Source organism: Pseudomonas sp. P7548 (assembly GCF_013386585.1).
Lineage (GTDB): Bacteria > Pseudomonadota > Gammaproteobacteria > Pseudomonadales > Pseudomonadaceae > Aquipseudomonas.
Genome location: NZ_JACARO010000020.1, coordinates 57,672 through 113,281, shown reverse-complemented (window position 1 = coordinate 113,281; position 55,610 = coordinate 57,672). Strand labels below are relative to the sequence as shown.

The following is a 55,610-nucleotide window of genomic DNA, read 5'->3' as shown; positions in this document are numbered from 1 at the left end:
AGTTCGCCAATGGCGAGACCTTGCTGGAAGACCTTGACCTGTCAATCGATCACACATCCACCGGCATTGTCGGCCGTAATGGCCTGGGTAAAAGTATCCTGGCCCAGTTGATAGCCCGCCGCCTGGCGCCCTCCTCGGGCACGGTAGAGGGCACGGCGGCGGTGGCCTACGTGGCCCAGACGCTGGCCGTTCAACCCGGCGAAAGCATCGCGAACATCACCGGGACCGCCACGACGCTGGCGGCCCTTGAGCGCATGGCATGCGGTCAAGCGCAGGCCGCTGACCTGGACCTGATCGACGACCGCTGGGACCTTGCCGATCGCCTGCGCGCAGCGCTGGATGCGGCGGGCCTGACACAACTGGACGCCGACACACCCGCCGACCAACTCAGCGGCGGCCAATTGGCCAGGGTCGCGGTGATCGGGGCAATGCTGGCCGCGCCGCAACTGCTGATCCTGGATGAACCCACCAACCACCTCGACAGCGCCGGGCGCACCTGGTTGCTAAGGCTGCTACAGGCGTGGCGCGGCGGATTGGTGGTGGTCAGCCATGACCGGCAACTGCTGAACACCCTGCAACGCATCATTGAACTGTCGCCCCTCGGCGCCCGGGTGTTTGGCGGCAACTACGATGCCTATCGCCTGCAGCGCGATACCGAACAACACGCGGCTGTCGCCGCCCTGGAGCATGCCCGCCTGGAGCGCAGCCGCGAACGGCGGCGCCTGCAAAAAGACCACGACAGCCTGCAACGCAATGCCGCGCGTTCACGCAAACATGCGGAGACCTCCAACGTCGACCGGTTTACCAAGGCTCGCTGGAAAGGTGCCGCCACGGAAATTGTCAGCACCGTGCGCAGCGCCCATCACGCCCACAAAAACCAGCTCGATGCCCAGGTGCGTCAGGCCTATGAACGGGTGATCGATGAAACGCCTACGCTGTTGGCCCTGCCCGGCTCGACACTGCCCAACGGCCGTAGCGTACTGACCCTGGAGAACGCGCAACTGCCGTGGCTGAATCCGCAGTCGCCTGCGAGCTACGTCACGCTTAACGTCGCCGGGCCAGTACGTGTTGCCATCCAGGGGCCGAACGGGTGTGGCAAGTCCACGCTGCTCAAAGTGCTCGCGGGCCATTGGCAGGCTGTCAGTGGCGAATGTGCCGTGCAGGTTTCAAGTGCGTATATCGATCAGCACCTGGCGCTATTGGACGATCAGCGCAGTGTCCTTGAGCAACTCAACCTGCTCGACACGCCCTTGGCTGAGGGCGAACTGCGCACACGCCTGGCCTTGCTGCAACTGGATGCCACGCGTGTGACCCAACCGTGCGGCCAATTGAGCGGCGGCGAGCGCTTGAAGGCAGCCATGGCCATTGCCTTGTGGCGTGAAGTGCCTGCGCAGCTGTTGTTGCTTGACGAACCCACCAACCACCTGGACCTGGAATCGGTGCGGGCTTTTGAACAGGCGTTGCAGGGATTTTGCGGGGCGATGCTGGTGGTTTCCCACGATGAAGCGTTCATGCAGGCGATCAAGCCGACCCACGTGTTGGCGTGGCACGCCGAGGGGTGGCGTCTGGAACAAAGGGAATAAGGAGGAGGCCCGCCCGACGTTTCGGCCTCGACGTCCGTGTACTGGTAAAGAGCCATCACGTCGAGCGAGCGGGAGAATGATAGGCCAATGTCCGGCGGCTGTCCCGCCGGGTTTTTCCGAATATGACTAAGGCAAAGGATTACAGGCAAGTTGCGAGGGCCGCCAAGCGACGTTGGGCGACCATGCTGGTCTCGGCTGCAAAGTAATTGACCGTGGAGCCGGCACCGGCGCTGCGCACGTCGACGAAATAATCGCCACCGGTGGTGTAGACGGTAAAACCACCCGCCTCTATTGGCTCCTTGAACCCGCCGGCGTCGACGCCGAACACCGTTTCATCCTGCCAACCGAACTGCACGCATTGGGCAACCACCAGAGGGGCCTTGTCCGACGCCAGGGTCTTGTAGGGCGTGCCAGCCCGCGCGTCTTTCATCTTCGAGCCCGCGCAACCGGACAGTGCTGCCACCACCAACGCGCCAATCACCAGCTTGTGCATGCCATCGCTTCCTTGGAAAAAAACGCGACTCTACCATTAACCTTGCCTGGAGCCATCCATGGCTAAGCCCCTGCGCCAAAGGTGGTACGCGTGATGACATGGCATTATGATGCCAGCGTTGATCTCACTGAGGAGATCAACGGGAAACCCTCTACAAGGAAGCGTCATGAAAGATTTCGTCATCAGCGTTAACAACTCCGTTCTGTACATCGCACTGGCCTTCCTTTGGCTGATCGGCCTGGTGGCAATGTTCAGTTCGAGTTTCCTGTCGGGCCTCGCCATCCTGATCGGTGGCACCCTGACTTGGTGCATCGTGTCCGGGTTCTGGTTTGTACAGTCCGCTACCTATGAAGAACTGCGCAAGCTCAACGCCAAGAGCTGATGTGACCCGGCAGCCTCCGCGTGAGGCTGCAACGCTGTCGGCTGAATGAATTTAGTTTCACTGTGAAGGGAGAACGGCCCGCCTATAGTCGGCAGGCTCATTTTTAAGAAGTCTCCCTTCTGCCCGCTCTCCCGCGGGCTTTTTTTCGCCTGCGGTTCAGAGCCACCAGCGAAACAGGTAGAACAACGCCATGCTCAGCAACACCGTAATCAGCACGCTGCGCGTCCAGAACATCAGCGCCACGGCACTGATGCCCGCCAGCAGGTAAGGATTGGCCGGGCTCAGATTGAGCTTATGGTCGGCCAGGAAAATGATCGGCCCGCAAATCGCCGTCAGCATGCCCGGCACGGCGAACCCGAGAAACTCCCGCGCGCCACGGTTGAGGCGCACCGGCAGGCGCGGCTCGATAAACAGGTAACGGTTGAAAAATACCACCAGGCCCATGGCCACGATCATGAAGTAGATCATTGCTGCCCGACTCCCAGCCGCTTGCAGGCATAGCCCGCGCTCATCCCCAACACCCCGGACACCACCACGGCCGACTCCCAGTGCAGGTAACTCAGCCACACCGAAAACAGCAGCGACACGGCCACGCACACCACCGTCGGCACGTCACGCACCACCGGCGTAATCAAGGCGATGAACGTCGCGGCAATCGAGAACTCCAGCCCCAGTTGATCAAGCCCTGGGATGCTTTTGCCGAGCACAATGCCCGCCAGGGTGAAGAGGTTCCAGGCGATGTAGAACGTCAGGCCTACACCCAGTGCATACCAGCGGTTGAAGGTCTCGCGGTCATAGTGGTTGACCAGTGCAAAGAATTCATCGGTCAGCAAAAAGCCCAGGCTCATGCGCCAGCGGGTGTTGAGCGCCGATAATGTGGGGCGCATGTGCATGCCGTAGAGCAAATGTTGGGAGGTCAGCAGCAATGTGGTCAGCACAATGGAAATCAGGCTGGCGCCGCTCTTGACCATGCCGATGGCCACCAATTGCGCGGCGCCGGCAAACACGATGGCGGAGAGCCCCTGGGCTTCGAGCGGGCTGAATTGCGCATCGATGGCCATGGAGCCGGCCAGCAGTCCCCACGGCGCGCAGGCCAGGGATAGCGGGATGACGGCGATAGCGCCACGAGCAAAGGCGTTAAAAGGGACGGCAGCAGGCATGGAAACGGCTCATCGACAAACAGTCGACAAGCATGCCAGTGCAAAAAAGGCTTGTCTTGAACGATCGTGCTCAGGCGAGCTTGACCGACACCTGCTCCACCGCGTCGCGGGCTTCGCGCAGCTCGTAGGCGTCCTGGTTGAGCCGGTGAATGGTATTGAGCAGGCGCTGACGCAGCACCTCATCGCCGAGTTTTTCGACGGCGCGCATCAGGTCAAACGCCGCGGTTTCGTTATTGTCCGCGACGGAATCGAGGGTCTTGCGCAGGTTGCGAGTGGCACGGGTCACGCGGTTACTTCCTTTATCACCAATGGTCGGGCACTTTAGGACAGTCGTGTTTCATTTTAATTTCAGGCACTTGTCGCTGAATTAAAAAGCCATGCCATAGGTCAATCCTTACGCGATTTCATCCTTCCCGGGGACATTCAATGCTCGTAGCCGTTGGCATCTTTCTACTCACCATCGTATTGGTCATCTGGCAGCCCAAGGGGTTGGGCGTCGGGTGGAGCGCGACGATGGGCGCCATCCTGGCCTTGGCCTGCGGAGTGATCAGCCTGGCGGACATCCCGGTGGTGTGGCACATCATCTGGAATGCCACCGGTACGTTTGTCGCGCTGATCGTCATCAGCCTGTTGCTCGACGAAGCCGGCTTCTTTGCCTGGGCCGCCCTGCATGTGGCGCGCTGGGGGCGTGGGCGCGGTCGGCGGCTGTTTGCCTACATGGTGCTGCTGGGCGCGCTGGTGTCGGCGTTGTTTGCCAATGACGGAGCGGCGTTGATCCTCACGCCTATCGTGATGTCGATGCTGCTGGCGCTGCGTTTTTCGCCGGCCGCCACCTTGGCGTTCGTCATGGGCGCAGGGTTTATCGCCGACACGGCCAGCCTGCCGCTGGTGGTGTCGAACCTGGTCAATATCGTCTCGGCCGACTACTTCAAGATCGGCTTCAACGAGTACGCCGCCGTGATGGTGCCGGTGAACGTCGTCAGCGTCGCCGCCACCTTGGCGGTGCTGCTGTGGTTCTTCCGCCGTGACATCCCCGCCACCTACGACCCTGCGGACCTGGATGACCCCGCCAATGCGATCCATGACCGCGCCACGTTTCGTGCCGGCTGGTGGGTGCTGGGCATCCTGCTGGTGGGCTGTTTTGCGTTGGAACCCTTGGGCATTCCCATCAGCGCCATCTCGGCCGCCTGTGCAGTGTTGCTGTTGGTGATCGCCGCCAAGGGTCACAAGATTTCCACGCGCAAGGTGCTCAAGGAAGCGCCTTGGCAGATCGTGATCTTTTCCCTGGGCATGTACCTGGTGGTCTATGGCCTGCGCAATGCCGGCCTGACGACTTACCTGGCCACCTGGCTCGACAACTTCGCCGGTTATGGCGTGTGGGGTGCCGCGCTGGGCACCGGGATGCTGACGGCGCTGCTGTCCTCGGTGATGAACAACCTGCCGACGGTGTTGATCGGCGCCCTGTCCATCGAAGCCAGCCATGCGGTAGGCGTGGTCAAGGACGCCATGATCTACGCCAACGTCATCGGCAGCGACCTGGGGCCCAAGATTACGCCGATCGGCAGCCTGGCCACCCTGCTGTGGCTGCATATCCTGGCGCGCAAGGGCATCAACATTACCTGGGGCTACTACTTTAAAGTCGGGATAGTGCTGACCTTGCCAGTGCTGTTGATCACCCTTGCTGCGCTCGCGTTGCGCCTGAGTATTTAGTTATGCTCGGCGTTCATTCTGCCTCGAGCCGACACGATGAGCGCCATGCAACACGCCTGGCTGGGCAACTACGAAGTCACCAGCACCACGTGCACCGGCCTGTCCTTTGCGCGACACAGCCACGATGAGTGCGTGATCGGCGTGAACATGGTGGGCGAGGAAAAGGTCTGGCTCGACCGTCGTGAGTTTGAGGCCGGCCCGGGCACCATCACCTTGTACAACCCAGGACAGATTCAGGGCGGTGGCGCGGCCGAGGGCGCGCCTTGGCAATTTGTCAGCCTGTATGCCCCGGCAGATCAGCTGGCGGCCGATCTTGGCTTGGTGCACTTGGAGTTCGATCGCTCGCTGTGTTTCCAACCGCAACTGGCGCAGCGTCTTGCCTCAGCGGTGCAAGGCGCCTTGAGCCGCGACCCACTGGTTCGTGAGTTGAATGAAGAAGCCCTAGTGCTGCTGTTGGGTGAAGTGGTCGCGGTCAGCGGTGTGCGTGTACCAGGCAGCACGGCGCCCGGTAAGAACCTGATCCGCCGCGCCCAGGCGTTGCTCGCCGAGCAGTTGCATCAATCGCTGCCCCTGGACCACTTGGGCGATGAACTCGGCTTATCCAAATTCCACCTGCTGCGCGCTTTCCAGAAAGAAACCGGCTTGAGCCCACGGCAATGGGCGATGCAGTTGCGTACTCGACGCGCCAAAGGCCTGCTGCGCAACGGCGCCGCCGCGAGCGACGTGGCCCATGACCTGGGCTTTGCCGACCAGAGCCACCTCAACCGGCACTTCCGTGCCGCCTACGGCATCACGCCTGGGCGCTATCAAGCCGTGCTCAAACGTTGAACCGTGCAATCTGGTCCAATACAGCCGCCCGCGCCCTCTTCACACTGCCCGCCATCCCTTGAAGGAAAGCAGGCATGTTGACGATCTTTTTCTACGCATTGGTCTTTGGTTTTGTGTTTTGCCTCTCACCCGGCGCGGTGCTGGCAGAGACGCTGCGCCGGGGCTTGCTCCACGGTTTTACCCCGGCATTGCTGGTGCAGATTGGCTCGCTGGTAGGCGACGCCGTATGGGCGGTGATTGGCCTGACCGGCATCGCGTTGCTGATCCAGCATGATGCGGTGCGCGTGCCACTGACCGTGGTGTGCGCGCTGTACCTCGCCTGGCTGGGGCTGCGCAGCCTGATCGACGCATGGCACTTGCCCGCCGCCGACAGCGCACCCGCCCGCTCAGGGCAGAATGCGCTGGCGGTGGGTGCCGCTATCTCCCTCGCTAACCCGAAGAACATTGTGTATTGGGGCGCGCTCGGCAGTGCGTTGTCCGGCATTGTCGGCGCCACGCCCAGCCATGGGCAGACGCTGATGTTTTTTGCCGGTTTCATGCTGGCGTCGGTGCTGTCGTGTTTTTTGATTGCCGGGTTGGTGAATGTATTGCGCAACACGGCGTCGCCCCTGTGGCAACGCATCAGTTATGGCGCCTGCGGGTTGGTATTACTGTACTTGGCGATATTGGCCGCGCTGGGTATATAACTCTATCGGGCATGCAACTTATCCGTGCCCTTTGTCTGAATGAACTCTGAACATGGGTTAATTTAATTAATCATGCGTTGACATTTTGTAACCGTCTGAGTAGATTGCCCGTGCCCGCAACTGGGGCCTTTTTTAAACCTCACAAAAGAAGCCAATGGACACAGTATCTAGTCGCTGTCCGAGCACCGCCTCTGCGGGCTTCGGGCGCCAAACCCAGAATATGACAGGACTCGCCTTCCAGGTCCGGTAAGCTGCGCTAGAGCTTGATGCTCCACCGTAACTGCCTCACCGGTCGCCCGTCCGGTCCCGAGGTGTGTTATGACCTTTCAACTCATTGTTTTGCCGGATATTCGTACGCTAGCCGCAGCCCTGCGCGCCAAGCTGTGCCGCGAGCCCGTAGGCTTTTCCCCTACCCGCTCGACCTTTGCTGCACCCTCCCCCCAAGTGCGCCCGGCTCCTCCGCTGGCGCACTGGCGTATCTGCCCTGCCAGCGGCCAACTGCTGCAGCACTGGGATCACGCCGACCCTCAAGACCCGCAGAGACCGATCGTTTCCAGACTGGTTCAAGCTAGCCTGATGCTCGATCTGTACATGAGCACTCGCGCAGCTTAAACCGGCTGGAAACAGCAACTTTCTTATCTATAACCTGGAGTTCTTTCATGAATACATCCAGTAGTAGCCCGCTGCGCGCCGAATAACTAACGCGCACTAAGCGGGCCCTGTAGAAGTTATCGAAACTCTTATTTAAACCGATCGCGAAGTCCGCGGCTCGGCATGCTTTCGCTCGCCTGTATTCAGGTAAGTACCGGGTATGTTTTGTCGAGAATTGGCGACAGGAGTACAGACAATGAGCGCCGTAAAAAACACGCCTCTGCACAAGAAAAATGGCACCGACGACAGCACCAAACTGTCGATGCGTGCCGCCCGCGAAGCCCAGAACGGCCTGTCGGCCACCCTCGCCAACGTGCGGGCCACCCAGGATGGCCTGACCGAGCTGGACGCCTCTGCTCGCCTGCAACGCGAGGGCTACAACGAGGTGGCCCATGACAAGCCGCCGCACGCCATCGTCCAGTTCCTGCAGGCACTGAACAACCCCTTCATCTATGTGTTGCTGACCCTGGGCGGCATCAGCTTTGTCACCGACTGCTGGCTGCCGATGCAGGAAGGCGAAGAGGCTGATCCCACCAAAGTCGTGATCATCATGACCATGGTCCTGCTCAGCAGCCTGCTGCGCTTCTGGCAGGAACACCGTTCGGCCAAGTCCGCCGAAGCCCTCAAAGCCATGGTGCGCACCACCGCCACCGTCCTGCGCCGCGAACAAGTAGGCTCCGCACCGACCCTGCGGGAAGTGCCGATGCGCGACCTGGTGGCCGGTGACATCGTGCAGCTGTCGGCCGGCGACATGATCCCTGCCGACATCCGCTTGATCGAATCCCGCGACCTGTTTATCAGCCAGGCGGTGCTGACCGGCGAAGCCTTGCCGGTGGAGAAATACGACACCCTCGGTGATGTGACGCAGAAGTCCGCCTCGACCATGGCCGCCGACCAAGGCAACCTGCTTGATCTGCCAAACATCTGCTTCATGGGCACCAACGTGGTCAGCGGCCGCGCCAAAGCCGTGGTCGTCGCCACCGGCCCGCGCACTTACTTCGGCTCCCTGGCCAAGGCGATTGTGGGCTCGCGGGTGCAAACCGCCTTTGATCGCGGGGTGAACAGCGTCAGCTGGTTGTTGATCCGCTTCATGCTGGTGATGGTGCCGATCGTGTTCCTGCTCAACGGCTTCTCCAAAGGCGACTGGGGCGATGCGTTCCTGTTTGCCCTGGCGGTTGCCGTCGGCCTCACCCCGGAAATGCTGCCAATGATCGTCAGCGCCAACCTGGCCAAGGGCGCCACGGCCATGGCCAAGCGCAAGGTGGTGGTCAAGCGCCTCAACGCGATCCAGAACTTCGGTTCCATGGACGTGCTGTGCACCGACAAGACCGGCACCCTGACCCAGGACAAAATCATCCTGGAGCACCACGTCAATGCCCATGGCCAACGGGATGACAGCGTGCTGTCCCTGGCATGGCTCAACAGCTATCACCAGAGCGGCATGAAAAACCTGATGGACCAGGCGGTGGTGCAGTTCTCGGAGCAGAACCCCAAGTTCCAGGTGCCGTTCGCCTACAGCAAGGTCGATGAATTGCCGTTCGACTTCGTGCGCCGTCGCCTGTCGATTGTGGTGAAGGACGCCGCCGGCGACCAATTGCTGGTGTGCAAGGGTGCAGTGGAAGAGATGCTGAGCATTTCCACGCACGTGATGGAAGCCGGTGAGGCCGTACCGTTGGACGATCGCCGTCGTGACGAGTTGCTGGCCCTGGCCAACGACTACAACGAGGACGGTTTCCGCGTGCTGGTGGTGGCGACCCGTAATATCCCTAAATCCCTTGCCCGTCAGCAGTACACCACGGCGGATGAGCGCAACCTGGTGATCCAGGGGTTCCTGACCTTCCTGGATCCGCCAAAGGAAACCGCAGGTCCGGCGATTGCCGCGCTGCAACAAATCGGCGTCGCCGTAAAAGTGTTGACCGGCGACAACGCCGTGGTCACCAGCAAGATCTGCCGCCAGGTCGGCCTCGAGCCCGGCCAGCCGCTGCTGGGTGTGGAAATCGAAGCGATGGACGACGCCACCCTGTTGCGGCGCGTGGAAGAGCGCACGGTGTTCGCCAAGCTGACACCGCTGCAAAAATCCCGCGTGCTCAAGGCGCTGCAAGCCAACGGACACACCGTCGGCTTCCTCGGTGATGGGATCAACGATGCGCCGGCGCTGCGGGATGCTGACGTGGGTATTTCGGTGGACAGCGGCACGGACATCGCCAAGGAGTCGGCCGACATCATCCTGCTGGAAAAAAGCCTGATGGTGCTGGAAGAAGGGGTGCTCAAGGGCCGCGAAACCTTCGGCAATATCATGAAGTACCTGAACATGACCGCCAGCTCCAACTTCGGCAACGTGTTCTCGGTGCTGGTGGCCAGTGCGTTCATTCCGTTTTTGCCGATGCTGTCGATCCACCTGCTGCTGCAGAACCTGATGTACGACATCTCCCAGCTGGCCCTGCCGTGGGACAAGATGGACAAGGAATACCTGGCCAAGCCACGCAAGTGGGACGCCAAGAACATCGGGCGCTTCATGATCTGGATCGGACCGACCTCGTCGATCTTCGACATCACCACCTTTGCGCTGATGTGGTACGTGTTCTCCGCCAACAGCGTGGAAATGCAGACCCTGTTCCAGTCCGGCTGGTTCATCGAGGGCCTGCTTTCGCAAACCCTGGTGGTGCACATGTTGCGTACCCGCAAGATCCCGTTCTTCCAGAGCACGGCCGCCTGGCCGGTGCTGATGATGACGTGCATCGTGATCGCACTGGGGATCTACGTGCCGTTCTCGCCGCTGGGCACTCTGGTGGGCCTGCAGCCGCTGCCGCTGGCGTACTTCCCTTGGCTGGTGGGCACCTTGCTCAGCTACTGCTGCGTCGCCCAACTGATGAAGACGATCTACATCCGCCGCTTCAAGCAGTGGTACTGAGCCCCAAATAACGCCTGGCTGTAGGAGCCGGCTTGCCGGCGATGAGGCCCTTGAGGCCACGGGTGTTCAACAGGACGCCTTTGCCGGCAAGCCGGCTCCTACAGGGGTGCGTTTGCAATGCAAGGAACTACCTTATGCGCGTCTTGATCTGTGCAGGTCGTCATTACGCCGACACCAAAAAGTCCCGCCAAGTGCTGGACGCCTACCACCGCCTGCGCCCCGTGCAGGTATTGATCCACGGCGGCAACCAATTCCTGGGCAGCGACATCGAGGAATGGGCGCGGGAAATCGGCATCGACGTGGTGCGCTACCCACCCAACTGGCAACGCCACGGTAAACAGGCCGAACGCCAGCGCAACCATTTCATGCTGACCGACAGCCGCCCCGACGTGATCATCGCCCTCCCCGGTGGCGACGACACGTCGGAACTGGTCTGCCAGGCAAAAGCCAGCGGCATTTCGGTGCTGACCGTAGAAAGCTGAACTCAAGCGAGGTGCATCATGCACAAAAAACACACACCGAACCGTCAGGACGGGTTCGCCAAATACCGTGCGCGTCACTATCGCGGCGCTCGCCACACCCTGTTGCTGCTGCCACCGGCCAAACGGCGCGCACTGCAACGTAACTTGATCTTTATTGGCGTGACCCTGGGTTTAATCTTGCTGATCGCCCTGTTTTCGAAAGCCCATGCGGCGGGCGGCTCCTATGTGGTGGACGACGGCGCCATCAACGATCCGGGGCAATGCAATGTCGACGCGTGGTTCACCGCCAACCGGCATGACGGCAGCACCCACAACCAGACCCTGTCACCGGCCTGCACCTTTACAAGCATGCCGACGGTGCTATGGACCGCGGCGCTCTCGCGGGCAGACACAGCGAGCAGCGGCGAGACTCAGGTCAACCCGCAAGTCAAAGCCCAGGTCTATACACAGAAAGACCTGGGGCTTGAGCTGGCCCTGTCGGCCGGGGCGCATTTTGCGCTGGACCGCCAGCACAGCTTCGACGGCGCCGATTTCAACATTCCGTTGACGTGGCAGCCTGCAGAAGCCTTGCGCCTGAACCTCAACGCCGGCTGGACCCACGCCTACAACGACGGCGACCAGAAACACCGCCTGACCTGGGGCACCGGGTTCGAATACCAGGTAGCACCCGCGCTGAGCCTGATTGGCGAGCGTTACGGCCAGGCAGGCGGTGACCAGGCCTGGCAGGCCGGGCCACGCTTTCACTTGGGTGAGTTCGTCGACGTGGATGTCGTGGTCGGGCGCAGCCTGATCGCCGATCAGGCCCAATGGCTGACAACGGGGGCCACAGTGCGCTTCTAAGCCTTGGCTTGTTGCTCCAAGTGCAGTTGCAACTGAGGGTCGATCTGCAACTGCGCGGCCAAGTCGTCGAGGTAATTGCGCTCGGCGTCCTGCTGGTCGTCCACCAGCATCACGCTGGCCAGGTAAATCTCCGAGGCGAGCGCCGGGTCATGGGCGTACTCGGCAAAATCGGCAGCATCCAGTGGCTTGGCGACTTCGGCGTCGAGCCATTGTTGCAATTGCGGGTCATCGGTATGCCGGCCGATCTCTGCCCCGATCATTTGCTGCTCTTGTTCATCAATGCGGCCATCCGCCTTGGCCGCCGCGATCAGTGCGCGCAACAGCGCATGGCTATGGGCTTCGGCCTGGGGGCCGTCCAACTGGTCGACCGTTTGGAAGGCTTGCTGCGGTGCGCTCGCCTGCTGGCGCTGCCACGCTTGATAGGCCTGGAAGGCCGCCATGCCGAGGGACGCCAGCGCGGCGTAGTTCATCCCGCCAGAACGATTGGGCGCCGCGTTGCCCGAAGGTGCACCGCCCAACAGGCCGCCGAGGCCTCCGAGTAATCCGCCAAGGCCACCACCACCGGCTGACGCAATGCCGGTGCCAGCGCCGTTCAACAAACCGCCGAGCAAGCCACCCAGGCCGCCACCCGAGGCACCGCCGCCCTGCTGCCCGGCGCGCAGCAGTTGTTCGAGAAGATCGCTGGTGTTCATGATTTCACCCTCCCAGGGTGCAATGTAGGCGTCCATCAACCATAGCCCGCCATTGCGCGAATATCATGACCGCCGGGCGGGCACGCCTTATGATGGCGCCATTGCGCCGCTGAGGGAGAACGCAGGTGAACCGTATCGAACACATCGCATTGATGGCCCGCTACAACCAGTGGATGAACCGCAAGGTCTACGACGCGGCCGCCACGTTGACGGACGCTGAGCTGGCGATGGACCGGCAGGCATTTTTCGGCTCGATCCTCGGCACGCTGAACCACCTTACCCTGGGCGACACCGTATGGCTCAAGCGCTTTGCCCAGCATCCTTCAGGCTTCATCGTGCTGGCTCCGTTGAGCGACCTGGCCATGCCCACAAACCTGAAACAATTGGCCTTCGCCGATCTCCACGAGCTTGGCGCCCGTCGAACCTGGCTGGACGAACTCATCATCGACTGGGCTCACACGCTGCGTGAAGCCGACCTGGATCACCGCCTGCATTACCACAACATGCGCGGCGCGGCGGCGGACAAGCCCTTCTTCAGCCTGCTGGTGCATTTTTTCAATCACCAGACCCACCATCGGGGCCAGGCAACCACGTTGCTGACCCAGGCGGGCGTGGACGTCGGCGATACCGACCTGCTGGCACTGATCGACTGAAATCAGCCCGCGTTGAATTCGGCGTAGGCCTGCATCAATCGCGGGAAATCGTGTGGCTGAGGCAACTGCGCAAAACTTTCGACGGCGGGTGTGGAGGCCCAGGGCAGTTTTTCGCTGGTCCAGGTTTCCATGAAGGGTACGTAGGCACCGGCGTTGTCCAGCAAGGTCGCACGCACGTTGACGAACTCATCGATGCCATGGGGACGGGTAAACAGCCAGCTCATGCAGTGCGGGCAGCAATAATGGCGGTCCACACCGTGCAGCCCGCCCATCACCGGGCAGCCTTGGGTCACGGTAAAACCACTGGCGGGAATCAGCGCACTGAGGGAGAACGCGCTGGAGGTCATCTTCTGGCAGCCGGTGCAGTGGCAGGCCATGGTGATCACTGGTGGCAAACTCACGCTGAAACGCACCCGGTTGCAGCGGCAACTGCCTTCCAGCGGCTGGTGTTCGACGCTCATTATCCACTCCTTTTTATGATTGTTGACGCCTCAGGGTAGCGTGAACCCCGGTGATAACAAAACCGAACGCTGCACGTCGCGTAAGGTCGTAACTGTAAGGCGCCGGGAGAAATTGTCCCGCCCTGCTCACGTACACCCGCCCTGCCGGGCTGTGCGTACCCCCATAAGAAGGAGACGCTTACATGGTCACTCACTTCAAGGTCGCCGGGCATTTGGCCTGCGGCCATCACGGTAACAACCTCACGTCCAGCACCGAGCTGAACCGTGTCAAATGCCGTACCTGCCGCAACACCGATGCCTACAAAGAAGCGCGGCGCACCCAGCGTAATGCCGCTCGCCGCGCCGCGCGCAAAGCCAAGACCCACACCGCCAGTGATTGGCGCAGTGCCTGGACGCAACGCCTGACCGATCTGCCCGGGCTGCAGCGTTTGCCACGGGGTTTCAGCGGCCAGCCGTTCGTATAATCGGCTCAGACAAGGCGCCTGCTGCTTGCAGGCGCCAGTCTGTAGGGCGGGTTATTTCACCTTGCTGCTCAACGTATCCAGGCTGCGTTTGAGGTCGTCCAGGCTGCGTTTTTGATCGTCGATGCTGCGCTTCTGGTCACTGACATCGCTCTTGAGCCGCGACAGTTCGCTGGAGCTGGAATTGGAACTGGAGCTTGAATTGCGCTTGAGGTCATCCACTTCGCTTTTGAGCTTGTCGATGGTGTTTTTCTGATCGGCCACGGTGCGCTTCAAGTCGGATAATTGGCTGTCGCTGGCGCTGGAACTTGAGCCGTTCTTACGCTTGAACTCCTCGAAATACATCGCCTGCTCGTCCAGCTTGCTCTTGAGCCGCTGCAGCTCTTCATGATCGCTCTTTTGGCCATCGCGCATTTTTTCGAGATCACTTACCGAAAAACCGGTGGTGGACAACACGCGGTGGGCGCCCTCCGTTGAGCTGGTGGTGAGCTTGTCGCTGCTGCCTGAACCGAAACTTCCCCACTGCACATCACCCGCCTGCGCCGTCGTCACACCAAAGGCGGCCAGCAACCCCAATACGCTTGCAGCAATGACCAAAGAAGGCTTGCGAACACTGTGCATCAACAGATTCCTTTCATGACTGCCGGGATGGCATATCGCTATGACTGGGATTTTGGGATCTTGTTCCCGTGCTGTAAGATTCCTCGGCATTGCGCCAAGAGTTATCCGTAGATCACTGATCTATCGAGCTTTTTCAGCCGGGCGTTTGTGCAAGAAAGGAGCGCTGCGACCTTGCGTCGAAGCGTTTGGGTCTATATATTCCCAACCCTGCTTCACCGCGCTACCGCCCGAATGGCGAAACTGGTAGACGCATGGGACTTAAAATCCCCCGCTCGTAAGGGCGTGCCGGTTCGATTCCGGCTTCGGGCACCATAGATATCAAGGGCTTGCATGATTAACGTCGTGCAGGCCCTTATCTTTTGCGCTCTGCAATTTTGGGCGCCGCTGCGCAACTCACCCAGCCCGGCGTCCTGCCGACCGAACACAAACCCTACCGCCGCTATCAAAATCCGCCTGATCGCCCCTAAATAGTTGAACCGCTGAAAGTGAAAAACTTAAACGATATCTTCTCGTCACTCAGATCTCTGATTTCATAGCGGACTCTGTCGAGGCCGTCTTCCACACGAGATGCCTCAAGATGCATAAACTGGGTCAACCCACCACCAAACCCGTTCAAATCAAGCGCGCTGATATCGTGAAAAGTAAGAGTCACTGCGTCCAAACCTGACTCATCGACAGACAGTTTCAACCGCAAATCGTATTTGGAATCGTCGAATTTTATGTCGATCGACATAACGCAATCATGCTCGCGCAGCAGATCGTTTAAGTGGTCAAGCTTACCCATGTGTCAACCCGTCCGGAACAAATCTTTGGGCCAAATGCATGTTGTTCCCTCTTTGGTTTGCCGGGACTGTAGCACTGGGGAACTCGATGCAAAAAGCCCAGCGCGGAGTCATGTCGTTACCGGTAAATGTCTTACTTGGGCGCGCACAACGACGGCTATACGCGCCACCCTACAAAATGACACGATAGCCCCTCGCCTTCGTCAGTAGGAACACAGGATGTTCAGTCACGTAACCGTTGGGACAAACGATCTTGATAAAGCCGCTACCTTCTATGACGCGGTGCTGATCCCTCTGGGACTTTGCCGTCGGGTTGTAACACCTGATGGAGGGCCTCTTGCCGCATGCTGGGTTAACCCCAACAGCCCCCTGCCGCGCTTTTATGTTTACTGCCCTTACGACCTCAAAGAGGCCGTCGCGGGAAATGGCAGCATGGTGGCTTTCTGCGCGCCACATCCAGACTCTGTCGACGCAGCCTACGCCGCAGGCCTTCGTGCTGGCGGTGTTGATGCGGGTGAACCAGGGCCACGCGCGCATTATGGCGACGGCTATTATGGCGCGTACCTACGTGACCCGGATGGCAATAAAGTGCACATAGTCCATCGTGGCGATTTGCACTTGTCTGCGTAAGCGCGATTCCCAGTGTTCACCTCAAGCCCGCCAAGCGCGGGCTTTTTTGTGTCGGCCAAAAACACTGGGTCAAAAGAAAATCGACGTTGTTTGCTACTGGCCAGGTATGCCGCTGTTCATCAAACGTGCCGAGCCGAACTAAAACGGCGACGGTACTCCGTTGGCGTGAGGCCAACGACTTTTCGGAACCGCGACCGGAAGGTCACCGCAGACCCGAATCCGGAAAGCAATGCCGTTTGATCAACCGATGTCTCGCTGTCCTCAAGCAGCTCACGCGCTCGATCAATACGAGCGGTGAGAAGCCACTGTAAAGGTGTCGTACCGGTCTGTTCTTGAAATCGCCGAGCAAAGGTACGCGAGCTCATGTTGGCGCGAGCGGCAAGGCTATCGACCGTATGCGGACGGTTCAAATTGTCCCGTATCCATTCGATCAAGGACATTAAGCTGGTTGGAGAACCTGGAAGCTCCTGACGAATAAATTGGGCCTGACCGCCATCACGATACAGTGGCGCGACCACCAGACGGGCAGTGTTTGCCGCAACAGCCTGACCAAAGTCGCGTCGCACGATATGCAAACCCATATCTAATCCCGCTGACGCGCCGGCCGACGTCACGATGCTGCCTTCATCCACAAATAGGACATTAGGTTCTACTTTTATCTCTGGATAAAGCCTGGCCAAGTCCTCGGCGAAACGCCAGTGCGTCGTGACGCGTTTGCCACCAAGAAGACCGCTCGCGGCCAAGATAAAAGCCCCCGTGCAGATGGACGCTAACCGTGCGCCCCGCGTATGTGCCTCGCGAAGAGCAATGCTTACCGCTTCTGGAACGACTCCAAACGGGTCTTCACACCCTGGAATGACAACAGTGTGGGCTAGTTCAAGACGGTCGAGGCCATACCGCACCTGCATATCAAAGCCAGCGGCCCGAATTGTCCGCTCGGGTGCGCACACCTCCACCTCGTAAGCGTTGCTCCCATCGACCTGAGAAGCCAACGCAAAAACCTGATAGGCGATACCCAAGTCCAAGGGCACCACATCATTCAATACCAGCACCGCAATCTTGTGCACGCCGTGGACCTCTGCTCTCAAAATCAAAATGGCTGGCAGAAAACGATCGTTTGATGTCGTTTAAGCCACTCACGTACAGCGTCCAGCAGGAATACGCTTTAGTCAATTACGACGAGAGGAGACGGTAATGTCTGATGAGCTGAGCGATAAGCGTGAAGAGCGCCAACTGCAGATTGGCATGGTGATTTTTCCTGGTTTCACTCTGCAGGATTTGGCAGGTCCACAGACGGCGTTCGGCCTTCATGCCAAAACTCACATAATCTGGAAGACCCTGGAGCCCGTTCCTACGGATATGGGTGTCACCCTGAACCCTACGATCACGTTTGATGACGTTCCAGATAACCTGGACGTGCTGTTTGTCGCTGGGGGTGGAGGAACGCCTGAAATCATGAAGGACCAGGAGCTGCTCGATTTCATTGCTCGCGCAGGCAAGACGGCCACCTATGTAACCGCTGTATGCACAGGCTCTGTACTTCTTGCCATGGCGGGATTATTGGAGGGCTACCGCGCAGCGACTTATTGGCCTTTCTACGAACCCCTTATCGCACTGGGTATCGAACCGAGCTACGAACGAGTATGCATCGACAGGAACCGAATCACCGGTGGCGGTGTAACGGCAGGTATCGATTTTGCGCTGCTGGTCATCGCGCAACTCAAAGGTCGGGACGCGGCTGAATTTACGCAACTCGTGCTTGAGTACGACCCGCAGCCGACAATGACCTCGGGGAATCCACGCACCGCGCGCCCCGAAATCGTTGCGCAGATAAAGGGGCTGTGGGGGCGAACCGACGAAGCGGTAAGCGTCGCGAATGAACATATGGCGCGCCGAGCACGGTTATCAACACGGGCTCCCACCTAATTGTAGTTCCGTAGCGTTGTTCTCTTGGCGGTCGGTTCCTGAGTAACGTCATCGGCAGGCAAAAAAAGCCCCGTATTCCTGCATGCGAGGGCTTTACCGTCCATCACTCACCATCGAGCGATCTCCCCTCTGCGCTCAACCGGTTCTCGCGGCGGACATGTTGCGGTGAATATCCATGCAGCCGAACAAACGCCCTGCGCATCCGTTCGGGGTCAGTAAAGCCCACCGCCTGGGCAACTTGCTCGATCGGCTCACTGCCTTCTTGCAAACGTAAACACGCCGCTTCGACGCGTAAGCGTTCTACTGCTTTAGCTGGCGTTTCTCCCGTCTCTCGACGGAATGCTCGTCCAAATTGCCTCAAGCTCAATCTCGCCGCATCGGCGAGTCGCTCAATGGGTAACGCCTCAGACAAGTGCTCTCTGGCGAATTTCAGCGCAATACGGATGCGATCTGACTCTGGTTCCATTTGCGACATCGCGGAAATTTGCGACTGGCGACCAGGTCGGCGGTAGGGAACGACCAGCAACCTGGAGACATCGCGCGCTACATTCGCCCCCCTGTCTTTCTCAATCATAGCGAGCGCCAGATCGATCCCGGAAGCAATGCCCGCTGAGGTCCAGACGTGTCCGTCCTCTATAAAAATAATGTCCCCTTCAACGTTGATGCGGGGGTAACGCGATTGCAGTTGTGCAGTGTGGTGCCAGTGCGTCGTAGCCCGCCGATCGTTCAACAGGCCGGTCTCTGCCAGCAAGAACGCACCCGTGCACACGCTTGCGACTCGCGATGCGTTAACGATCAGTTGCCTTGCTGCAGCGACATTTTCTGATGTCAGCATGGGTTCGACTTCACCCCCAACAAAAATCACGGTGTCAAACATGTCCTTACCGACCGGAGTGGTATCGACCGGAAGGCCGGAATTGCCAATAACCAGCCCTCCGAAACGCGATACGACGCGAAGCTCATACGGCTTATAACCTTCAGCCGTCGCCACTTGGTTGAATGCAGATAATGGCCCTGCAAGATCGAGGGCATCGTGGCCAGTGCAGACAAAAAATCCAATTCGGTACATCGCAATTCAGCTCCAGCGTTCAGCCCCCGGTTGCCGGGGACCCTAGTGTAACGCCACGAAGCCTGGCGTTCTTGATGGTGCTTGGGAGTTAGATTTCTTGGCCTAAAGTGAGGGAAAAACGTCGTTTTCGTTTACCAGACTCCTACGTAAAGTTGCTGGCACGAACACCATCGGCGACGGTTGTAATGCTCGCCGTGACACGTTCGCCGTCGGAAAAGTAGAACACTACGAATCACCCATGGTTTGGTCCAATCACCCAGGGGCGAGCACTCGCTATAACAACCATTGTGGTGATCGCCGTCTGTGGCTCTGCGAGGCCAATAAATTTGCACATTTCGCTAAGTAGCTTTCGAGGGTTAAACATGACTTCGTATATAAAACCAGTCGCCACCACTGAGTACGATGATGTGATTCAGGCAGCACAAGCTTATTTATATAGACGGCTATCGCTCCGGTGATATCGCTGGAATTGAGAAGGCCTTCCACAAAGATGCGATCATGTGGGGCTACAGCGGCGATGAGTTGCTTCAAGGTCCCGCTGTTCCGGTATTCGCAGGCTTCTTCAATTCACTGGGCGCCTCACCCAACGCTCGCAGTCGTCTGGATATTTTGGCTATCGCACCCACAGCCGCAGTCGTGCGCGTGGACATGGAGAATGACGTTTTGGGTGCGAGCTTCCACGACTTTCTTTCACTGCTCAAAATAGAGGGTCAGTGGAAAATCATCTCGAAAATTTTCCAACGGTACGCCTAAGTCAGCGGCAGATTGCATCAGCTAAAATTTACGCCAGATGCGGACGTCACTCGCGTCAGGCGTGAGCTGCCCGAGTGACTGTCAGCCTGGCTGGGTTACAGCTTGAATGCTGAGCAGCGCTATCAGGTTGCGTGCTTCTATCCTTGTTCAGCCTCTTCCTGTGTTACCAGATACTCAACAAAATCCAGGTAAGACGCCCAGCTATCAGGCTCTCTCAGCAATGGTTCCTTGCCAAGACGACACACGTCAGTTGCATCACACCAGAGCACGCGTCCCGATGTGGAGTCACAGTCCATCACAATCAGGCTCTCAGTGGGCTCCCCGAGCACAAGGTAACTGGATGCAAGCTCGCCATATTTTCTCAGACGCTGGGTTTCACTGAGGACATTCGTTGGCGACTGATACCCGATTTGATGCAACGGCAGGACGTAAATACCACTGCCATCAAAAAAGTGCGCGACAGATTTAAAGGTGTGGGGAAGCGTCAAGCCCAGTTCATGTTCAAGATTGTCGATGAAACTCCGTTCGACTGCGCGAACGCCAATCAACAACTCGAATTTGTGCCTGACCATTTCTAGATTGGGCATAAGGCCCTCCCTATCGGGCGCCATCGTTGCGTTTCATTAATACCCTTCAACGCCCGCGTCCCCCCCCAGGCTACGTCTTGCCAAAAAACCACATCACAAACGCAACCGCGCTGACCCATCCCAGTGTCAGCAAAAACGAAAGACCCGCAAGCCGCTTATCCATAGTGCCCCGTCGCCGGTTTTATTGATCGAGATACGATCGCCTGGGTGCAGCGTAGTTCAGGTGCTTCAGTCTTTCTCTACAAAACGCTTGGATTCCTCGCCGATCAGGGCCAGGTGAATCACGCCCGGTTGGCTGGGAAAGTTGGGCGAATCCCCCGAAGCGTTTTCCATCACGGGGATGTCGATGAGCGCTCGCTTGTGCGCCGGGTCCTTCACCCACTTGGCGTCGAGTGTTTCGACGGCGCGCCAGCCGTCGCCGCCGATGTGCATCACGTCCACCAGCGTGTAGTGCTCTTGGTCGTCTTCCGTTACGGCGGGTGTAAAGGCGGCAAGGTATTGACGGTAGGTGTTGCCCTTGTCGAAGCCTTCGACGGTGAAGACGGCCAGGGTGAGCTGGTCGGCCGTGCCCACGTTCAAGTCCTGCACCTGGGTGGCCTCGGGGTAACCGCTGGCAAAACCGTCCTTGAGCAATTCGACCAAGCGCCCAACCTGCTCTGCCACCGGTTGTGGAACCGGGTTCTCGGCGGCGTGGGTGAGCGTGCAGGCGAACAGCAGGCTGGCTGGCAACAGGCGCAATGTCATGGGGCTGAATCCGCAAGAGAAAGAGAGGTTTAACCACTACCGCGTCCACGGTGGGTGTGCATTTGCTCAAATGGCTTTACAGCCGTCAAGCCGACCTGTTCTCACCTATCAGTTTTGCTTCATCCACGTATTAATAGTTTTCAACAACACTTTTCTCAATAGATGTTTCCAATCATGTATGTTGAATCTCACCTCGGGTGGTCCTCCATCACCCGACACATGGGTTGGGGTCATACGATGAAATTCACCAATGTCTTGAGCAGCAACGGTAAGGCCTTGCCTGCGTTGATCGATGCCGACGGCCAGCGCTATTGGCCGCTGAGTGAGCTGGCCGTGCCGTTTTCCGGCAGCCTGGAGCAATTGATCGGTCAGTGGGATCACCTGAAGGCAGGGCTCACCCCGCACGGCGACGGCCTGCCGCTGGAAGGCGCGACCCTCCTCGCACCGCTCTCCCCCACGCGAAATATCTTTTGCGTCGGCAAGAACTATCACGAGCACGCGGCGGAGTTCAGCCAATCGGGTTTCGACCACAGCGCCAAGGACGGGGAAATCGCCCCGCAGTTTCCGGTGATTTTCACCAAGACCCCAGAGTCGGTGATCGGCCATCACGCCACGATCCCCTTGCACGCCTCGGTCACGCGCCAGCTGGACTATGAAGCAGAGTTGGCCGTGATCATCGGCAAAGGCGGCAAAGGCATTTCCCGGGAAGACGCCTACGCTCACGTATGGGGTTACACCATCATCAACGACATGACCGCACGCGACCTGCAGAAGAACCACCGCCAGTGGTTCCTCGGCAAATCCCTCGACGGCTTGTGCCCCATGGGCCCTTGGGTCGTCACCGCCGACGCATTCAACCCCCAGGACGCCACGATTGAATGCTGGGTCAACGGCACGCTTCGCCAGCAGGCCAATGTACGGGACCTGATCTTCGATATCCCCGCGCTGATCGAATGCCTCTCTGCCGGCATCGAGCTCAAGCCGGGCGATGTAATCAGCACCGGTACGCCTGCGGGCGTCGGCATTGGTTTCACCCCGCCGCGCTTTCTGCAGGCCGGCGACACCGTGCGCATTGCCATTGAGGGCATCGGCACACTCGAAAACCGCATTGCGCAGCACTAGTCCACCCACTTCACCACACGAGAAACGGCAATGAGCTTGAAAGACAAGATTATCGGCACCCTGGGTTTTGGCACCGCGCCCCTGGGCAACATGTTTCGCTCAATCGACGAAGAGGAAGCCGCGGCAACCGTCGCCGCGGCCTGGGACCAGGGCATTCGCTTCTTTGATACGGCACCGCTCTACGGCGCCGGGTTATCCGAGACCCGCTTGGGCCGGGCGTTGGCGCAACATCCTCGCGATTCCTACACCCTGGCCACCAAAGTCGGCCGCCTGGTTTCTGACGAAGTGAACCCCAACCCCGGCTCCGGCCCGTTCAGCCAGGGCAACCCCAACAAGATGCTCAGCGACTACAGCGCCGACGCCACCCTGCGCTCCATCGAAAGCAGCCTGCAGCGTCTGGGCACCGACCGCCTCGACATCGTGTTCGTGCACGACGTGGCCCAGGACACCCATGGCGATGAGTGGATCGAGCACTTCAACATCGCCCGCAAAGGCGCCTTCAAAGCCCTGACCCGGCTCAAGCAGGAAGGCGTCATCCAGGCCTGGGGCCTGGGTGTGAACCGCGTTGAGCCCTGCGAGCTGTTGCTGGACCTGGAGGACGTGCGTCCGGACGGCTTCCTGCTCGCGGGCCGTTACACGCTGCTCGACCATGAACAACCCCTGCAACGACTCTTCGCCAAGGCTCAGGCCAAGGGCGCCGAGTTTGTCGCGGGTGGGCCTTACAGTTCAGGCGTGCTGGTCGGCGGCAAACACTTCGAATACCAGCCGGCGTCCGCCGCGATGCTCGACAAAGTGGCGAAAATCCACGCCCTCGCCCAGCAGTACCACGTGGATATCAAGGCCGCCGCTTTGCAATTCCCGCTGGCCAACCCGCTCGTGGCCGCCGTCATTCCGGGCGCCAGCCGCCCTTCGCGGATTATCGAAGACACCCAAGCGATCCATGCCGTGATCCCGCCTGCGTTCTGGCAGGCCATGAAAGAGCAGGGTTTCATCCACCCCAACGCCCCCATCCCGGGCAACCACTGACAGGAGCCTTCCCATGCACCCGCATAACACCGCGATTGTCTTGATCGAGTACCAGAACGACTTCACCAGTCCGGGCGGGGTCTTCCATGACGCTGTCAAAGGCGTGATGCAGTCCTCCAACATGCTCGCCAATACCGCGACTACCATCGAGCAGGCGCGCAAGCTTGGTGTGACGATCATCCATATGCCGATCCACTTTGCCGAAGGCTACCCGGAGCTCACCACGCGCTCCTACGGGATCCTCAAAGGCGTGTCGGACGGCCATGCGTTTCTCGCCGGCTCCTGGGGCGCCGAAATCACCGACGCCCTGCCCCGCGATCCCGTCGACATCGTGATCGAGGGCAAGCGCGGTCTGGACGCCTTCGCCACCACCGGCCTGGACCTGGTACTGCGCAACAATGGCATCCAGAACCTGGTGGTCGCAGGCTTCCTGACCAACTGCTGCGTCGAAGGCACCGTGCGTTCCGGTTATGAAAAGGGCTACGACGTCGTGACCCTGACCGACTGCACCGCCACCTTCAGTGACGAACAACAACACGCCGCCGAGCAGTTCACCTTGCCGATGTTTTCCCAGACCCTGCAGCACAGCGCGTTTCTGCAAGCGCTGAACGCCGGATAAAAAAAGGGGCGACGCCCACAGGCGTCGCCCCTTTTTACTGTGTTCAGATCACTCGGTGGGCGCGTATTGCATCTCGCCGTTGCCGAAAGACCAGTCTTCACGCTTCACGTCCACCAGGCTGATCCACACGTCTTCCTTGCGCAGCCCGGTCTTGGCGTGGACGCCTTCGGCGATGAACTTGTAGAAGGCCTTTTTCACTTCGATGGTGCGCCCGGCGTTCCAGGTGACCTGGATAAACACGATTTTGGGCGTGTACGAGATGCCCAGGTAGCCGGCCGCCGGGTACACCAGTTCATCCTTGGCATGGCGGTTGATGATCTGGAATTTATCGTGCTCCGGCACGTTGGCAACGCTCGTCATTGCGGCATACACCACATCACCGATGGCCGCTGCGGTTTCGGCGCTGGTGTCGGCAGCGAGGTCGATTCGAACTAAAGGCATGGGGACATCCTTAACGGGTCAATGGCCAATCCAGGTCGGTGGCCGGTGATACAACGCTAGTCTCGACGCCATGATTCATCAAGCGCATAATTTTCGAAAAGATGATGAGTAATACGCATGCTATTCCAGGACCTGAAAGCCTTCGTCACGGTGATTGAAAGCGCTTCACTGACCAAAGCGGCGCAGAGCTTGTGCTTGACCCAGTCCGCCGTGTCCCGCCGCATCCAGCACCTGGAAGAGACCCTGGGCGAAGCGCTGCTTGATCGCACCACGCGCCCGCCCTTGCCCACGGCCATGGGGCACCGCGTCTACGAATTGGCCGTGGGCCTGTTGCGCGACGCCGAGCATTTGCTCAGCCTGCCGCAGGAAAGCGCAGTGCCCAGCGGGCGGTTTCGCGTGGGGCTGACGCAGATCGTCGCGGACGCCGTGATGTTTGACGTGGTGACCCGCATGCGCGAGCAACTGCCGAGCCTTGAACTGCAGATCGTCACCGACTGGAGTTCCGAACTGGAGCAGCAGATGCTGGCCGGCGAACTGGACGCCGCCACCCTGATGTTGCCAGCGGCCAGCCGCCCACCCGCGGCACTGGAAGGTCAACGGGTGACCACGCTCGATATCCTGGTGGTGCAGAGCCAATCAAAACCCCTGGTGAATGCCGCCACCCAGATCAAACACCTGGCCGCTCAAGAGTGGGTGCTCAACCCCAAGGGCTGCGGCTATCGAGCGGCCCTGGAAGCGGCCATGGGCGGGCGCGGGCACACGCTCAAGCTCGCGGTGGACACCCACGGCGCCGCCATGCAAATGCGCATGGTCGCGGCCGGCCTGGGCCTGGGGCTGATCCCGGCGACGCTGCTGCCCGGCAACCCGTACGCACACGCGTTGTCGGTGGTGAGCATCGAGGACTTCCAGCTCAAGATGGGCATTTGGGTCACGCACTCGCCCCGCCCGGGCAACTTACGGCTGGCCAATCAGTTGCTGATCCAGGCCATCACCGACGGCCTGGGTTAGGCACCCTCACGACGCAACTGGCGTTCCAGGGCATACCCCTCGCTCAGTTCGCCCACCAGTTCGCCCCGACGCAGTGGCTCACCGCAATGCTCACACAATGGGCCCAAGCCTGCAGGCTGGCCGCAGGGCACGTGGATGTAATTCACCGCCCTGTCCTCGCCCGGGGACTTGCACCAGGTTTCGCCCCAGGCGCGCAACGCCAGTACCACCGAGTAGAACCCCTCGCCTTTTGGCGTGAGGAAATATTCGTAGCGCAAAGGCCGCTCGCTGTAAGGCCGGCGCTCCACCATCCCATCGGCTTCCAGGCCTTTGAGGCGCGCAGCAATCATTTGCGGCGTGCCGCCGCTTTGTACCTGGATTTCGTCGAACCGATGGTTGCCCATGAACAATTCGCGCAGCACCAGCACCGTCCAACTGCTGCCCACGATCTCCTCCGCGCGGGAGACCGGGCACAGGGTTTCAGGCGCAAGTTTCTTCCTCAACGACATACGGACGTTGCCTCTGAAAAGTAACTATGATTATCATAGCATAATGCAGACGGGCACCCCGAACTGCTTATGCGCCTCTGAATGCCTTGGAGAACGGATCATGACGACCCCCGCCTACCCCCTCGATCGTACCGCTTACCTGCTGGTCGACCCCTACAATGACTTTCTCTCCGAAGGCGGCAAGGTCTACCCCTTGATCAAGCCCACTGCCGACCAGGTCAACCTGCTCGACAACCTGCGCACCCTCGACAAAACCGTACGCAGCCTGGGCCTGCAGGTGGCGATTGTACCGCACCGTCGCTGGGAGAAAGGCGACTACGACACCTGGAGTCACCCAAGCCCCACCCAATCCAAAATCCAGCACATGCACCACTTTGCCCGAGGCGAATGGGGCGGTGACTGGCACCCGGATTTCGCCCCGCAGCCGGGCGACATCGTGGCTCGAGAGCATTGGGGGTCCAGCGGTTTTGCCAACACCGACCTCGACTTTCGCCTCAAGCAGCAAGGCATCACCCACGTGATCATCGTCGGTTTGCTGGCCAATACCTGTATTGAAGCGACTGCGCGCTACGCCGTGGAACTGGGCTACCACGTCACCCTGGTGCGCGACGCTACGGCGGCCTTCGGCCCCGAATTCATGCACGCCGCCCATGAGCTCAACGGGCCGACCTTTGCCCATTCGATTGTGACCACGGCCGAACTGGTTTCGCGCCTGCACAACGCCTCGCAAAGCCACTGAGGCTTCAGTTTTTCGACAGTCTCACGTTCATACTATCCGTTAGTGCAGTGAACGCGCCGTTGCTAGGCTCGGCGCTCGCATTCACCCAAAGGCTGGAGAAAAACATGATGCTTGGCAAAACCCTGATTCGCGCCCTGACGTGCCTGGTGCCGCTGGCACTGACGCTGCCCGCCTACGCCGCCGTTCCCCTGCAAGGCACCTGGACCCTCACCGCTTCGGACAACATCAACCCCGACGGCACCCGCATTCACCTGTACGGCGATGACCCGCAAGGCACGCTGAATTTCGACGCCACCGGTCATTACTCGCTGCAGATCATGAGCAAAATGCGCCCCAGGTTCGCCGCCAATGACAAGAGCAAAGGCACCCCCGAAGAGTACCGCGCGACAGTCGTGGGCACCCAATGCCACTTCGGCACCTACACCGTCAACGAGAAGGACCACACCATTACCCTGCACGTGGAGCACGCCACCTACGCCAACTGGGAAGGCGCCAACCTGACCTGGCCCTACACCGTCGATGCCGAGCACGCCACGTTCACCGTCCCGCACCCCACGATTGGTGGCCCAGGCGTGTACGGCGAAATCGCCTACGTGCGCACCCACTGAACCAATGCCAAACGCCGCCAGGGATTCGGCGGTTCCACCCACTCATTCACAGGCAGGAACCCCATGCCCATCGATCTGGACCTGGACGTGCTACGCACCTTGATCGCCGCCCAGCAACTGGGGGCCATGAACCGTGCGGCCGATAAGGTCGGGCGCTCCCAGTCGGCCGTCAGCCAGCAGATTCAGAAGCTGGAGCACCGCATCGGCCAACCGCTGTTTCGCAAGCAAGGTCGCGGACGTGTACTCACTGAAGCCGGGGAAATTTTGCTGGCCTACGCCCGACGCATGATTGACCTGAATGACGAAGCCGTCACCGTGATCAGCGGCATCAAAGTCAAAGGCGTGGTGCGTTTCGGCTTTTCCGGAGACTTGGTCCACACCTGGCTGCCCCTCGCGTTGCAGCAGTTCAAATGCTGCTACCCGAACATCCGCATCGAAGCCACGGTAGACCGCAACGCCGCGCTGATCGAGCGCCTGGAAAAGGGCCAGCTCGATCTGAGCGTGTTGCTCAGTGGCAAGGTCAACGTGGAAGCCCAGGTGTTGTCCACCGTGCCGATGGCGTGGATCGGCCGCCCCGGCGACCAGTTGAGGGCCGGCGAGCCGGTGCAACTGGCGGTGCTGGAAGCGCCGTGTTTCTTCCGCACGGCGGCGATCAATGCGCTGGATGAAGCGGGTATTCCTTGGGAAATCACCTTTACCACCGCCAACGTGTCCGGCTTATGGGCGGCGGTCAATGCCGGCCTGGGCATCACCCTGCGCACGCAGATGAGTGCACCCCAGGGCCTGGAGGCCATCCGTGCCAGCCAAGCCCTGCCAGCGCTGCCTCCCGTGCATGTGTTCCTCAGCTCAGCCGGGCGCGCCCTGACCCCAGCCGCGACGTGCCTGAAAGACGTGCTGATGCAGACGCTTCACTCACTCTCCAGCACAAACTCGTAATACGCGCGCTTGAACGGTAACGGCATCCCGACCTGGGCGGACAGTGCATCCTGCTCCTCACGGTCTTCATAGACCACTTGCAACGACGGCTTGACCCCAAACACCGCATCCGAGCCCAGGTACGGGTCACCCTCGGTGAACAGGTGCGTCACCAGGCGCGTGTAACCCGGGCGTTCCAGCACGAAATGCACATGCCCCGGCCGCCAGGCCAGGCGCTGGGCGGCGTCGAGCATACGCCCCACCGGCCCGTCGGTCGGCACCGGGTAGCACACGGGCAAAATGGTACGAATCGCGAAATCGCCGTTGGCGTCGGTACGGTAGCGGCCGCGCAGGTTGCCAGTGGGTTGGTCGACATCCTGCCCGGAATACATGCCATTGCTGGCGGTCTGCCAAACATCCAGCACCACATCGGCCACGGGTTGGCCGTGAGTATCCAGCACACGCCCGTGGATCAACGTGGCGTCACCCGGCGTGAACGCCATGTTTTCACCAAAGGCCCGGTCCGGCATGCCGTCGATATAGAACGGCCCGAACACCGTGGTTTCGGTGCCATTGGCGACTTGGCGATGGTTGATCTCATCCACCAGCATCGACAGCCCCAGGGTGTCCGACAGCAGGATGAATTCCTGGCGGATAAACCCATCGCACATATGGCCGGTATCGGTCAGGAAGCGAATGCCCTCCCACCATTCCTCCTCGGTCAGTTCCACCTCGTCGGCAAACGCGTGCAGGTGGCGCACCAGGCTTTGCATGACCTGTTTGAAACGCGGGTCGGGCGCGTTTTCGAAGCTCTTGAGGGCTTGTTGGGTGATCGATGACATGCTGTGCGCGCTCCGAGGCGATGACGGTTACTGATGGAACGCCTCGGTGCGCGCCTTTATTCCATGAAACCTGCTACAGCATCGGCGTACTGCTGACCACCCGCAGCGCCAGGCCCTCATAGGCATCCAGGGTGATGGTGAAATCCCCTTCGGCAGTCAGGTCGCCCTCGACCCGTTCATTGATGATGTCCACCACCGGCCCAGGCGCAATGTCGGGCAGGTGCAAGGTTTCGGTGATGGGTGTCGCGCCAAAGTTGAGCGCGGTGATTTGCGTGCCCTTCCCGGCCGGCAGTTCGTGGACCATCACCAGCAAACCCGGGTGCTCCACATCCGGTACCAAAATCTGGCGGCTGGCAGCGATGTCGTAAGCCCGGCGTACCGCCAGAATTTTCTGCAGCTGCGACGCGAAGGATTCAGGGTCCTGCAACTGGCTGTTCAAGCTGCCATACAAGGTTTTCGAACGCGGCATTTGCCCTGCGGAGAGCACCGCCTCGGGGTTCAGGTCCACCAGGTCATAGGCACCGCGATGAATCCAGCGCGTATCGCCATCGGTCATCAGGTGCGCCACCTCATCCGCCGCCAACGGCAATGCGCCCACCAGGTCCCAACCGGACAAGGCAAACACCCCGGGCTGCATCGCGTTGTACATCACCAGCAGCAAATGGATCTGGCGGATTTGCACGATATCGGCGGGCGTGATGGCTTCCAGGTCGCGAATGCCCAGCGCGGCGGTGATGATACTGGCGGTGGTGCAGGACACGCCGTTGGTCACGAACTTGAGGTTGTAAGGGGCGTGTTCACCGGCCAGACGCTCGTACATCTGCTCGCGGATATGCTCGCGCAGGCTGTTGCCGGGGAACGTCTGGCCTTGGTAGGGGTAACTGTCGTGGGCGTGCAAGGTCCAGAAGTGCACCAGTTCCAAAGTCAGTTCGTCGTGGTTTTGCAACGCATGGATCAGCGAGCCGGGGTCGATGCCCTGGCTGTGCATCTCGCGCAGCATCAGGCGCAGGAACTCGGTGTCGCCCATCAACAGCGCATGTTGGTAGGCCGGGCGAGTGATGAAGTCATAGGACAAATCGGCGCCGCCGTGAGACATGGCGGCGATATCGTCGACCGTGAGGTTCAGTTCCTGAAAGCTGAAGCCCCCGGCTTTGCGGATCGCACCGCCGAGCAACTGGTTGCCGGTGATCGACAACGGGTGGCTTTCCGACCACGCGGTGCCGTCCAGCTTGCGCTCCACGCCGAGAAAGCCATTGGCATCCAGGCGCAGGATCTTCGCGCCCATCACATCAATGGCGTGCAGGGCATCGCCAATGATCATCTGTTGCGCTGCAAACGACGGGTCCAGCCAGTTCAGCGACGGCTGGCCCTCCTTGAAATAGTGCAGGTACACCCAGCGACGTGGCTTGCCGTCCACGCCCACCACCACGGGCGTGGCGCTCCAATCGGTTTCCTTCACCCCGGGTTCGAAGAAGATCACGCGCTGGAGCTGGCCGACGATGTAATGCTTGTCGCGCAGCGCATCGACCTGCTGCGGGCTGAGGTTCTGCGCATCGCGCCCCGGGCTGACGTCAGGCAGGAGCGGCCAGTCTTCTTCGCGGATCTCCACCATGTGGTACAGGCCGGGATAGTCTTCATAGGCCATTTCGGCGAGACGGAAGTCGGCGCCCTTGCCGGTGTGGGACGGGATCACGTCGTCGATGATCACCGCGTTGTGCGCAGCGGCCATGCGCGTCAGGGCCTGCAACTGCGACTCGGTGCCCAATTGCGGGTCGATCTCGAAGCTGATGCGGTCGAAATTGCCGTCGATGGTCGGCGTGTGTTCGGTGCCCGACAGGCCACCGGACTTTTTCAACGGCCCGTTATGAATGCCCTGGATACCAATCTTCGACAACGCCTGCCACAGCGCCTCATCGCCCAGCGCTTCAAGCACCGTGCCGTTCTCGCGAGTGACGATGGACGCCGGGTACGCGGTGAACCACACCGACGACAACGCTGACGCATCCCGTGGCCGCGTCTGCGCATAGGGTTGCTGCCACAATCGGCCCTGCCCCGAATACAGCCGGGCCCGCTGTCGCGCCGCGTGCAGCATCGATTGCTCCACCAGCCAGTTCACATGGTCCTTGTCCGCCGCCGTCATAAGCTTGATACCTGCCATCGTGAAAGGTTACTCGTAAGCATAGGAGCGGCAACGGGCGGCATTCGTTGCATTGGATATCCCGGGCAGTCAGGCCAGTTGCCGATACTGCCTTGGCGTAAACCCGGTCAACGCCTTGAACTGGCGGGTGAATGCGCTGTGATCGGTGTAGCCGCATTGCAGCGCCACCTCAGTGATCGGCAGCTCGGTATGCAATAGCCGGTGCGCGTGTTCCAGGCGGACTTTCTGGATCATCTGGCGCGGTGTCAGGTGGAACACGCGCTTGCAGTAGCGCTCCAGCTGCGCCACGGAAATCCCGGCGATGCGGGTCAGTTCACCCAGGGTGACGCGGCGGTTGAAGTGCTGGCGGATGTGTTCATCCACCGCCGCCAGACGCTGGTACGCCGGGTGGGTTTCGCTGGCCGATTGCAGGTCCACCGAAATACCGGCTAAGCCGATGATCTGACCGGCGTGGTTGTACAGCGGCCACTTGTGGGTCAAACACCAGCCAGGTTCGCGGCTGCCGTACAGGTGCAGTTCCAACTGATCTTCGAGCACCAGGCCCTCTTCAAGTACACGTCGGTCCTGCTCGGTGTAGCCCGGGCCCAGTTGTGCGGGGAACACGTCGGCGCTGGTCTTGCCCAGCAACGGTTGCAACTGCCGCAGGCCGCAGCGTTGCACCAGGGTGCGGTTGGCGAGCACGTAGCGCGCGTCGACATCCTTGATAAAGATCGCCGCGTTGGGGATCACATCCAGCATCGGCAACAGCTGCGCCACCCCGGCCAACAGTTGCTCGATGCTCTGGGGACGATTGGCTCCATCCCCCTGGCAAAGGCTTGCAAACGCGCTCTGCAGCATGACTTTCACTTCCCGATTCTGGCACCGACGCCGAGCAGATTGCCCCATGCCCAGGGCGCTGTCGAGCGCCGGCAATTGTGCCGAATTCGTCATTCCCGCTTGCGTAAAACATCAATCGCCGCCGAGCTGATCGGTTCACGATGTCGCCACTGCATGCCTATCCAATAACTCACAAGAAGGCGCCAACATGTCAGGTCAAGGCAAGTTCAAGAAACAACTTTCACTGATGGACCTCACCTTTATCGGGCTGGGTGCCATCTTCGGTTCGGGCTGGTTATTCGCGGCCAGCCACGTGTCGGCCATCGCAGGCCCGGCAGGGATTTTTTCCTGGTTACTCGGCGGTTTTGCCGTGCTGTTGCTCGGTATTGTCTACTGCGAACTGGGTGCCGCATTGCCCCGAGCCGGTGGTGTGGTGCGCTACCCGGTCTACTCCCACGGCCCGTTGCTGGGCTACCTGATGGGCTTTATCACACTGATCGCGTTTTCAAGCCTGGTGGCGATTGAAGTGGTCGCCTCGCGCCAATACGCAGCGGCGTGGTTCCCCGAGCTGACCAAGGCCGGTTCCAGTGACCCGACCACCCTCGGCTGGCTGGTGCAGTTCGCTCTGCTCTGCCTGTTCTTCGTCCTCAACTACCGCAGCGTGAAGACCTTCGCCATCGCCAACAACCTGGTGAGCGTGTTCAAGTTCATCGTGCCGCTGCTGGTGATTGGCGTGCTGTTCACCTTCTTCAAGCCGGCGAACTTCCAGGTCCACGGTTTTGCGCCGTTCGGTCTGTCGGGGATTGAAATGGCGGTCTCGGCCGGTGGCGTGATCTTCGCCTACCTGGGGCTGACGCCGATCATCTCGGTGGCCAGCGAAGTGAAGAACCCGCAGCGCACCATTCCCATCGCCCTGATCCTGTCGGTACTGCTGTCCACCGCCATCTACGTGCTGCTGCAAACCGCGTTCCTCGGCGGCGTGTCCACCGAAATGCTCGCCAACGGCTGGGCCGGGATCAGCAAGGAACTGGCCCTGCCTTACCGCGACATTGCCCTGGCCCTGGGCGTGGGTTGGTTGGCCTACCTGGTGGTGGCGGATGCGGTGATCTCTCCCAGCGGCTGCGGCAACATCTACATGAACGCCACGCCGCGTGTGGTGTATGGCTGGGCGCAGACCGGCACGTTCTTCAAGATCTTCACGCGTATCGATGAGAAGTCCGGCATCCCGCGCCCGGCGCTGTGGCTGACCTTTGGCCTGTCGGTGTTCTGGACCCTGCCGTTCCCGTCCTGGGAAGCGCTGATCAACGTGGTGTCAGCCGCGCTGATCCTGAGCTACGCCGTGGCCCCGGTCACCGTCGCCGCCCTGCGCCGCAACGCCCCGGGCATGGCGCGGCCGTTCCGGGTCAAGGGCCTGGGTGTGCTCGGCCCGCTGTCGTTCATCATCGCGGCGCTGATCGTGTACTGGTCGGGCTGGAGCACCGTGTCCTGGCTGCTCGGCCTGCAGATCCTGATGTTCGTGGTGTACCTGCTGTGCGCTCGCTGGGTGCCCACTGCCCACCTGAACCTCAAGCAACAAGTGCGCTCGTCAGCCTGGCTGATCGGCTTCTACGCGGTGACCATCCTGCTGTCCAAGCTCGGCAGCTTTGGCGGCATCGGCGTGATCAGCCACCCGTTTGACACGGTGGTCGTCGCGGTCTGCGCCTTGGGCATCTATTACTGGGGCGCCGCCACCGGCGTGCCAGCGCACCTGGTCCGTCTGGAAACCGAAGACGACGAAAGCGAAGTCGTCAGCGAAGCCCCCTACCGCGCACCGCTGTCCCCGGCCACCCATTGATGGAGCGTTTTATGAAACGGTTGCACGTTATCGACTCCCACACCGGCGGCGAACCCACGCGCCTGGTGATGAACGGGTTCCCCGAACTCACCGGCGCGACCATCGCCGACCAACTGCACAACCTGCGCACCCAGCACGATCAATGGCGCCGTGCCTGCCTGCTGGAACCGCGCGGCAATGATGTACTGGTGGGGGCGCTGTACTGCGAACCCGTCACGCCCGGGGCGACCTGCGGGGTAATCTTTTTCAACAACGCCGGTTACCTGGGCATGTGCGGCCACGGCACCCTTGGCCTGGTTGCCTCGTTGCACCACTTGGGGCGCATCACGCCGGGGGATCACACGATTGACACGCCAGTGGGCCCGGTGACTGCCACCCTGCACGCCGACGGCGCCGTGACCCTGCGCAACGTGCCAGCCTACCGCTTTCGCCAGCAGGTGGCGGTCCAGGTTCCGGGCTACGGCGAAGTACTCGGGGATATTGCCTGGGGCGGCAACTGGTTTTTCCTGGTGTCGGAGCACGGCCAGGATTTGGAAATGGGCAACGTCGATGTCCTCACCGACTACACCTGGGCGATGCTCAAGGCCCTGGAAGACCAGGGCATCCACGGGGCGGACGGCGCACTGATCGACCACATCGAACTGTTCGCCGACGACGCCCACGCCAACAGCCGCAACTTCGTGATGTGCCCCGGCAAAGCCTATGACCGCTCTCCCTGCGGCACCGGTACCAGCGCCAAACTCGCGTGCCTGGCCGCCGACGGAAAACTGCAGCAGGGTGAGGTGTGGGTACAAGCCAGCATCACCGGCAGCCAATTCGAAGGCCGTTATGAATGGGACGGCGAACACGTGCGCCCCTTCATCACCGGCCGCGCCTACATGACCGCCGACAGCACCCTGCTGATCGACGAGCAAGACCCTTTCGCCTGGGGCATCTGAGCCCCAGCCGTGTTTATCTGAACGTTGTAAGGAGCAAGAACAATGAGCGACAACATCTTCACCGGCTGCATCCCCGCGCTGATGACCCCGTGCACCGCCGACCGCCAGCCAGACTTCGACGCGTTGGTCGCCAAGGGCCGTGAACTGATCGACATCGGCATGAGCGCCGTGGTGTATTGCGGCTCCATGGGTGACTGGCCGCTGCTCACCGAAGCCCAGCGCCAGGAAGGCGTGGCGCGCCTGGTCGCGGCCGGCGTACCGACCATTGTCGGCACCGGTGCGGTCAACAGCCGTGAAGCGGTGGCCCACGCCGCCCATGCCGCCAAGGTCGGTGCCCACGGCTTGATGGTGATTCCTCGCGTGCTGTCCCGGGGTGCTTCGGCGACCGCGCAAAAAGCCCACTTTGCCGCGATCCTCAATGCGGCGCCAAACCTGCCGGCGGTGATCTACAACAGCCCGTACTACGGCTTCGCCACCCGCGCCGACCTGTTCTTCGAACTGCGCCGCGAACACCCCAACCTGATTGGCTTCAAGGAATTCGGCGGCGGTGCCGACCTGCGTTACGCCGCAGAGAACATCACCTCCCAGGACGATGACGTGACCCTGATGGTCGGTGTCGATACCCAAGTGGTCCACGGTTTCGTCAACTGCAACGCCACCGGTGCCATCACCGGCATCGGCAACGCCCTGCCACGGGAAGTGCTGCACCTGGTGGCGCTGAGCAAAAAAGCCGCCAAGGGCGACGCCAAGGCCCGTCGCCTGGCCCGTGAACTGGAAGCGGCGCTGGCGGTGCTGTCGTCGTTCGACGAAGGCTGCGACCTGGTGCTGTATTACAAGCACTTGATGGTGCTCAACGGCGACCAGGGCTACGCCCTGCATTTCAACGAGACCGACGTACTCAGCGATGCCCAGCGCCGCTATGCCGAGCAGCAATACGCGCTGTTCCGCCAGTGGTACGCCAACTGGTCGGCCGAACAGAACCTAGCCTGACCCTGCGCGCCGCTGTGGTTCTCACAGCGGCCCCCCCCTTTTTTTCAGGACGACCCCATGACTCTGACGGGCAAGATGCTGATCGGTCAGCACTCACTCTCTGGCCATCGCGAAGCGATCCGGGCCATCAACCCCGCCACCGACACACCGCTGGAACCGGCCTACGCCGGTGGCAACGGCGAGCATGTCGCTCAAGCCTGCGCCTTGGCCTGGGCCGCTTTTGACACTTACCGCGAAACCTCCCTGGCGGCACGCGCCACGTTTCTTGAAATCATCGCCGACCGCATCGAGGCCCTGGGCGACGAGTTGATCGAACGCGCCGTGGCCGAAACCGGCCTGCCGCGCCCGCGCCTCCTCGGTGAGCGCGGCCGTACCTGCGGGCAACTGCGCACCTTTGCCCGTACCGTGCGCGCCGGTGAATGGCTGGACGTGCGCGTCGACACCGCACAACCCGAGCGCCAGCCCCTGCCCCGTGCAGACCTGCGCCAACGCCATGTACCGCTGGGCCCGGTGGCGGTGTTTGGCGCCAGCAACTTCCCGCTGGCCTTTTCCGTGGCCGGCGGCGATACAGCGTCGGCACTCGCCGCGGGTTGCCCGGTGATCGTCAAGGCCCATGGTGCACACCCGGGTACCAGTGAACTGGTGGGGCGCGCGGTTGCCCAGGCGGTCAATCAGTGCGGGCTGCCAGAGGGTGTGTTTTCGCTGCTGTACGGCTCAGGCCGTGAGGTCGGGATAGCGCTGGTGACTGACCCGCGTATCAAGGCGGTCGGGTTTACCGGTTCGCGCAGCGGCGGCGTTGCCTTGACCCAGGCGGCGCAGGCACGGCCGGAGCCGATTCCGGTGTATGCCGAAATGAGTTCGATCAACCCGGTGTACCTGTTTGCTGCGGCACTTGAAGCGCGAGCTGAAAGTTTGGCCCAGGGGTTTGTCGCATCGTTGACCCAAGGCGCCGGGCAGTTTTGCACCAACCCCGGTCTGGTGATTGCCATCGCTGGAAGCGGACTGGATCGCTTCATCGGCGCGGCCGGCGAACAACTCGCACAGTGCACCGCCCAGACCATGCTCACGCCCGGTATCTTCAGCGCTTACCAAGCGGGCGTCGGCAGCTTGGCAACCCATGCCAACGTTGTCGCCAAGGGCCTTCAAGCCCAGGGGCCGAACCAGGGCCAGGCGCATTTGTTCGTGACCCAGGCCAAGGCGTTTTTGACCAACACACACCTGCAAGCTGAAGTATTCGGCGCGGCTTCGCTGGTGGTGATCTGTGCCGATGAACGTGAAGTGCGCGAGGTTTCCGAGCATTTAGAGGGGCAACTCACGGCCACCTTGCACCTGGATGAGGGTGACCTGCCTTACGCCAAGGCATTGCTCCCGGTGTTGGAACGCAAAGCCGGGCGCTTGCTGGTCAACGGTTGGCCGACGGGGGTGGAAGTGTGTGACGCCATGGTCCACGGCGGACCGTTCCCGGCCACCTCCGACTCGCGCAGTACCTCGGTCGGTACGGCGGCGATCCTGCGGTTCCTGCGCCCGGTGTGCTACCAGGACTTCCCCGACACCCTGCTGCCCGACGCCCTGCAACACGGCAACCCGTTGCTGTTGCGGCGGTTGCTCAACGGCCAGAGAGAGGCCTAGGCCATGCCCGATTCCAACCGCCCAGACATCGCCGTCGTCGGCGCCGGTATCATCGGCGTCGCCTCTGCCCTGCAATTGGCGCGTCAGGGCCTGCGGGTCGTGGTGATAGACCCGCAGGAACCGGGCATGGGCGCGTCCTACGGCAACGCCGGGCACCTGGCGACCGAGCAGGTGTTTCCCATCGCCGACGCGTCGATCCTCAAGCGCCTGCCCGCCATGCTGCTGGACCCCATGGGCCCACTGCGCCTGGACTGGAAGTACCTGCCCCGCGCCCTGCCCTGGTTTGTGCGCCTGCTGCTCAACCTGCGCCCGGCCAGCTACCGGCGTACCGTGGCGGGTATCCGCGCGCTGAACGAAGGCAGCCTGGGTGCCTGGCAACGTGTGCTGGGGTCTATCGGGCGCCCGCAGTTGTTGCGCGAAGACGGCTCGCTGCTGGTGTATGAACGCGCCGACTCCCGTGCCGCCCTTGATGCGGTGCAGGTGCGCATGCAGCAGCAAAACGTGCCGGTGGCCTACTGGTCTGGCGATGCTATCCGTGAAGCCGCGCCGCCATTGAGCGAGGGTATTCAAGGCGGGCTGTTCTTCCCCGCCACCGGGCATTTTCTCGACCCGTACCAGGTGGTGTGCGAGCTGGTCAGCGCTGCCAAGGCCGAGGGCGTGCAGTTTCTCAAGCAACGCGTGATGGATGGCCGAGTACACGCCGATGGCGTTTCGTTGGTCTGTGATCAAGGCTCCTTCGCGGCCCGCCAGGTGCTGATCGCCTGCGGAGCGCATTCGGCCAAGCTCACCGCGGCGCTGACGGGCAAGCACGTACCGCTGGACACCGAACGCGGTTACCACCTGATGCTGCCCCATGAGCATCAACGCCTGCCCTTCGCCGTTACGTCGCTTGAGCGCAAGTTCATCATGACGCCCATGGCCGGCGGCTTGCGCCTGGCTGGCACGGTGGAATTCGCCGGGCTGGAACGCCCGGCCAACCTGCAACGCGCCTGGCAACTGCACCGCTTGAGCCAGGGCTTGTTCCGCGACGACCTGAACACCCGCGACGCCACCCCCTGGATGGGCTTTCGGCCCTCCCTGCCGGACTCGCTGCCAATCATCGATCGGGTGTGCGACGGCAAGGTGCTGCTTGCGTTCGGTCATCAGCACCTGGGGTTGACCCAGGCGGCGGTAACGGCGGAAATGATTGGGCAACTCGCTTCAACGGCCCCGACATTCTCAGGCTTGCCTGCGCTTGCGCCCTATCAACTGGACAGGTTTTGAGAAGCCCTCAATAGCGCGTCGGCCATCTCCTGGATCTCATCGCGCATGTGCAAGGTATCCAGCCAATGCGTCGGGATACCGGCTACGCCGTAAAAAGCGCCAGCCAGTTGCCCCACAATGGCGGCCGTGGTGTCGGCATCGTTGCCCAGGTTGGCCGCCGCCAACACTGCGTCAGCAAAGCTGTGGGTGTAATGAAAACACCAGAACGCTGCTTCGAGTGCCGCCACCGAATACCCCGAGCCGATGATGTCCTCACGGGGTTTGTCGCGGTACTCACCGCGCGCGATGGCCTCGACTTTTGGCGCGCTCAGTAGGGTTTGAGAGAGGTTTAAAACCTGTTCCTTGGGTAGACCGTCCAAGGCATTTGATAGCGCCTCGGCCAGCAGCCAACAACATTCTATGGCCTCTTGGGCGGCGTGGGTCGTTCGAGAACTTTCCCCACTGTAGAAGCGCACCTTCTCTCGGTCCGGGAAATAGAGCAGCACCACCGGTGCCAAGCGCATCAGCGAACCGTTGCCCGCAGAAAACGGGTCGGTAGAGCCCGCAAACGGGTCACCGTCCTCCTGATATTTTGCCAACGCGGTACGCACCGTCAGGCCGATATCAAAACACTCGCCCGTCGCGCTCAAATAGCCCCATGTCCACCAGTTCAGGTAACGCCCCATCTGGTCCGCAGCATCGAAGCCGCCCTTGCGTATCAGGCTCTCGGCGAGGCACAGCGCCATCGACGTATCGTCGGTCCATTGGCCACACTTCAGGTTGAACGGGCCACCGCCCACCATATCCACCAGGGGTTCAAACGAGCCCCGAGGCATGAACTCAACGGTGGTGCCCACCGCATCACCGCACGCCAACCCCAGCAAACTCCCGCGATAGCGGTCTACACACGTAACAGACATCAGCATTCCTTGATAAAAAGCCCATCCCGACAAACAGGGGCTATGCTACTTGACCAACCGTTTCTCCTTGGAGGGGCGATATCCGAAATACGCGCTGTAACACTTGCTGAAATGACTCGGCGACACAAACCCGCACGCCACCAGCACGTCCACCTGTGACAGCTCGGTGTGCTGCAACAGCCGCCGCGCCTCGGTCACCCGCAATTCCATGTAATAGCGTTGCGGGGTGGTGCCCAGTTGCTCCTTGAACAGCCGCTCCAACTGACGGCGCGAGCGACCGGCGTAGACCGCCAACTGGTCCAGCTCCAACGGTTCTTCAAGGTTGGAATCCATCAGCTTGACCACTTCACGCAGGGGCGCGCTGACGCAGACGTTTTCGGTGGGTTTGATGCGCCGGTAGCGCGACTCTTCGAAGGACAGAATGTCTTCAATGCCTTCGACCAATGCCTTGCCGTGCAGGCTTTTGATCCAGTCGAGCGCCATATGGAAGGCACCCGAGGGGCTGGAGGCCGTGAGGCGGTCGCGGTCGATCACATAGGGTTCGCTGGTGACCTGGGCCGCCTTGGCTACTTCCGCCAAGGCCGGCCGGTGTTCGGGGTGGATGGCGCAGCGGTAGCCTTGCAGTAACCCGGCGCGGCCAAGGAACCACGAGCCATTCCACAACCCGGCGAGGTTCACGCCGTGTTCGGCGGCGCTGCCCAGCAACTGGTTGAACTCATCACTGGCCTTGAGCTCGGTGCGGAAACCGCCGCAGATCACCAGCAGGTCAAGGTCTTGCAGCACCGCCGGCACAAGGCGCGCATCCGGGCGGATCACCAGGCCCAGGTCGCTGATGACTTCGCCATCGTCCCAGCCGAAGGTGCGCGTGGCGAACAGTTGCGGGCGCAACAGGTTGGCGGTCACCAGGGTGTCGAGGGTCTGGGTGAAGGCCGGCAGGGAGAAATGTTCGAGCAACAAGAAGCCGACGCGGGTGGCCGGCGTCGGCTGTTGCGGGTTTTCGTTCAGGTAGCGCAGGTTCTTGCCTTTCATGCCACCGCTGAATTGGCGTCTTTCCATCGAGGGTTGGCCCACTCTTATTGTTGATGCAGTGGGCGCTATCTTAGAGGATTGGCGAGCCAAAGCGGCTAAATCGTGGCATCCAGTTATCGAGGATCTTCGCGGAGGCCAGGATATGGTGCGCATGCCCGATCAGCAGGCGGCGCGGCACAAAGCCGATGTAGCGTGAATCGGCGCTGTTGTCGCGATTGTCCCCGAGCATGAAGTAGCTGTCGGCCGGCACCACCACCGGGCCGAAGTCCCGTGCAGCACGCACCGCCGGCATGAACTGCACCGTACGCCGGCTACTGCTGGCCAGTTCAGTGAGCTTGATGCCCGGGATGGTTTGCCCCGGCCCCATGGGCTCGCTGATCGCCTGTTCATCCTGATAGGTGGCTGGCACACCGTTGACCCACAGCACCTCGTCCTTCATTTGCAGGGTGTCGCCGGGGATGCCGACGATGCGCTTGATCAGGCGCTCGCCGTCCTTGGGCGAGGAAAACGTCACCACATCGCCGCGTTGCGGGTTGCCCAACTCGGCCAGGGAGATATCCGTGAGTGGCAGCTTGAGGTCATAGGCCACGCGGTTAACCAACACCACATCGCCTTCCACCAGGGTCGGGCGCATGGAGCCGGAGGGGATCGGGTTCCAGTCGGCCAACGAGGTACGGAAGATGCCGAAGCACAGCCAAAAAATGATCGCGTAACGGTACTTGCTCAGCCAACGTCGCATACATCCTCGCTCTGCATCAATCGGCGTAGAGCAGTGTCTACGCCAGCCACGGTCACTTTTGGCAACAATCATTGCCCGACATGAAGATTACATTAAGGCACAAGGCTTGGCGTGCAATGCACGGTATAAACGGCTGATCTTCATAAAGCCGGTGCTCTGCAAAGCCCTGTGCTGAGCACTCACAGCCCCATCTGATACGGTTTTTTCTTTTGCATCTGCGTCTGTATCGAAATCTGCCCCGGGCGGACAATGGCGTCACTCCCGACACCCGTGTCGAGCGCGGCAGGAATCTCCCCGCCGTCCCCTTCCCTTCGGAGGCCTTATGACCAAGATGGCACTTTTCCTGTTCGGCTTTCTGGTGCTGACCATCGGCATCGGCCTGCTGGCGACCATCTCGCCGGTTTAAGCAGTACTCAGCGGAACGTCACCATTTCGAAATCCGCCGAGGTGCCCGCGGCCTGCGCCGCCAGGTCGCTGATCGCAATTGTGCGCACCTGCACGCCCTCATTCCACGGGTTGGTGTAACTGAGCTGGCCACTCGCCGGGTCGATATGGATGATCGCGAAGGCATGCCCGTCACCTTTGGACCAATCGCCATTCCGCGCCGGTTTGCCGCCGAACACGATAGCCGCCCGGCTGCCGACACCACTCGCATGGCTCAACAGAAACTGGGGGATGTCCTGGGGCGAACTGTGGGCGTCGGCCAGGCGCTGGTGATCACCGTACTGACCCGCCAGCAGCTCCATGACCTTGTTGGTCGGCAGCGAGCCCTTGGCCGGGTCGAGGTGGAAGTACTGGAACATCGCCCCTACCACCGCCGCCGCGGGCGCGTCGCCCTTGCCATATTGGTCGAGGTCGGCGGCTTGCAGGTGGAACACCGTTGAAGGCGCGCCCGGCAGGCTCACATTGAAGCTGCCGTCCGCATTGAGCGTGACACCGCGTTGCAGGATCTGCGCGCCCATCTGGGTGTTGGAGAACGCCTTGACCACCGAAATGCCCACACAGTCGCCTTCGCTGGTCTGGTTCAGGTGGGTGCCGATCGGCTGGGTGATGGGGTTGCCGGCCAGGGCGGGATTCCAGGGGCCGGCGTCGATCACGCTGCCCTTGGCGTCGCGCTGCAAGGCGCGAATGCTGCCGTCGGCGCTGTAGCTGCCGTCGCTCAGGGAGGCGACGATGTTTTTCACGTCGGTGTTGAGGTTGTCACGCGCTCCGCCATCACGCTGCATCGTCGCCTGGAACGCCTGGGCTGCTGTCGTGATGCGCTGGCGGGTGTCGGCATCAGGCCGGCCGCCGCGGCTGCGGTCAAGCTCGGTGATCAATTGGTGGTACGTGGTTTCAATGGCGCGGATGCCGACGAGGTTATCGGCATGGGCGGCGACGGACGCCGCCATGAGCACAGCAAGGACGAGGGGACGCTTCACGCTCGGGTTTCTCATAGAAGGATTCTGAAGCGATACTTCGAACCCGACGCCCGTTCAATCGCTTCGTGCCGCAACATCCCGTAGCAGGCCTGACATGCAGCGCCGAGCATGCAGTAGCCCGTCAAACCCCGTCAATGGCGGCACGCGGCTATATCAGCTGGCAACCAGCATCGGGTACAACGACACCACCAACAGCGCGGCCATCGACCAGTTGAACAGTCGCAGCCAGCGCGGTTCGCGCAACACGTTGCGCAGCCCGCTGCCACACACCACCCACACACAGACACTGGGCAAGTTGACCACGGCAAACACCAGGGCAATCACCAGCACATTGGTCACGTAGCCCTCAGCCGGCGTGTAGGTGGTGATCGCCCCCAGCGCCATGATCCAGGCCTTGGGGTTGACCCACTGAAAGGCTGCGGCGCCCAGGAACGTCATCGGCTTGCCCTGTGCATCACTGCCCTCGGACATGCCCCCGGCGTTGGCGATTTTCCACGCCAGGTACAGCAAGTAGGCGGCGCCGGCATAGCGCAATACGGTATAGGCCCACGGGAACACCTTGAACACCTCGCCCAGCCCCAGCCCGACCGAAATCACCAGCAGCATGAACCCCACGCTGATCCCCAGCGCATGGGGCATGGAACGGCGAAAACCGAAGTTCACCCCCGACGCCAGCAGCATGGTGTTGTTGGGCCCCGGCGTGATCGACGACACAAAGGCGAACAGCACAAAGGCCGACAACAGGCTGGTAGACATGAACATGGTGCGGCATCCAGGCGATGAGGTATGCCTGCGACAGTAGTGGTTTCTGGATCCAACCGCCCCGTACAGCTAGGGGCGGATCGAGGAATACACTTTGGCGCGCTCGAGAAACCGGCGACAGTGCGCTGCGGTTTGCTCGGTGCACTCGATCATCGGCAGGTGGCCGATGCCGTCGAGGATCTCCAGGTGCGCATGGGGAATGCCCGCCAGCCAGGTGTGCGCGCTGGCCACTGGCACCATGCGGTCTTCGCGGCCCCACAGGATCAGGCTGGGCACCCGCACCTGGGGCAGCCAGGGTTCCAGGCGCGGGCTGTCGGAGAAGTTGGCGAAGATCTCAGTCAAGGCCTCGCGCCGGCGGATGTAGGTGTGTGCTTCGGCGGCCAGCAGCACTTCAGGAATGTAGGGTGGCGCGGCCATGGTCATGGCGAAAAAGCGGTCGAACTGTGCCCGTGAATGAATCAGGAACGGGTTGTCGCCGCGGTTGACCAGTTCTTCCACTTCGTTCGGTTGCGGCAAGTGCACACCCGCCGCACCGATCAGTCCCAGGGAAATCACGCGCTGCGGGTAATGGGTCGCCAACCAGGTGGCCACATAGGCGCCCATGGAACTGCCGATCACATGCACCTTGTCGATGTGACACGCGTCCAGCATCGCCACCATGCGCCGCGCCTGAGCCGCGATGCTGTAGTCGCCGCCTGCCACAAAGGCATTTTTACCGTGGCCGGCAAGGTCCGGGATCAGCAGCCGATAGTCGTCGACAAAGTGCCGGGCAAACCCCAGCCACACGCCTTTGTCGGCACTGAACCCGTGCAGCAGCAACAGGGCTGGCGCGTGGCGCTCCCCACCCTGGTAAGTGGCCAGGGTCATGCCCTTGATCGGCACGGTGATCGCCTTGAGCCGCGAGCGCCGCGATTCGACACGGGCGATGACCTCGAACAGCACGTCCCCAACCCGTGGGTACGTCCACCACACGCACGCGGCAACGATGGCAAGCACAGCAACCACGACAAGCATCAAGGCATCTCCGACAGCGAGGTGAATAAACGGATGGCAGGCAATCGCGGGCGCACTGCAATTGGATTGCCTTCACTGATCGGTATACTTGCGCACTTCGCTTGAATCGGCGCTGAACACATCACGAAAGGAAGAAAGATGGGTAAACGGTTCCCGACCAACCTCCCGGGAACCGTTTATCAGGCCTGACAGCGCCCGTCACTCAGTTCTGCGGCCGTTGCTTGGTCGAATCCAGCTCGGCTTTCTTGGCGGTGCTGATTTCGGTGATCTGCGCCGACTTGGCGATCGCCAGGTCAAAGGTGTCCTGCATCTTGGCGATGGCATCGGTCGAGGTGCCGTTCAAGCCACCGTTGGCCGCCCAATCGAAGTTCCACACGCCGGACAGGTTATCGGCACCGGCCACGTCGTGGGTTTCGATGGCGGTGAATACGTCCGGATGACGCTCCATGTACTTGGCCGCGTCGGACACATTGGCGGGCACCTTGCCAGAAGCATTGTTAGCTAGCTGTGTCAGCTCTTGCTTGGTAATGGCCGACTTGCCGCTCTGGCGCATGTAGTCGGCGATCACCTTGCTGGACTTGGCGATGTTCAACTTGTCATCGAACGAGGACGGTGAAGACTTTGGCGTGCTCGGCCCGCCGGTCGCGGGCGTTACGGTAGTAGACATCGGCGCTGCTCCCTCAATGAAACGAATGAAATCGTCGTGCTGACGATACCCCGTCGCGGACGGTAGCATGGGCAATGGGCCATTAATCACCCGCTTCACAACAATTCACAAGAACCGGAATATTTCGCGGGCAGCGACCAACTGTTGGCCGCTGCCCTGCCCGCCTTTCTCAGGCAACCGCCGAGGTCGCCACAAAGTGACCGGGGCTGACTTCCCGATAACTCATGGCTTGCGCACGGTGATTCACATCGTAGATGCGGCTCGGCACCGCCTCCTCCATCAAGCTGAAGGGCGTCCTGGCCGCGTTGAGGTCTGCCGACGGCACGGCGCTCAGCAATTTTTGCGTGTAGGCGTGCTGCGGGTTTTCGAACACCGCACGGCGCGGGCCGATTTCGACAATGCGTCCGTGGTACATCACTCCCACCCGGTGGCTGACGCGCTCCACCACCGCCAGGTCGTGGGAGATAAACAGAAACGCAATACCCATGTCCCGTTGCAGGTCCTGCAGCAGGTTGATCACCTGGGCCTGGATCGACACGTCCAGCGCCGACACGGCCTCATCGGCGATGATCAGCTTGGGCGACAGGGTCAGCGCCCGCGCAATGCAAATCCGCTGGCGCTGCCCACCCGAGAACTCGTGGGGATAGCGCTGGGCATGCTCGGCCGACAGCCCGACCCGCTCCAGCAAATCGAGCACGATCTTGCGCGCCGCCTCGCCTTGGGCAATCCGGTGCACCTGCAGCGGTTCCAGCAGGCTGTCCTCGATGGTCAGGCGCGGGTTCAACGACGCATAGGGGTCCTGGAACACCATCTGGATATCCCGGCGCAGGCGTTGCATGCCGCCCTTGCTCAGGCTGGCGAGGTTCTGGCCGCCGAACCGGATGTCCCCGCCCTGGATCGGCATCAGCCCGGCCACCGCGCGGGCGCTGGTGGACTTGCCACACCCGGACTCACCCACCAGGGCCAGGGTTTCTCCCGGGTAGATATCGAAGTCGATCCCTTCGACCGCATGCACCCGGCGCTGGACCTTGCCCAGCAGCCCGCCCTTGAGGTCGTAGCGGATGGACAGCGCCTTCACGCTCAGGATCGGCGCACCGGCGTAGTCAGGCGCCAGCGGCGGCAATGCTTGGGTTGGCTCGGTGTTGTCCTCGATCAGTGCAAACTTGGCCGGCAGCGACGTGCCGCGCATCGAGCCGATCTTCGGCACCGCCGCCAGCAACGCCTGGGTATAACGCTGCGTGGGCGCCAGCAACACCTCGCGGGCCGCGCCGTGCTCGACGGTCTCGCCCTTCTTCATTACCATCACCTGGTCGGCCACTTCGGCCACCACGCCCATGTCATGGGTGATAAAGATCACGCCCATGGCCAGGTCCTCTTGCAGCTCCTTGATGATCCGCAGGATCTGCGCCTGCACCGTGACATCCAGCGCCGTGGTCGGTTCGTCGGCGATCAGCAGCGTCGGTTCACACACCAGCGACATGGCGATCATGATGCGCTGGCGCATGCCGCCCGACAGCTCGTGGGGATATCGGCCCATGACCTGCCGGGCATCGGGGATGCGCACCAGGTCGAGCATGCGCAAGGCCTGCGCCTCGGCTGCCGCGCGGTTGCAGCGTTTGTGCAGCACGATGGCCTCGGTGAGTTGGGCGCTGATCTTGAACACCGGGTTGAGCGAAGTCATCGGCTCCTGGAAGATCATCGACATGGCCGCCCCCCGCAGGCGGCGCAACACCGACTCGGGGGCGTTGACCAGGTCGATGGTCTCGTTGTTGCGGGTGTGCAACTCCATCGAGCCGGACAACACGCGGCCACCGGCGCGTTTGACCAGCCCCATCATGGCCATCGATGTGACGGACTTGCCCGAGCCGGACTCGCCGACAATGGCCAGGGTCTGGCCACGCATGACCTCGAAGGACACATCGCGCACCACGGCGGACTCACTGCCCCGCGGCCCGAACCCGACACTCAGGTTGCGCACACGGGCTACCAGATTCTGTTCCATGCCTGCTCCTTTAATCGACGATGCGCGATACGGCGGCATCCAGGTCGGCACGCGAACGGGCGACGTGTTGCCGGTGCTGGGCGACCCATTCACGGTCCTGCTGCAGCTCGCTGCTGGCGACTGCCAGCAGACGGCTGACCTCACCAGGGCCAACGCCACCGGTGGAGGTACGCGTTTCGACAAAGCGTCGAGGGTTCAGGGCATCACGGACCTGCTCGTCGGAATAACCCAGGGTGGAGCCGATGGTTTCCAGCGCCGCCTCATCCAGCGCCGCCCCCGTGACAGCGCCCGGCGCCACGCCTGCCATCAGGCAGTTGCGCACCAGCCGCGCCACCACGTGATGCACTTGGCGGAACGAGACGCCCCGCTCACGCACAATCACGTCGGCCAGGTTGCTGGCCGTGCACCAACTGCCGGACAACAGCTCGGCCATGCGGTCTTCATGCACCACCAGGGTTTCAATGATGCCGGTGAACAGGTCCAGCATGCCTTCGGTGGTGGCGAGGGCGTCGTGGATCAGCGGCAGGTCGCGCATGGCCTGGTCGCCGGTGCCTTCGGAGCGAAAGGTGGCCAGCGCGGTGCTGAGCCAGGTCACCGAACCGCCAGCGGCTTTTTTGATGGTCTCCAGGCCGCTGGGGTTTTTCTTCTGCGGGAAAATACTGCTGGTGCCGCAGTAACCGTCGTGGCTTTCCACCGTCGCAAACTCGACGCTGGACCAGATGTGCAGGTCGGTCGCCAGGTCATTCAGGTCGGCCATGACAAAGGACAGCGCGCCGATGGTTTCTGCCGCATACCAGGCTTCGCGGCCCAGCTTGGAGTTTTCCACCAGGCTGTCGAAACCCAGCAAGTGCGTGGTGCGCTCACGGTCCAGCGGCCAGGATGTGCCCGCCAGGCCTACCGCGCCCAACGGGTTGCGGTTGACTCGGGTATAAGCGTGCATCAACCGGCTGAAGCTGTCGTGCAGGCGCGAGGTAAAGCTCAGCAGATAGTGGCCGAACACCCAGGGCTGGGCGTGCTGCATGTGGGTGTAGCCGGGCATGATGGTGCCGGCGTGCTGCGCGGCTTTCTCGATCAAGGCCACCTGGAACTCATTGATACGCTCCAGCACTGCCAGGATGCGCGTGCGGTCATACAGCCGGCGCACCGTCGCGCCCTGGTCGATACGGCTGCGGCCGGTGTGCATCTGGCCGGCGGAGTCTTCGCCGATCCTGGCGAACAGGTAAGACTCGACTTGCAGCAGGAAGCTGCCTTTCTTCACATCGAAGGGGAAATCCGTCGGGGACATGCCCCGTATGCGCCGCAACTCGGCGAGGATGGCCTGCCCGACCGGCCGCGACAGGATCTTCTGTTCGACCAGCATCACCGTGTGGGCCAGGTCGACCTCGATGAACTCATGGAACTGGCGCTTCTCGGTCTCCAGCGCAGGGATGTCGTGGTACTTGACCATACGTTCGGCCGGGGGCGCGCTCAAACGGGCGTCGGTCAACAAGGTTTCGCTGGCATGTGCATTAGACATTTTCAATCACCGCTCACTGAATTCTACATTCTTGAAATCGAGGGTCCCTTCGTAATCCACGTCGAGACCGTTCAAACCTTTGCGCAAACCCATCACTTGTTCCTGATCGAACAGCGGCAGGTTGTCAGGGTCCTGCTCCCACAAGATCTGCTGGATCTGGCCGTAATAAGCCATGCGTTTCTGCTGATCCAGCTCGCGTGCGGCCAGCTGGAGCAGCGTGTCCACCTCGGGGTTGCTGTAGCCGGTGAGGTTTTGCGGGTCACCGCTGGACAGCTTGCGGCGCAGGCGGATATCGGCGTCCGACAGCCCGGTGCCGAGCAACCACATGTTTGCGTCGTTGGAGCCTTTGCCGGTGCCTTTGCCGGGCTCCGGGCGGTACAGGTTCTTCTGGTAGGTGGCCCACTCCCACACCTTGAACTCGGTTTTCAGCCCCACGGCATTCAGGTAGCCCTGCACCACCTCGGCGACCTGGCGATCCTTGGTGTAGCGTCCGGCCGGGGTCCACAGCACCACCGTGCCGGGGTAACCGCCCGGGTACACCTCATTGATGATCTGCCTGGCTTTCTGCGGGTCGTACTGCACCGGGGCAAACGCACGGCGCGCCTGGGTGCCTTCGGGAAAGGGCCCGGTGGGCACCTTGCCGTAGCCGAGCAGCACCTTGTTGACCAGGGCCTGGCGGTCAATGGCCAGGCTGACCGCACGGCGAATGCGCGGGTCGTCAAAGGGCGGCTTGGTCAGGTTCATTTCAAAGAACACCTGGAAGGTGCTGGGCACGCGCAGCAATGTGGACGTGTTCAGCGCCTTCAGTTCCATTGCGGCTTCAGGTGACAGGTTGGCGGCGATGTCGGCGTTTTGGGTGCGCAGTTCGATCACCCGCGAAGCGTCTTCCTTGACCGGGCGGAACACGATCCTCGACGGCTTGCCCGGCTCGCCGAAAAAGCCGTTGTTACGCTCGATCACCGCCTGGTCATTGGGAATCCAGCTGTCGAAGACGTAAGGCCCGGTGCCGACCGGGTGATGCCCGTAGGCCCTGCCGTATTTGGCCACCGCCGCCGGGCTGCTGATGGACGAAGATTGCTTGGCGAGCAACTCCAGCATGGTCGGTGACGGATGCTGCGTGGTGATCCGCAATTCGTAGGGCGCTACCGCGTCGACCGCCACGATGTCGGCATAGTAGGAACGGTGGGGCGAACCGAGCTTGGGGTCGCGAATCCGGTCGAGGTTGAACTTCACGGCCTGGGCGTTGAAGTCGGTGCCGTCATGAAACTTGACGCCCTGGCGCAGCACGAACGTCCATTGCTTGCCGTCGTCGGTCCTCGACCAGGACTGCGCCAGGTCAGGCATGAAACGTTCATGGTCGTGCCCTTCCCACGCGACCAGGCGGTTGAAGACATGATCGATCACGTTGTAGGACGGCACGCTGCGCGAGATGGCCGGGTCCAGGGTGTCGATGTCCGAGCCCTGCACGAAGGTGATCTGGCCTTGCTCTTTTGCCTGGGCAAAAGCGGCGTTGCCTGTCGACAGCGCCAGTACATTGAATGCAAGCAGGCTGCCGATCAGCGCTGCCAGGAGTTTTAAACGCCCCATCAGAGTTCTCGCTGAAAAATGGGTGAGTGTTCGGGTGCAAGCACCGCGCCGATCGCGGTCACGCATTGCGTGACTTGGGATCGATGTAATCGCGCAGTGCGTCGCCCACAATGTTGAAGCTCAAGATGGTCAGGACCAGGGCGCACCCCGGCGCCAACAGGATGTAGGGGTGGGTGGTCAGCAAGGGCCGCGACTCGGCAATCATCGAGCCCCACTCCGGTGTCGGTGGTGGTGGGCCCAGGCCGAGGAAGCTGAGCCCGGAGCCGATCAGGATGGCTTCGGCCAACGACACGGTGGCCTGGATGATCACCAGCGAGCCGATGTTGGGCAGGATGTGCACCCACAGCAGGCGCAGGTCGCTGACGCCAATCGACTTGGAGGCCAGCACGAACTCGCGGTTTCTCAAGGCTGCCACCGGCCCGGCAAAGAAGCGGACGTAGATGGGAATGCTGGAGATGGCAATGGCCAGCGTCAGGCTGAGGATGCTGTTGCCCGCCACTGTAATCACCAGAATGGCCACCAGCGTGCGGGGGAAGGCGATCATGGCGTCCATGACACGCATGACCAGGCTGGCCAGCGCACCGTTGTAGTAACCGCATGCCGCGCCCACCGCGACCCCAATCAACATGGCAATGGCCACGCTGGACAGCGCCACAGTCAAGGTAATGCGCGCGCCCCACAGCACACGGCCGAGCAAGTCACGGCCCATCTGGTCGGTGCCGAACAGGAAGTCGCTGCCGGGGCTGACCAGGGAGCGGGACAAATTGATCTTGGTCACCGCATCCCAATCAAAGAACAACGGTGCGCACACCGCAGCGGCGGCCATGATCACAATCACGACCAATGCACTGAAGGCGAACCAGCGCTGATGGGAGACAAGGAAACGAACAAACCCTGGCCGACGCTTTTTTGAAGTAAGCATGCTGGCCTCAGTTGTAGGTGATGCGAGGGTCGAGGATGCCATAGACCAAGTCCACCATTAAGTTGATGATGACGACCAAGGCGGCAAATACCAGTACCGTGCCTTGAACCACATAAATATCCCGCGCCATGATTGCATCAATTAAAAACCGCCCCATGCCCGGCCAGGCAAATACGGTTTCGACAATAACCGCCCCGCCCAACAGCCGACCAAAGTCCATGCCAAATACCGTTACCAACGGAATAGCCGCATTGGAAAGTGCATGTTTTATAACTACCTTATAACTGGGCACACCTTTGGCGTAGGCCGTGCGTATATAGTCTTCCTGCAATACATCCATCATCGTGGAGCGGGATAACCTGGAGAATGTCGCCACATACGGCAGGCCCAATGTCAGCGCGGGCAATATCAAGTGCTGCCATCCGCCGCGTCCCGTGGGCGGCAACCAGCCCAGGCTGGCGGAGAAGATCGACATCAGGATCAGCCCGAGGAAGAAACCGGGTACCGAAATGCCCAACACGGCGAAGGTGGTCAATGAGCTGTCCAGCAACCCTCGAGGCCTCAGCGCGGCAATGATGCCCAGGGGCACGCCGATGACCACGGCCAGCAACATGCCTGCTGCCGTCAGTTCAAGGGTGGCCGGGAGCGTTCTTGCAATGCCTTCCAGTACCGGAGTAAACGTCTGGAAAGATTCGCCGAAATCGCCACTGACGACATTCTTTATATAGATGAAGTATTGATTGACGAGTGGTTTATCCAACCCGTAGTTGATGCGTATCTGCGCTATATCCTCTTCCGTTGCATCCGGGCCTGCCGCTAGTTGTGCGGGATCGCCCGGAATGAAATGCATGACCAGGAATATCACAACGGACACACCTAATAGCATGGGGAAAAGGAGTAATAACCGACGCAAGGTGTAGTTCAGCACGTGGCATCCTCTTTTTTTATTTTACGATCACGTCGCCCACGATTTAAGCTGGGTTGCGATCGATTAAAACGACGCAACTAAATGATCGCCCCGTTACATCCCGATAGCAAACCGGCACGCTGTTGGACGCACATAACAAAATGTTATACGCTCGAAAAAGTGCCTCTTCCCTATTTAGCGCCGAGCCGAACAATGAAACTCAACCCCCGCCAACTGGAAGCCTTCAGGACGGTGATGCTGACCGGCAGCATGACCATCGCCGCAGAAGCCCTGCAAGTCAGCCAGCCCGCCGTCAGCCGGTTGATACGTGACCTCGAGACGGCGTTGTCGATCCGGCTGTTCCGACGTGAAGGCAACCGGCTGATCCCGGGGGCCGAAGCCCAGGTGCTGTATGCCGAGGTCGACAAGTTCTATCAGGGCATCGAGCGCATCGAGCGTGTAGCGCAAGACCTGGTCACGTTGCGTACGGGCACCTTGCGCATCGGCGCCATGAGCACATTGGGCTTGAGTGTGGTGGCCGAGGGCGTTTGCCGCTTCGCCCGCCGGCATCCGGAAGTCAGAACCTCGCTGGATGTACGCAACTCCCTGGGCATTCTGGAATTGACCTCGGCCAACCAGCTGGACATCGGTTTTGTGCAGATCCCCTCGGGCGAGTACCCCGGTATTTTTGCCATTCCCTTGCCGCCGATCAGTGCGGTGTGCGTGATGCCGAAAGAGGATGTGCTGGCCAGCAAAAGCGTGGTGACCCTGGACGACCTGCACGGGCGGCGGCTGGTGACGATGAACGCGAACAACCCGTTGCAGCGCCGCATCCGCTCCGCGATGGAGGCACGCGGTGTGGTTGGGCATTCGTCGGTGGAAACCACGGCGGCCCATTCGGCATGCGGGATGGTCGCGGGTGGGCTGGGCATTACGATCTGCGATCCCTTTACGGCGTCCTACACGAAATACCCTGGGATCACGTTCCGCAAACTCGACCAGGACATCCCGTTCGAAGTGTCCATCGTGTTTCCCGGCCACCAGCAGCGCTCACAGTTGGCGTCGGATTTCATGCGCGTGATGGAGACTATCTTCAAGTCGGAATTCGTTTCCTTGATTCCACGCGAAGCCTATTGACCCAATTCTTCTGGGAGCTGAACCATGTGGAATATTCGCTGCATCGCACTGATTGCTTTACTGGGCGTCCCGACCGTGTCCTTCGCCGCTCCCGACATCCAGGTCGGCTTTTCACCGGAGGGCACCGCCCGCCAATTGGTGCTCGACACCCTCGGCAGCGCCCAACACAGCATACAAATGCTCGCCTACTCCTTTCAGGCCACAGACATCGCCCAGGCACTGGTGGAGGCCAAACAGCGCGGCGTGAACGTGCGTGTGGTCATCGACAAAAAACGCAACCTGGGCAAGGCCAGCAAGAAAGCCATGGATTTTGTGAGCCGCAACGGCGTGGAACTGCGCACCAGCGATCATTTCCACCTGCAGCACGATAAAACCCTCATCGTCGACGGCACCACAGTGCAGACCGGCTCGTTCAACTACGCCGCCTCGGCCGAAACGCTGAACTCGGAGAACGTGGTGGTCATCCGTAATCAGCCGGAAGTGGCGCGCCAGTATGTGGAGCACTGGCAATCGCGGTGGGCGCTGGGTGTGCCGTATTCGGCGCGGTGATCGGCTGGCCCTCCAGACAAACAGGGTGTGCATCAAGCATCGTTGAGGCCTCGCTGCCTCACCAACCCTTCCAGCGTAAAGCGTGCCTGCATCAGCACCACGTCACGCACCTGCACCATTTCTGCCTGACTGATTTCGGTCCACTTCAGGGCCGCGAGCAACTTGGGCTTCTGCACTCGAAACGCCAGGCCCTGGGTAAACAGCGCCATGGAATGAATCACCGTACGATCGTCCTCGACCGCAAAACCGGCCAGGCGCGCGATAAGTTGGCGGATCACCCGGCCGATGCGCGCCTTGAAGCGTTCTTCAAACGCCATCGTTGCGCTTTCCGGGCACAGGCCGGCCTGGTGGCGATCAAGGAAAGCGCGCCATGCGCTGGTCTGGGGGCTGTCCTGGATCGTCGACACCACCGTGCCCAGGATGCCCAGTGACGCATCGATGAGGACCGCATCGTCGGTTCCGTCATCGGCCAACGCGTGCTCGGCAGCTTCCACGGAGGGCGCCATCTTGCGCCACAACAGCGCGATCAAGTGTTCGACACACTCCAGGTACACGCCTTCCTTGCCATCGAAGTAGTACTGGATCGCAGGCGCGTTGACCCCGGCCGCGCTGGCGATGTCGCGGGTGGACGCGCCTTCGTAGCCACGCTCGCCAAATACCGCGACCGCCGCCTCGACAATCCGCGCGCGGGTTTCTTCACCGCGCTGGTAACCACCTTCGGCGGCAGGTTTATGTCGTGCCATGTGCAGCTCCCTGTCAAGATCGGATCAAAATATACCAGTTGACAAAATTTCGCGAAAAAAGGAATTTATTCCACCTGTTATAAATTTGGAGCGACCTCGATGTCCGCTGCACCGCCCTCCCCTCAGGTCATTCCTGAAGACACCGTCAACGGCCAACGCGGCAAGGCCCGGCGCATCCTCCTGACACTGGCCACCGTGGCCCTGCTGATCGGCCTGGGTTGGGGCGCCTGGTGGTGGCTCACCGGCCGGTTTATCGAAACCACCGACGACGCCTACCTGCAGGCAGACAGCATCAGCATCGCGCCGAAGATCAATGGCTACGTCGCCGACGTGCTGGTGGCCGATAACCAGAACGTGAAGCGCGGCGACGTGCTGGTGCGCCTGGATGCACGCAAATACCAGGCAGTGAGCGACGAAGCCACGGCCACCATCGCCGCACGCAACGCCGACTACGCCAAGGCCCAGGCCGACCTGGTGCAGCAGGACTCGACCATCGCCGAAGCCCGCGCCCAGCTGCAAGGCGCCGAGGCCGATGCACGGCATGCCCAGACCGAAGTCGCCCGCTACGCCCCGCTTGCCCGCTCCGGCGCCGAACCGGAAGAGCGCTTGGCGCAGCTCAACAACCAATTGGCCCAGGCGCGCAGCACCGTCGCGGCCAAACAAGCGGCGTTGCGCTCCAGCCAAACCCGCTATGGCACGCTGGAGGCCCAACTCAAGCAGGCCCAGGCGCAACTTGGCGTGGCCAAGGCCAGCGAAGCCCAGAGCCAACTGGACGTGGATGACGCCGTCATTCGCAGCCCGCTGGACGGCCGCGTGGCTGATCGCGGCGTGCGTGTGGGCCAGTACGTGCAACCTGGTACTCGCTTGTTGACTGTGGTGCCGATCAGCGCGATCTACCTGACCGCCAACTACAAGGAAACCCAGATCGGCGACATGCGCCCCGGGCAAAGCGTCACCGTGCACGTGGATGCGCTGCCGGGCCGCGATTTGCAGGGCCACATCGACAGCCTTTCACCGGGCACCGGCGCGCAGTTCGCGTTGTTGCCACCGTCCAACGCCACCGGCAACTTCACCAAGATCGTCCAGCGCGTACCGGTGCGCATCGCCCTGGATGTACCGGATGACGTGCGCGTCGCCCTGATGCCGGGCTTGTCGGCCACGGTGGAAGTCGACAC

At 61.3% G+C, this 55,610-nt stretch carries 59 protein-coding genes and 1 tRNA gene (2 of these 60 cut by a window edge); 30 read left to right on the top strand and 30 right to left on the bottom strand.

Translation table 11 applies throughout. The annotated features are described in order from the left end of the window. On the top strand, positions 1-1,583 hold the 3' portion of the coding sequence (locus tag HX803_RS11740) for an ABC-F family ATP-binding cassette domain-containing protein (RefSeq protein WP_178920727.1). The gene continues 55 nt to the left of window position 1, outside the view; 1,583 of the gene's 1,638 nt are visible here — the last part of the coding sequence; the start codon falls outside the window, past its left edge; its stop codon occupies positions 1,581-1,583. A 139-nt stretch (positions 1,584-1,722) separates the two neighbouring features. Here the strand turns inward: HX803_RS11740 and HX803_RS11735 are convergent, their stop codons facing one another. After that, on the bottom strand, positions 1,723-2,076 hold the full coding sequence (locus tag HX803_RS11735; RefSeq protein WP_176996009.1) for a hypothetical protein: 354 nt from the start codon (positions 2,074-2,076) through the stop codon (positions 1,723-1,725). A gap of 166 nt (positions 2,077-2,242) precedes the next feature. Between HX803_RS11735 and HX803_RS11730 the strand changes: the two genes are divergently transcribed. Continuing rightward, a complete protein-coding gene (locus HX803_RS11730) occupies positions 2,243-2,458 on the top strand; it encodes a hypothetical protein (RefSeq protein ID WP_178920725.1) in 216 nt (71 codons plus the stop codon). Between the two features lie 156 nt (positions 2,459-2,614). Here the strand turns inward: HX803_RS11730 and HX803_RS11725 are convergent, their stop codons facing one another. The 3 genes from HX803_RS11725 to HX803_RS11715 form a co-directional block, all read right to left on the bottom strand. Continuing rightward, a complete protein-coding gene (locus tag HX803_RS11725; protein WP_178920723.1) occupies positions 2,615-2,926 on the bottom strand; it encodes an AzlD domain-containing protein in 312 nt (103 codons plus the stop codon). Beyond that, positions 2,923-3,618, bottom strand: coding sequence for an AzlC family ABC transporter permease (locus HX803_RS11720; protein ID WP_178920721.1), 696 nt, complete (start codon positions 3,616-3,618; stop codon positions 2,923-2,925). The genes HX803_RS11725 and HX803_RS11720 overlap by 4 nt, the downstream gene beginning before the upstream one ends. 70 nt (positions 3,619-3,688) lie before the next feature. Continuing rightward, on the bottom strand, positions 3,689-3,904 hold the full coding sequence (locus HX803_RS11715; protein WP_016969776.1) for a hypothetical protein: 216 nt from the start codon (positions 3,902-3,904) through the stop codon (positions 3,689-3,691). Positions 3,905-4,044: 140 nt separating this feature from the next. Here HX803_RS11715 and HX803_RS11710 point away from each other — a divergent pair, with 140 nt between their 5' ends. The 7 genes from HX803_RS11710 (at position 4,045) to HX803_RS11680 (ending at position 11,726) form a co-directional block, all read left to right on the top strand. Next, positions 4,045-5,328 (top strand): arsenic transporter, encoded by a 1,284-nt coding sequence (locus HX803_RS11710; protein WP_178920719.1) that lies wholly within the window; start codon positions 4,045-4,047, stop codon positions 5,326-5,328. 36 nt (positions 5,329-5,364) lie between these two features. Further along, the gene (locus HX803_RS11705; RefSeq protein ID WP_178920717.1) at positions 5,365-6,156 is read left to right on the top strand and encodes an AraC family transcriptional regulator; all 792 of its coding nucleotides are present in this window, start codon (positions 5,365-5,367) and stop codon (positions 6,154-6,156) included. A gap of 74 nt (positions 6,157-6,230) precedes the next feature. Continuing rightward, positions 6,231-6,842, top strand: coding sequence for a LysE family transporter (locus tag HX803_RS11700; protein WP_178920715.1), 612 nt, complete (start codon positions 6,231-6,233; stop codon positions 6,840-6,842). A 318-nt stretch (positions 6,843-7,160) separates the two neighbouring features. Beyond that, positions 7,161-7,454 (top strand): hypothetical protein, encoded by a 294-nt coding sequence (locus HX803_RS11695; protein WP_178920713.1) that lies wholly within the window; start codon positions 7,161-7,163, stop codon positions 7,452-7,454. 235 nt (positions 7,455-7,689) lie between these two features. After that, positions 7,690-10,404 (top strand): magnesium-translocating P-type ATPase, encoded by a 2,715-nt coding sequence (gene mgtA, locus HX803_RS11690; RefSeq protein ID WP_178920711.1) that lies wholly within the window; start codon positions 7,690-7,692, stop codon positions 10,402-10,404. 134 nt (positions 10,405-10,538) lie between these two features. Beyond that, positions 10,539-10,886, top strand: a complete 348-nt coding sequence (locus HX803_RS11685; protein WP_176996002.1) for a DUF2493 domain-containing protein — start codon at positions 10,539-10,541, stop codon at positions 10,884-10,886. 18 nt (positions 10,887-10,904) lie between these two features. Further along, a complete protein-coding gene (locus HX803_RS11680; RefSeq protein WP_178920709.1) occupies positions 10,905-11,726 on the top strand; it encodes a hypothetical protein in 822 nt (273 codons plus the stop codon). Here HX803_RS11680 and HX803_RS11675 read toward each other — a convergent pair. Beyond that, positions 11,723-12,418, bottom strand: a complete 696-nt coding sequence (locus HX803_RS11675) for a tellurite resistance TerB family protein (RefSeq protein WP_178920707.1) — start codon at positions 12,416-12,418, stop codon at positions 11,723-11,725. The genes HX803_RS11680 and HX803_RS11675 overlap by 4 nt on opposite strands. A 125-nt stretch (positions 12,419-12,543) precedes the next feature. On the opposite strand from HX803_RS11675, the gene HX803_RS11670 reads away from it, so the two are divergent. Further along, a complete protein-coding gene (locus HX803_RS11670) occupies positions 12,544-13,071 on the top strand; it encodes a DinB family protein (protein ID WP_178920705.1) in 528 nt (175 codons plus the stop codon). A 2-nt stretch (positions 13,072-13,073) separates the two neighbouring features. Here HX803_RS11670 and HX803_RS11665 read toward each other — a convergent pair whose 3' ends face one another. Continuing rightward, positions 13,074-13,532 carry a GFA family protein gene (locus tag HX803_RS11665; protein WP_178920703.1) on the bottom strand — a complete coding sequence of 153 codons (459 nt, stop codon included), beginning with the start codon at positions 13,530-13,532 and terminating at the stop codon, positions 13,074-13,076. Positions 13,533-13,714: 182 nt separating this feature from the next. Between HX803_RS11665 and HX803_RS11660 the strand changes: the two genes are divergently transcribed. Beyond that, positions 13,715-13,996 carry a hypothetical protein gene (locus HX803_RS11660; RefSeq protein WP_178920701.1) on the top strand — a complete coding sequence of 94 codons (282 nt, stop codon included), beginning with the start codon at positions 13,715-13,717 and terminating at the stop codon, positions 13,994-13,996. 51 nt (positions 13,997-14,047) lie between these two features. On the opposite strand, the gene HX803_RS11655 is transcribed toward HX803_RS11660, so the two are convergent. After that, the gene (locus HX803_RS11655; protein WP_178920700.1) at positions 14,048-14,614 is read right to left on the bottom strand and encodes a hypothetical protein; all 567 of its coding nucleotides are present in this window, start codon (positions 14,612-14,614) and stop codon (positions 14,048-14,050) included. A gap of 225 nt (positions 14,615-14,839) precedes the next feature. Here HX803_RS11655 and HX803_RS11650 point away from each other — a divergent pair. After that, positions 14,840-14,926: transfer RNA gene (locus tag HX803_RS11650), tRNA-Leu, on the top strand. A 151-nt stretch (positions 14,927-15,077) separates the two neighbouring features. On the opposite strand, the gene HX803_RS11645 is transcribed toward HX803_RS11650, so the two are convergent. Continuing rightward, entirely contained in the window at positions 15,078-15,398 is a 321-nt protein-coding gene (locus tag HX803_RS11645) for a hypothetical protein (protein ID WP_178920698.1), read from the bottom strand. A gap of 217 nt (positions 15,399-15,615) precedes the next feature. Here HX803_RS11645 and HX803_RS11640 point away from each other — a divergent pair, with 217 nt between their 5' ends. Further along, positions 15,616-16,026: a VOC family protein gene (locus tag HX803_RS11640; protein WP_178920696.1), complete on the top strand. Its 411-nt coding sequence runs from the start codon at positions 15,616-15,618 to the stop codon at positions 16,024-16,026. Positions 16,027-16,145: 119 nt separating this feature from the next. Here HX803_RS11640 and HX803_RS11635 read toward each other — a convergent pair whose 3' ends face one another. Continuing rightward, entirely contained in the window at positions 16,146-17,093 is a 948-nt protein-coding gene (locus HX803_RS11635; RefSeq protein ID WP_178920694.1) for a helix-turn-helix domain-containing protein, read from the bottom strand. Between the two features lie 127 nt (positions 17,094-17,220). On the opposite strand from HX803_RS11635, the gene HX803_RS11630 reads away from it, so the two are divergent. Further along, positions 17,221-17,952 (top strand): DJ-1/PfpI family protein, encoded by a 732-nt coding sequence (locus HX803_RS11630; protein WP_178920692.1) that lies wholly within the window; start codon positions 17,221-17,223, stop codon positions 17,950-17,952. Between the two features lie 103 nt (positions 17,953-18,055). Here the strand turns inward: HX803_RS11630 and HX803_RS11625 are convergent, their stop codons facing one another. Beyond that, entirely contained in the window at positions 18,056-19,021 is a 966-nt protein-coding gene (locus HX803_RS11625) for a GlxA family transcriptional regulator (RefSeq protein WP_178920690.1), read from the bottom strand. A gap of 429 nt (positions 19,022-19,450) precedes the next feature. On the opposite strand from HX803_RS11625, the gene HX803_RS11620 reads away from it, so the two are divergent. After that, the gene (locus HX803_RS11620; RefSeq protein ID WP_178920815.1) at positions 19,451-19,774 is read left to right on the top strand and encodes a nuclear transport factor 2 family protein; all 324 of its coding nucleotides are present in this window, start codon (positions 19,451-19,453) and stop codon (positions 19,772-19,774) included. A 137-nt stretch (positions 19,775-19,911) separates the two neighbouring features. Here HX803_RS11620 and HX803_RS11615 read toward each other — a convergent pair whose 3' ends face one another. Together HX803_RS11615 and HX803_RS11610 are read right to left on the bottom strand one after the other, a co-directional pair. Beyond that, entirely contained in the window at positions 19,912-20,361 is a 450-nt protein-coding gene (locus tag HX803_RS11615) for a hypothetical protein (protein WP_178920688.1), read from the bottom strand. Positions 20,362-20,589: 228 nt separating this feature from the next. Then, the gene (locus HX803_RS11610) at positions 20,590-21,105 is read right to left on the bottom strand and encodes a hypothetical protein (protein ID WP_178920686.1); all 516 of its coding nucleotides are present in this window, start codon (positions 21,103-21,105) and stop codon (positions 20,590-20,592) included. Between the two features lie 237 nt (positions 21,106-21,342). On the opposite strand from HX803_RS11610, the gene HX803_RS11605 reads away from it, so the two are divergent. Genes HX803_RS11605 through HX803_RS11595 form a run of 3 tightly spaced genes read left to right on the top strand, consistent with a single transcriptional unit; the run spans position 21,343 to position 23,872 of the window. After that, positions 21,343-22,227 carry a fumarylacetoacetate hydrolase family protein gene (locus tag HX803_RS11605; RefSeq protein WP_178920684.1) on the top strand — a complete coding sequence of 295 codons (885 nt, stop codon included), beginning with the start codon at positions 21,343-21,345 and terminating at the stop codon, positions 22,225-22,227. Positions 22,228-22,257: 30 nt separating this feature from the next. Then, positions 22,258-23,253 (top strand): aldo/keto reductase, encoded by a 996-nt coding sequence (locus tag HX803_RS11600; protein ID WP_178920682.1) that lies wholly within the window; start codon positions 22,258-22,260, stop codon positions 23,251-23,253. 13 nt (positions 23,254-23,266) lie between these two features. Beyond that, positions 23,267-23,872: a cysteine hydrolase family protein gene (locus tag HX803_RS11595; RefSeq protein ID WP_178920680.1), complete on the top strand. Its 606-nt coding sequence runs from the start codon at positions 23,267-23,269 to the stop codon at positions 23,870-23,872. A 48-nt stretch (positions 23,873-23,920) separates the two neighbouring features. Here the strand turns inward: HX803_RS11595 and HX803_RS11590 are convergent, their stop codons facing one another. Beyond that, the gene (locus HX803_RS11590) at positions 23,921-24,313 is read right to left on the bottom strand and encodes a tautomerase family protein (RefSeq protein ID WP_178920679.1); all 393 of its coding nucleotides are present in this window, start codon (positions 24,311-24,313) and stop codon (positions 23,921-23,923) included. Between the two features lie 117 nt (positions 24,314-24,430). Between HX803_RS11590 and HX803_RS11585 the strand changes: the two genes are divergently transcribed. Beyond that, positions 24,431-25,321 (top strand): LysR family transcriptional regulator, encoded by an 891-nt coding sequence (locus HX803_RS11585; protein ID WP_218647010.1) that lies wholly within the window; start codon positions 24,431-24,433, stop codon positions 25,319-25,321. Here HX803_RS11585 and HX803_RS11580 read toward each other — a convergent pair. Next, entirely contained in the window at positions 25,318-25,809 is a 492-nt protein-coding gene (locus tag HX803_RS11580; protein WP_178920678.1) for a helix-turn-helix domain-containing protein, read from the bottom strand. The genes HX803_RS11585 and HX803_RS11580 overlap by 4 nt on opposite strands. Positions 25,810-25,909: 100 nt before the next feature. Here HX803_RS11580 and HX803_RS11575 point away from each other — a divergent pair, with 100 nt between their 5' ends. From HX803_RS11575 to HX803_RS11565, 3 genes are all read left to right on the top strand, one after another. Continuing rightward, positions 25,910-26,548, top strand: a complete 639-nt coding sequence (locus tag HX803_RS11575) for an isochorismatase family cysteine hydrolase (protein ID WP_178920677.1) — start codon at positions 25,910-25,912, stop codon at positions 26,546-26,548. A gap of 104 nt (positions 26,549-26,652) precedes the next feature. Then, positions 26,653-27,156 (top strand): lipocalin-like domain-containing protein, encoded by a 504-nt coding sequence (locus HX803_RS11570; RefSeq protein WP_178920676.1) that lies wholly within the window; start codon positions 26,653-26,655, stop codon positions 27,154-27,156. A gap of 63 nt (positions 27,157-27,219) precedes the next feature. Next, positions 27,220-28,092 (top strand): LysR substrate-binding domain-containing protein, encoded by an 873-nt coding sequence (locus HX803_RS11565; protein ID WP_178920674.1) that lies wholly within the window; start codon positions 27,220-27,222, stop codon positions 28,090-28,092. Here HX803_RS11565 and HX803_RS11560 read toward each other — a convergent pair. The 3 genes from HX803_RS11560 to HX803_RS11550 all read right to left on the bottom strand — a co-directional run bounded on the left by HX803_RS11560 (position 28,065) and on the right by HX803_RS11550 (position 31,908). Then, positions 28,065-28,913, bottom strand: coding sequence for a dioxygenase (locus HX803_RS11560; protein ID WP_178920673.1), 849 nt, complete (start codon positions 28,911-28,913; stop codon positions 28,065-28,067). The genes HX803_RS11565 and HX803_RS11560 overlap by 28 nt on opposite strands. Before the next feature lie 73 nt (positions 28,914-28,986). Continuing rightward, a complete protein-coding gene (treS, locus tag HX803_RS11555; RefSeq protein ID WP_178920672.1) occupies positions 28,987-31,053 on the bottom strand; it encodes a maltose alpha-D-glucosyltransferase in 2,067 nt (688 codons plus the stop codon). Positions 31,054-31,140: 87 nt separating this feature from the next. Then, the gene (locus tag HX803_RS11550) at positions 31,141-31,908 is read right to left on the bottom strand and encodes an AraC family transcriptional regulator (protein ID WP_178920811.1); all 768 of its coding nucleotides are present in this window, start codon (positions 31,906-31,908) and stop codon (positions 31,141-31,143) included. A 187-nt stretch (positions 31,909-32,095) separates the two neighbouring features. Here HX803_RS11550 and HX803_RS11545 point away from each other — a divergent pair, with 187 nt between their 5' ends. The 5 genes from HX803_RS11545 to HX803_RS11525 are packed head-to-tail and all read left to right on the top strand — an operon-like array spanning position 32,096 to position 38,541. Next, positions 32,096-33,721 carry an APC family permease gene (locus tag HX803_RS11545; protein WP_178920670.1) on the top strand — a complete coding sequence of 542 codons (1,626 nt, stop codon included), beginning with the start codon at positions 32,096-32,098 and terminating at the stop codon, positions 33,719-33,721. Between the two features lie 11 nt (positions 33,722-33,732). Then, positions 33,733-34,659: a 4-hydroxyproline epimerase gene (locus HX803_RS11540; RefSeq protein WP_178920668.1), complete on the top strand. Its 927-nt coding sequence runs from the start codon at positions 33,733-33,735 to the stop codon at positions 34,657-34,659. 42 nt (positions 34,660-34,701) lie between these two features. Next, complete coding sequence (locus tag HX803_RS11535) at positions 34,702-35,649, top strand: dihydrodipicolinate synthase family protein (protein ID WP_178920666.1); 948 nt, start codon at positions 34,702-34,704, stop codon at positions 35,647-35,649. Positions 35,650-35,706: 57 nt separating this feature from the next. Next, positions 35,707-37,278, top strand: a complete 1,572-nt coding sequence (locus HX803_RS11530) for an aldehyde dehydrogenase (NADP(+)) (RefSeq protein WP_178920664.1) — start codon at positions 35,707-35,709, stop codon at positions 37,276-37,278. A 3-nt stretch (positions 37,279-37,281) separates the two neighbouring features. Continuing rightward, positions 37,282-38,541 carry an FAD-binding oxidoreductase gene (locus tag HX803_RS11525; RefSeq protein WP_178920662.1) on the top strand — a complete coding sequence of 420 codons (1,260 nt, stop codon included), beginning with the start codon at positions 37,282-37,284 and terminating at the stop codon, positions 38,539-38,541. On the opposite strand, the gene HX803_RS11520 is transcribed toward HX803_RS11525, so the two are convergent. The 12 genes from HX803_RS11520 to HX803_RS11465 form a co-directional block, all read right to left on the bottom strand. After that, a complete protein-coding gene (locus tag HX803_RS11520) occupies positions 38,523-39,440 on the bottom strand; it encodes an ADP-ribosylglycohydrolase family protein (RefSeq protein ID WP_178920660.1) in 918 nt (305 codons plus the stop codon). The genes HX803_RS11525 and HX803_RS11520 overlap by 19 nt on opposite strands. A gap of 45 nt (positions 39,441-39,485) precedes the next feature. Then, positions 39,486-40,469: a GlxA family transcriptional regulator gene (locus HX803_RS11515; RefSeq protein WP_178920809.1), complete on the bottom strand. Its 984-nt coding sequence runs from the start codon at positions 40,467-40,469 to the stop codon at positions 39,486-39,488. Between the two features lie 70 nt (positions 40,470-40,539). Continuing rightward, positions 40,540-41,208, bottom strand: coding sequence for a signal peptidase I (lepB, locus tag HX803_RS11510; RefSeq protein ID WP_178920658.1), 669 nt, complete (start codon positions 41,206-41,208; stop codon positions 40,540-40,542). Positions 41,209-41,621: 413 nt separating this feature from the next. After that, positions 41,622-42,629: a hypothetical protein gene (locus tag HX803_RS11505; RefSeq protein WP_178920656.1), complete on the bottom strand. Its 1,008-nt coding sequence runs from the start codon at positions 42,627-42,629 to the stop codon at positions 41,622-41,624. Between the two features lie 153 nt (positions 42,630-42,782). Beyond that, the gene (locus HX803_RS11500; RefSeq protein WP_178920654.1) at positions 42,783-43,391 is read right to left on the bottom strand and encodes a LysE family translocator; all 609 of its coding nucleotides are present in this window, start codon (positions 43,389-43,391) and stop codon (positions 42,783-42,785) included. A gap of 69 nt (positions 43,392-43,460) precedes the next feature. After that, entirely contained in the window at positions 43,461-44,405 is a 945-nt protein-coding gene (locus tag HX803_RS11495; protein ID WP_178920652.1) for an alpha/beta fold hydrolase, read from the bottom strand. 202 nt (positions 44,406-44,607) lie between these two features. Continuing rightward, positions 44,608-45,072: a hypothetical protein gene (locus HX803_RS11490; protein WP_176995965.1), complete on the bottom strand. Its 465-nt coding sequence runs from the start codon at positions 45,070-45,072 to the stop codon at positions 44,608-44,610. A gap of 169 nt (positions 45,073-45,241) precedes the next feature. Further along, a complete protein-coding gene (locus tag HX803_RS11485) occupies positions 45,242-47,074 on the bottom strand; it encodes an ABC transporter ATP-binding protein (protein ID WP_178920642.1) in 1,833 nt (610 codons plus the stop codon). Positions 47,075-47,084: 10 nt separating this feature from the next. Further along, positions 47,085-48,590, bottom strand: coding sequence for an argininosuccinate lyase (gene argH, locus HX803_RS11480; protein WP_178920640.1), 1,506 nt, complete (start codon positions 48,588-48,590; stop codon positions 47,085-47,087). 6 nt (positions 48,591-48,596) lie between these two features. Then, positions 48,597-50,177 (bottom strand): ABC transporter substrate-binding protein, encoded by a 1,581-nt coding sequence (locus HX803_RS11475; protein WP_178920638.1) that lies wholly within the window; start codon positions 50,175-50,177, stop codon positions 48,597-48,599. A 58-nt stretch (positions 50,178-50,235) separates the two neighbouring features. After that, positions 50,236-51,099 (bottom strand): ABC transporter permease, encoded by an 864-nt coding sequence (locus HX803_RS11470; RefSeq protein WP_178920636.1) that lies wholly within the window; start codon positions 51,097-51,099, stop codon positions 50,236-50,238. 7 nt (positions 51,100-51,106) lie between these two features. After that, a complete protein-coding gene (locus HX803_RS11465) occupies positions 51,107-52,027 on the bottom strand; it encodes an ABC transporter permease (protein ID WP_178920634.1) in 921 nt (306 codons plus the stop codon). A 192-nt stretch (positions 52,028-52,219) separates the two neighbouring features. Here HX803_RS11465 and HX803_RS11460 point away from each other — a divergent pair, with 192 nt between their 5' ends. Then, on the top strand, positions 52,220-53,143 hold the full coding sequence (locus HX803_RS11460) for a LysR substrate-binding domain-containing protein (protein WP_178920632.1): 924 nt from the start codon (positions 52,220-52,222) through the stop codon (positions 53,141-53,143). Positions 53,144-53,167: 24 nt separating this feature from the next. Beyond that, complete coding sequence (locus HX803_RS11455; protein ID WP_178920630.1) at positions 53,168-53,692, top strand: phospholipase D family protein; 525 nt, start codon at positions 53,168-53,170, stop codon at positions 53,690-53,692. 32 nt (positions 53,693-53,724) lie between these two features. Here the strand turns inward: HX803_RS11455 and HX803_RS11450 are convergent, their stop codons facing one another. Continuing rightward, complete coding sequence (locus HX803_RS11450; RefSeq protein ID WP_178920628.1) at positions 53,725-54,435, bottom strand: CerR family C-terminal domain-containing protein; 711 nt, start codon at positions 54,433-54,435, stop codon at positions 53,725-53,727. A gap of 99 nt (positions 54,436-54,534) precedes the next feature. On the opposite strand from HX803_RS11450, the gene HX803_RS11445 reads away from it, so the two are divergent. After that, positions 54,535-55,610, top strand: partial view of an HlyD family secretion protein gene (locus tag HX803_RS11445; RefSeq protein WP_178920626.1) — the 5' portion only. It continues 34 nt past the right edge of the window; only the first 1,076 of its 1,110 coding nucleotides appear in the window; the start codon lies at positions 54,535-54,537; its stop codon lies off the right edge, out of view.

Bases quoted from the DNA above. Each gene is read 5' to 3' on its own strand.
- HX803_RS11640 (WP_178920696.1), top strand. From the start codon at position 15,616: ATGTTCAGTCACGTAACCGTTGGGACAAACGATCTTGATAAAGCCGCT.
- HX803_RS11500 (WP_178920654.1), bottom strand. From the start codon at position 43,391: ATGTTCATGTCTACCAGCCTGTTGTCGGCCTTTGTGCTGTTCGCCTTT.
- HX803_RS11525 (WP_178920662.1), top strand. From the start codon at position 37,282: ATGCCCGATTCCAACCGCCCAGACATCGCCGTCGTCGGCGCCGGTATC.
- HX803_RS11575 (WP_178920677.1), top strand. From the start codon at position 25,910: ATGACGACCCCCGCCTACCCCCTCGATCGTACCGCTTACCTGCTGGTC.
- HX803_RS11585 (WP_218647010.1), top strand. From the start codon at position 24,431: ATGCTATTCCAGGACCTGAAAGCCTTCGTCACGGTGATTGAAAGCGCT.
- HX803_RS11645 (WP_178920698.1), bottom strand. From the start codon at position 15,398: ATGGGTAAGCTTGACCACTTAAACGATCTGCTGCGCGAGCATGATTGC.
- HX803_RS11615 (WP_178920688.1), bottom strand. From the start codon at position 20,361: ATGCCCAATCTAGAAATGGTCAGGCACAAATTCGAGTTGTTGATTGGC.
- HX803_RS11455 (WP_178920630.1), top strand. From the start codon at position 53,168: ATGTGGAATATTCGCTGCATCGCACTGATTGCTTTACTGGGCGTCCCG.
- mgtA (WP_178920711.1), top strand. From the start codon at position 7,690: ATGAGCGCCGTAAAAAACACGCCTCTGCACAAGAAAAATGGCACCGAC.
- HX803_RS11710 (WP_178920719.1), top strand. From the start codon at position 4,045: ATGCTCGTAGCCGTTGGCATCTTTCTACTCACCATCGTATTGGTCATC.
- treS (WP_178920672.1), bottom strand. From the start codon at position 31,053: ATGACGGCGGCGGACAAGGACCATGTGAACTGGCTGGTGGAGCAATCG.
- HX803_RS11600 (WP_178920682.1), top strand. From the start codon at position 22,258: ATGAGCTTGAAAGACAAGATTATCGGCACCCTGGGTTTTGGCACCGCG.
- HX803_RS11475 (WP_178920638.1), bottom strand. From the start codon at position 50,177: ATGGGGCGTTTAAAACTCCTGGCAGCGCTGATCGGCAGCCTGCTTGCA.
- HX803_RS11665 (WP_178920703.1), bottom strand. From the start codon at position 13,532: ATGAGCGTCGAACACCAGCCGCTGGAAGGCAGTTGCCGCTGCAACCGG.
- HX803_RS11460 (WP_178920632.1), top strand. From the start codon at position 52,220: ATGAAACTCAACCCCCGCCAACTGGAAGCCTTCAGGACGGTGATGCTG.
- HX803_RS11470 (WP_178920636.1), bottom strand. From the start codon at position 51,099: ATGCTTACTTCAAAAAAGCGTCGGCCAGGGTTTGTTCGTTTCCTTGTC.
- HX803_RS11515 (WP_178920809.1), bottom strand. From the start codon at position 40,469: ATGAAAGGCAAGAACCTGCGCTACCTGAACGAAAACCCGCAACAGCCG.
- HX803_RS11610 (WP_178920686.1), bottom strand. From the start codon at position 21,105: ATGACATTGCGCCTGTTGCCAGCCAGCCTGCTGTTCGCCTGCACGCTC.
- HX803_RS11725 (WP_178920723.1), bottom strand. From the start codon at position 2,926: ATGATCTACTTCATGATCGTGGCCATGGGCCTGGTGGTATTTTTCAAC.
- HX803_RS11735 (WP_176996009.1), bottom strand. From the start codon at position 2,076: ATGCACAAGCTGGTGATTGGCGCGTTGGTGGTGGCAGCACTGTCCGGT.
- HX803_RS11450 (WP_178920628.1), bottom strand. From the start codon at position 54,435: ATGGCACGACATAAACCTGCCGCCGAAGGTGGTTACCAGCGCGGTGAA.
- HX803_RS11625 (WP_178920690.1), bottom strand. From the start codon at position 19,021: ATGTACCGAATTGGATTTTTTGTCTGCACTGGCCACGATGCCCTCGAT.
- HX803_RS11680 (WP_178920709.1), top strand. From the start codon at position 10,905: ATGCACAAAAAACACACACCGAACCGTCAGGACGGGTTCGCCAAATAC.
- HX803_RS11705 (WP_178920717.1), top strand. From the start codon at position 5,365: ATGAGCGCCATGCAACACGCCTGGCTGGGCAACTACGAAGTCACCAGC.
- HX803_RS11595 (WP_178920680.1), top strand. From the start codon at position 23,267: ATGCACCCGCATAACACCGCGATTGTCTTGATCGAGTACCAGAACGAC.
- HX803_RS11655 (WP_178920700.1), bottom strand. From the start codon at position 14,614: ATGCACAGTGTTCGCAAGCCTTCTTTGGTCATTGCTGCAAGCGTATTG.
- HX803_RS11675 (WP_178920707.1), bottom strand. From the start codon at position 12,418: ATGAACACCAGCGATCTTCTCGAACAACTGCTGCGCGCCGGGCAGCAG.
- HX803_RS11560 (WP_178920673.1), bottom strand. From the start codon at position 28,913: ATGTCATCGATCACCCAACAAGCCCTCAAGAGCTTCGAAAACGCGCCC.
- HX803_RS11545 (WP_178920670.1), top strand. From the start codon at position 32,096: ATGTCAGGTCAAGGCAAGTTCAAGAAACAACTTTCACTGATGGACCTC.
- HX803_RS11695 (WP_178920713.1), top strand. From the start codon at position 7,161: ATGACCTTTCAACTCATTGTTTTGCCGGATATTCGTACGCTAGCCGCA.
- lepB (WP_178920658.1), bottom strand. From the start codon at position 41,208: ATGCGACGTTGGCTGAGCAAGTACCGTTACGCGATCATTTTTTGGCTG.
- HX803_RS11530 (WP_178920664.1), top strand. From the start codon at position 35,707: ATGACTCTGACGGGCAAGATGCTGATCGGTCAGCACTCACTCTCTGGC.
- HX803_RS11495 (WP_178920652.1), bottom strand. From the start codon at position 44,405: ATGCTTGTCGTGGTTGCTGTGCTTGCCATCGTTGCCGCGTGCGTGTGG.
- HX803_RS11570 (WP_178920676.1), top strand. From the start codon at position 26,653: ATGATGCTTGGCAAAACCCTGATTCGCGCCCTGACGTGCCTGGTGCCG.
- HX803_RS11540 (WP_178920668.1), top strand. From the start codon at position 33,733: ATGAAACGGTTGCACGTTATCGACTCCCACACCGGCGGCGAACCCACG.
- HX803_RS11565 (WP_178920674.1), top strand. From the start codon at position 27,220: ATGCCCATCGATCTGGACCTGGACGTGCTACGCACCTTGATCGCCGCC.
- HX803_RS11685 (WP_176996002.1), top strand. From the start codon at position 10,539: ATGCGCGTCTTGATCTGTGCAGGTCGTCATTACGCCGACACCAAAAAG.
- HX803_RS11660 (WP_178920701.1), top strand. From the start codon at position 13,715: ATGGTCACTCACTTCAAGGTCGCCGGGCATTTGGCCTGCGGCCATCAC.
- argH (WP_178920640.1), bottom strand. From the start codon at position 48,590: ATGTCTAATGCACATGCCAGCGAAACCTTGTTGACCGACGCCCGTTTG.
- HX803_RS11590 (WP_178920679.1), bottom strand. From the start codon at position 24,313: ATGCCTTTAGTTCGAATCGACCTCGCTGCCGACACCAGCGCCGAAACC.
- HX803_RS11630 (WP_178920692.1), top strand. From the start codon at position 17,221: ATGTCTGATGAGCTGAGCGATAAGCGTGAAGAGCGCCAACTGCAGATT.
- HX803_RS11720 (WP_178920721.1), bottom strand. From the start codon at position 3,618: ATGCCTGCTGCCGTCCCTTTTAACGCCTTTGCTCGTGGCGCTATCGCC.
- HX803_RS11485 (WP_178920642.1), bottom strand. From the start codon at position 47,074: ATGGAACAGAATCTGGTAGCCCGTGTGCGCAACCTGAGTGTCGGGTTC.
- HX803_RS11605 (WP_178920684.1), top strand. From the start codon at position 21,343: ATGAAATTCACCAATGTCTTGAGCAGCAACGGTAAGGCCTTGCCTGCG.
- HX803_RS11520 (WP_178920660.1), bottom strand. From the start codon at position 39,440: ATGTCTGTTACGTGTGTAGACCGCTATCGCGGGAGTTTGCTGGGGTTG.
- HX803_RS11700 (WP_178920715.1), top strand. From the start codon at position 6,231: ATGTTGACGATCTTTTTCTACGCATTGGTCTTTGGTTTTGTGTTTTGC.
- HX803_RS11550 (WP_178920811.1), bottom strand. From the start codon at position 31,908: ATGCTGCAGAGCGCGTTTGCAAGCCTTTGCCAGGGGGATGGAGCCAAT.
- HX803_RS11490 (WP_176995965.1), bottom strand. From the start codon at position 45,072: ATGTCTACTACCGTAACGCCCGCGACCGGCGGGCCGAGCACGCCAAAG.
- HX803_RS11730 (WP_178920725.1), top strand. From the start codon at position 2,243: ATGAAAGATTTCGTCATCAGCGTTAACAACTCCGTTCTGTACATCGCA.
- HX803_RS11580 (WP_178920678.1), bottom strand. From the start codon at position 25,809: ATGTCGTTGAGGAAGAAACTTGCGCCTGAAACCCTGTGCCCGGTCTCC.
- HX803_RS11535 (WP_178920666.1), top strand. From the start codon at position 34,702: ATGAGCGACAACATCTTCACCGGCTGCATCCCCGCGCTGATGACCCCG.